A 57671-nucleotide genomic window follows, 5' to 3' on the forward strand; every position below is an offset into this window, starting at 1 on the left:
TGAACTCAACGAGCGTCGACACAACCTGCTCCCTGCTCATGGTCAGGAGCTGGCTTAAGACCTGGCTCATAAGCCTCTCCCGCTCCTCAGGCTCATCCTCACGAGCTGCTTTACGTCTAGGGACATCCTGCGTCACAGTGAGGCAAGGGTGACATACAAATAAAAGTATAAGTACGTATGTGTTTGCTCAAGAGGTCCCTAGGCCCTAGCATCAAGGGCGGCCCCTTATGAAGGGTCACATATAACTTTGCCCCGCATGTATTAAGGGGTAATAACGTTGAGGAAAGCGGAGCTGAGTCTCAGCTCGGAGCTGCTGAAGGGGCTCGTAAGGCAGGGCGACGTGCCCGCCTTCCCCTACTTCGCTGCCGGCGAGTGGAGCCTTGAGGGCGAGAGGCTTGACGTCATGTCCCCCATAGACCTTAGGGTCGCCGCTGCGACGGCGAGGCCCTCAGCACAGCGGGGGCTTTCGGTGCTCGACAGGGTTTACTCCGTTGGAAGGAGGAGCATAAGGGACATGCCGGGCGAGGAGAGGGTTGAGGTCTTCGAGAGGGCCGCCGACGCCCTCGAGGGGGCCCGCGAGGACCTGGTCAACATACTCATAATCAATGCTGGTAAGACCAGGAGGGCCGCTGAGGGCGAGGTTGACGCGAGCGTCGAGAGACTTAGGCTCGCAAAGCTTGACGTGAGGAGGATATACGGCGACTACGTTCCAGGTGACTGGTCCCACGAGACCCTTGAGACGGAGGCCATAGTCAAGAGGGAGCCACTCGGCGTCGTAGCTGCCATACTCCCCTTCAACTACCCGCTCTTCGACGCCGTTAACAAGGTCGTCTACTCTGCCGTGGCGGGGAACGCCGTCATGGTTAAGCCTGCCGAGGCTGACCCCCTGCCAGCCCTGGCCCTAGCAAAGGCGCTAGTAGACTCGGGCTTCCCGCCGGAGGCGCTGGCAGTGCTCCCCATGAGGGGCAGGGATTTCGGCGAGGTGATAGCCGACAGGAGGGTGGCGGCAGTCTCCTTCACTGGGAGCACGGAGACGGGCCTCCAGGTCATGAGGGAGGCGGGCGTAAAGCAGTACGTCATGGAGCTCGGGGGAGGGGACCCAGCAATAGTTCTGAGCGACGCCAACGTCAAGGAGACTGCCTCAAAGATAGTGACTGGCATAACGAGCTACTCGGGCCAGAGGTGCGACTCAATAAAGTACGTGCTCGCCGAGCCAGAGGCCTACGACGAGCTGAAGGAGGAGATCGTTGAGGGGCTCTCAAAGGTTAAGGTTGGAGACCCGAGGGATGAGGGCACTCACATGGGGCCGCTAATCGACGTTAAGACCGCTGACGAGGTTATAGAGGCCACGAAGGACGCCGTGTCAAAGGGCGGCAGGGTTCTCCACGGCGGGGAGAAGGTTGAGGAGCTGGGCCCCAACTACATAAAGCCCACTCTCATAGAGGTTGACGCCTTGAGGCTGCCGGAGCTCTACATGTACAACAAGGAGGTCTTCGCCTCCATAGCAGCTATAGTTAAGGTGAGGGACCTGGACGAGGCCATAGCCCTTGCCAACGGCAGGAGGTACGGCCTTGACGCCGCCCTATTCGGCAGCGACCTCTCAAAGATAAGGAGGGCGGCCAGGCAGCTTGAGGTGGGGGCCGTCTACATTAACGACTACCCAAAGCACGGCATAGGCTACTACCCCTTCGGCGGCATGAAGGACTCAGGCATAGGGAGGGAGGGCATAGGGTACACCATAGACTTCGTCGCTGCCTACAAGTCTATAGTGTACAACTACAAGGGCAGGGGCGTGTGGGACTACTTGTAATGAGGTGAAAAAAGAAAGGGAAGAGCGCTTGAGCTGGCCTCCTCCCCGCCCTGAGGGGCGAGGCTTTCGGCTGTAAGCCCTTTAGGACGAGCTCGTGGTAGCGCTGTAGCCGCTGTAGTAGGCCTCAATGGCCTTAGCCAGGGCGGCGGCGGCCTCCTGGAGGGCCTGCTGGGGGCTCGACATGGACCCAGTTATGTAGTTGAACAGGTACTCGCCCACCTGGCTGTTGACCGATTTAGTTATCGCCGGGAAGTAGGGGGCCACGTAGGCGGTGGTGTTAGCGGCCGCTAATGCTGACTGGGCCCACTGCCTCAGGTAGAGCGGTATTGAGCTGTTCGACAGTATCAGCTGATAGGCATGCCTGGAGGACGGGAACACGTAGGTCTGCACGAATGCCTCCTCCTGGAACTGAGGCGACTCGACAAGCTGGAGGAACTCCAGGGCGAGCTTCTTATGGGCCGAGTACTTGCTTACCCCTATGTACGTCAGCCCTATCCTTATGGTGTTCCCGGGCAGCGGGGCTACGCCTATTACGCTGGCGTTGGGGGTCCCAGCGATGCTCGGCAGCTGGCCCAGGTAGCCAGCTATGGCTACGGCCTGGCCGCTCATGAGGAGCTCAAGCGAGTTGTAAAATGTCACCTGGAGCTGTGTCGGGTTAGGCTCATAGCTGACCAGCTCCTTGAGAGTTTCAAGGGCCTGCACGCCGACGCTGTTGTTGAAGGAGGGCGGAGGGAACCTCCAGCCGCTCGGCACGCATCCCATGAAGAGCGTGCCGAAGCCAGTAACGCCGAAGGGGCTGCCGCAGTTCAGGGTCGAGTTGTGCACGTAGTAGTAGCCGAAGACGGCCAGGAAGGTGTCCCCCGGCAGATCGTTCTGGTCAGTGTAGAGGAGCACCCCGTACTTAGTTATATTGTGTGATGTGAAGAACTGGTCAACGTCAAGCACCGTGGTCCAGTTGCCCCAGGTCTCTGGGTTGAGCTGTACGTGGTACTCGCTGTAGAACTCCTGCTGAAGGGTCGCGTTGTTGAACAGGTTCTTGTTGTAGAGTATAACTATGCCGTCGGTCTGTATGGGCACGCCCACCCACGTCACGTTGCCCGTGAGCGGGTTCCGGTAAAGCCCAGCGGCATTGAGGTCTGGCGGCAGTATGTCAGTCTCATTTATGACCGAGGAGTTGAGGGGCAGCAGGTAGGGGGCCAGCTGACCGACGGTCGTAGTAGTGTACGTCACTATGTCGTACTGGCCCTGGCCAGACTGAAGCACCGTGAGCTCGTTGCTTATGTACTGGTCGTAGGGGAACACAACGACTTTAACCTTGACGCCCGGGTGCTCCTCCTCGAAGACGGTGGCCGCAGCGTTAAGCAGTGGCTGGGCCGGCGCCCCGGCGTATGTTGCTACTGTCAGAGTTGTAGAGGGGGTCGTAGAGGGGGTCGCTGTGACGCTGGTAGTACTTGTGGATGTCGTAGTGGATGCCGTAGTTGTGGTGTGCCTCCTGCCGACCACGTATAGGGCCCCACCAGCGACGGCAACTATAACTACGATAATGACTATTAGGGCTGTGACCTTAGCTGAAATTGCCTTCACGATTTCACCACTCTAGTAAGGCCTTGCTAGCTATTTATGCGTTATCTACCTTACCTACGTAAACACCTGTTTCCTATATATTTTAAATAGGGCTACAGTTGTCTAAGGAAACTCTAGTGAACGAGGAGGTAGGCTTTTATTTCAGGAGCGCGCAGCGTCAGGCGGTGTTATGCGCGTGAACTCCCTGAGCAGGGGGGCCCTCGCGGCCATAGTGATAATCATAGTAGTTGTGGCCGTTGCAGGCGGCCTGGCCTACTCCATGAGGAGACATGTGACGACCTCAAGCCCTACAACGTCGTCTATAACCACCGCAACAACGACAACTCAGATGACAACCACGACCTCAACCTCTATGACCGTCAGCTCGCCAGAGACGTTGACGGTGGTCACCTACACTGGGAAGACGGGCCAGGGCTTCATGGAGTTCGCAGCTCACCTCTTCGAGGAGGAGCACCCTAACGTAAAGGTCAACGTGATAGCGTTCCCGTTCACGCAGTACATAAGCAACGAGCTCACGGTGCTTCAGTCTGGCCAGGGCCAGTACGACATAGTGACGTACACGCCTGCCAACACCATGGAGTTCGTGCCCTACCTCGTGCCCCTCAACAGCACCTACGTTAACATCTCAGACCTCTTCTACCCCGTCCAGGCCCTCGGTGGCACTGTAGGCAACGTGACCTACGGCGTGGCGAGGGGGACAAGCGTCATGCTGCTGGCCTACTACGCTAACTACTTCGACAACGCGACCCTTCAGCAGGAGTTCCAGCAGGAGTACGGCTTCAGCCTCAACCCGTGGACCTGGAACAACTGGAGTCAGCTGGCAGACGCGAGCCAGTTCTTCACCTCTCACCACATAACTAAGTACGGCATACTGCTCTGGGACCAGACCGGCGACCTCGACCTCTACGAGGCCTACGCCCTCGTCTTCGAGTGGTACTACATGCACAGCCCCTCCCTCAACTGCGGCAACGTCATGGGGTTGATGCCGCTCTACGGCGACCTCTTCATGGGCTGCATACCGAGCGGCTGGAACCACGGCTTCCCGCCGCCGGCCTTCAACAGCACCGCCGGGGTTGAGGCCCTCGAGGTGCAGAGGGAGATAGTAAGCTACATGCCGCCGCCCACGGCCCTTCTCGTGTCATATGACAACGTGGTGCCACTGCTTGAGCAGCCAAACTACGCCCCAGGCGCCTTCATTTTTGCCGCGCAGCTCTCCTACTTCACTAACATGAATAACCTGACTGATATCAGGCTGGCCCCGGCGCCCGGAGGCTATGCCCTTGGAGGCGCCACGTTCTTCGGCGTCAGCAAGTACTCCGCCCACAAGCAGCTCGCCCTCGAGTTCATTAGCTTCATAGCAAGCCCGCAGGTGCAGGCCGCCTCCTTCTACAACATGACCAACTTCCCAATATCCAAGCAGGCCTATCAGCTGCTCCTCGAGAACTCCTCGATTCCCTCCTATGAGAGGGAGTGGATAAACGCCACCTTCTACGCCGCTGAGCACGCCTACGCCGCCATACCGGCCGTGTCAATAAGCACCACGGCTCTCGAGCCAGCCCTGGAGAAGGAGGTGCTGGGCTACCTGGAGGGGCAGATAACCAACGCCTCCCAGGCCCTCCAGCAGGCCGCCCAGGCGTGGGTGCAGGACCTGGAGTCCTACTCCACAAGCACTTCTACAACGGCCTCCGCAGCCGCCGCCCCCATCACTCAGCCGCTGGCCCCGCAGGCCCCATGGGCGAGGCAGGAGTAGCGCGCCCCTTAGCCTAACGTGACTTTTTTTAGGTAACCCTTCAGCAGTCAGTACAACAGCTTATAGCCTCAGCCGCTCACAATATTACAATAAGCAACTCGCAAAGGAGAGGTGATAAGCAGTGAGTCTAAGGAAGTCCAAGAGGAGGGCAGACGCAGGGGTGCAGGTGCCCACGCCCCCCTGCGAGGCCATGTTAATGGCGCAGGCCTTCCTGCCACCTCAGTGGTAGTTTTTCGTGACCGCCTCCTGTCCTTCCACCTGCCCAGGCAGCTCTCACCATATGGGCGAAAGCTTTTACTACCGGCAGTAGTAAAAACGCCCGGGGGCCAGCTTGGAGAGGGTCGAGGAGCTCGGCTCAAGGATAGACGCCTCCAGGTGGACCAGGGCACACACCCTCATATTCACATCGACAAGCCTGGGCATGTTGATATGGGGGCTCGAGGCCGCCATAGGGCCCGCCGGGTACCTTGTATTTCACAGGAGCCTGCTCTTCCTCATAGCCTACTACGCCCTTGACTTCATAGGGGACATAGCTATTGGAAGGCTCTCTGACACCAGGCTCGCGAGGAAGGGGGCCTTCTACCTAACCATGTCCCTCATAGGGGCCGGCATAATCATCCTAGGCGTTGACATAGCTCTCACGGGGGGCAGCGGCCTCACCGCCGTGCTCGTGGGGCTCGTTGGGGCGGCCCTCATGAAGGTCGGCATAGAGGGCGAGGTGCCCGTCTCGCTCTCGTTCCTAGCTGAGAGCGCGCCGGCCTCTGCCAGGAACAGGGTTCTCGTGCTCTCGCCCAACTTCAACAACATAGGCTCGGCGCTCGGCGCCGCTGTGCTCTACCTTACTTACACCGCCAGCAACTCCTACGTCTACGCGGCCCTCGCCCTCATAGTTGTCACAGCAGTCGCCCTGGCACTAACCCTGGCGGTGAGGCTCGCAATGCCAGAGTCCGCCAGGTGGCTCCTCGAGAAGGGCATGAGGGACAGGGCCCTCAGGGAGGCCTCAAGGCTGGCGTCCCAGCCGGCCTCGAGCGTCTCAAGCGTCACCCCGACCGTGGGCCTCGGCGGCAGGTACGCCTTCCTAGTTGCGCTGGGCGTCTCCCAGTACCTCACCTTCGGGCTCATGGCGTACACCATAGCCTACTTCTACTACCACGGGGCCACGACATACTTCATAATGCTGGTGGCCTCCCTCGGGGCTGCCATAGCTGGCATACCCGCCGCCCTCCTGCCTGACATAATGGACACCAGGAACTTCACGCTGCTCGCCTACGGCGGCGGCCTGGCCTCGATGATACTCATAGCTGCCGCCTTCCTCGCAATGGGAAGTCACGGCTTCCTGGCCCTCTTCTACCCGCTGCTCTTCCTTAACATGGTGTTCAGCGAGCTGGCGTGGGCAGTCAGGACAGTCTACGAGCCGGTGCTGTTCCCAACCAGCATAAGGGCCACCATGATTGGCCTCGTGAGGGCAGTTCCCATAGTGGCCTACGACGTCTCCCTCTACGTGACCTCAGCCTGGGACGAGTGGCAGTTCATGGTGTTCAACCTGGGCTTCTGGGGCCTCGGCGCCGCCGCGGCGGTGGCGTGGAGACTCATCGGCTACGACACGAGGAGGGCGCTGCTGGAGAGCGCCTCCTCCCCAAGGCCAGGGACCAGGCCAGGCGCACTATAATTTATAACTAATTTTAAAAAATTAGCCTGAGGTCTTTCTGCCCGCCTCGGCAGCCATGTAGGTGACGACGCTCTCGCCCAGCTGGCCCGCCCTGGCCTTGTACGCGGTGTATGCTGCCACCCCGGCCATTACGGAGAGCGACGCCGCGACAAAGGCGAAGTAGGGTTCTGCTAGGTCGCTTATGACGCCCTCGTAGAACGTGTAGACGAACAGGGCGGTGCCCAGCACTGGGAACAGTAGGCCTGAGATGACCTTGCGGGCGGCTGAGAACCTCAGCTCCGGATGCCTCCTGAGGTAGGGGAAGAGGCCGAACTCCGGCACGAAGTGGTGGAAGTACCACGTTATGCTCGATGCCGTCCCCATGACGTACCACGCCACGGCCACGGTGCTCGTGTTGTAGCCGTACACCTTGACAAGCGATAGGCCCACCGCCAGCGTCGTGGCCAGGGCCACTATGAAGTTCAGCAGCGCCGCGTTGGCTGGGACGTCGTGTCTGCTCAGCCTCTTGAGCCACCCGCTCCTTATGAAGTTGTCCCTAGCCATGGCCCAGAGCAGCCTCGCCTGGGAGCCGCCGCCGGCCCCGAAGGCGATGAGGGAGACGAGAAGTATGACAAAGTTAAGCGCCGCTAGGGCCGCCAGCGGGAAGTACCTTGACCACGCCGCTATCTGGGGCAGCGGGGCTGAGATAACGTTGCTCAGCTCGCCCCTGGGCACCGCGACGAGCTCAGAGTAGGCCGCGATGGCGATAGCTACGGCTGATATCGTGAGGCCTATGTATATGGCCCTCCAGGCGTCCCTTGTGGGGTTTGCCCCCTCCTCTGTGTAGAAGAGCGCCGTGCCGTAGCCGGCGAACGTGAAGAAGCCAACTATAGCGGTCGCAAGCATGAGCCCCCTGAGCCCGCCGCTGCTGTTTGCCGGGTTGAGGAAGTAAGCCGAGTTGTAGGGGCTCCTAGCTATTACGGCCACCGTGAACGCGACCACAACGATAAGGGCAGCAATGACGGCGGCCGTGAGCACGTTGCCAAGCCTCCTGGCGGGCTGCACGGCCATAGCGTAAGTCACGGCCAGCGTCGCGATGCCGGCGAGGAGCCAGACCCACATGGGCGGCATCGTGTGGTACACGTAGTACAGCGTGTCGACCAGGAGCCACCCTATGAAGAACGCGTTGGCGGCCTGCCACCAGTTGTAGAAGAAGTAGTTGCCCAGGGCAGTGAACTTGCCAGCCCCGCGGCCGAAGCCGAGCTCGGCGAGGCCGTAGTAGCCGCCCGTGAATGGCACTATCCTAGTGTACTCAAGTATGGGGAGTGATACCAGCACGAAGAGCGCGTAGCCAATTATTACGGGCCATATGGCCGCCGGCCCTGCGTCGCTTATGAAGGCGGTCACCTCTATAGGGCCAATTATAGGTAGGACCCCCGCCACCACGGCTGCTACCATGGCGTAGAAGGGCATGGAGCCCCTTCGGAGCTGGGATGACATAGCGACCACGGGGTAACCGTATGCGTGGGATTCTTAAATTGCTGACCCTGGCGGCTCCATGCGCGGGAGGTGCGGCGGCCGGGATTTGAACCCGGGACCTCCGGCTTGGAGGGCCGGCGTCCTAGTCCAGGCTAGACTACCGCCGCACCGTTGCCTTCCCTGCCGATTGGAGTTTTAAGTCTAAGGCCCTGTGCCTGACAGGCTTATTAGCTTCAGGCTACAGCCAAAGCCTGGCCGATGAGGACAAACGTTCCCACGGAGCCCAACCGCAGAGAAGTGACGAGGCTTCACGGCCTGAGGCCGCGGCGGTCCTTCTAGGTTGCGCCTAGGTCATGCGCAGGGAGTGAAAAAAGATGAAAAGATGAGGGGAATATTTTATGGGAAAAGGTGAGGCCCCAGTCACGGCAGGCCTCCGTTTATCAGGCTGTAGCTGAACTGGTTGGCAATCAGGTACCCTGCCGCGTTAACGGTGCTGTTCTGCAGCCCCTCAAGGTAGGCGCTCTCCGTGAAGCCGCGGCCGTTCACCAGGACCTCCGCTGTCAGCGACTTCTGAGTGAGCGCGTTGTTAGAGGTGAGGCCAATTAGTACGGCCCCAGTCGGGTTTATGAACTCAAGTATGCCGGAGAAGCCTCCCACGGCCCCCAGGTTATAGCTCATGCTCTCGGTGAAGCTGTAGCTATGCCAGGAGTAGCTCAGGCTGTACGACGGCGCCATGTATATGCTGCCGTTCTGCGTGAACGACGCGTTGTACGGGAACGTGGTCGGCGGGGTTATGGGCACTGCGACGGAGTCGTAGTACAGCGTCACCGGCCAGTTGGCTGTCAGGCTGAGCGTGTAGGGCTCGTAGCCCTCGGCCCACGAGCTCACGCTGAACTGCTCGTCAAGGTAGTTGAAGGAGAAGGTGCCCGCGTAGTTGTAGGCCTGCCTCACGGTCGTCCTGCCGGCCTCCGCCGTGCTCACAGTCTCAGTGCCGTGCTCGAACATGAGCTCCGAGGTGTAGTTTATTGAGTAGCTGGCGCCCTCGTCAAAGTAGAGGCCGGCCGCGCTGTAAGTCATTATGAGGGGCCCAGTGTCACTGTAGCTTGCGCTGGCCGTCAGCACCCTCGCACCCACCATCGGGTTGCTGCTGTTAACCCAGAGCGCCAGGAAGCCGCCCAGGTGCCACTGGAAGTACCTGCCAGGCACGCCCATGGTCTCGGCGGAGGCGAGCAGGTCGGCCACGTGTACGGCTATAGTTGCGTTGAGGCCGTAGGCCAGTAGCGGCGTGAGGTCTATAGTGTCAGGCATGTGGAAGGCCAGGGTGTTTATTGAGGTCACCGGCTTCCACCAGAACAGGTTTATGCCGCCTGTGTAGACGGTCTCGAACGGGTTGATTATGCCGGCCAGGTGGTCGTCATAGTACACCTTAATGTACCTGACTGCTGGCATGTTAGTGTACCAGAACTCGTCATTGTAGCCGCCATTGGTGTAGAGCACGAGCCAGGCCCTGTAGGTGCCGTTAGGTATGGACATGTATTGCACTGCATAGTCCTGGTATGCGTCGAAGAACTCAAAGGAGTAGCCGGCTGGCGAGGTGACGAAGAGGGGTATGATCACGTTCGGCAGGCCAGCCGGAGGGGTGCCATTGTAGAGCAGGAGCGTCAAGTTGACCAGGTAGTAGCCCGTTATGCCTATGCTGGGCGCGTAGAAGTTGGGCAGCAGCACCTGGAACCTCACTGGGCCCCTCAGGAGGTTCTCAAAGAACGTCACGTCAACAGCTGCCGTGGAGTTCAGGACCTCCTGGGTGGACCCCCAGAGCAGCGGGGTGCCGTTAGCAAATACGTCGACTATCCTGTCGTACTGGGGCCCGCCGGCCTCCCTTATCGAGATGTTAAGGAGCATGAGGCTGTAGTTGCCAGGGGGCACGTAGACGGTGGCGTTGTAGGGCACCGCCGTGTTGTTGAACATTACGTCCTTGGCTATCCATATGACCTCTGGGGTCTCGTTGGGCGGTATGTACTTGAAGGCCTGGAAGGAGTAGTACCCGTCATGGCCGCCGAGGGCCCTGCCAGCGTAGGTAACGAGTATTGGATGATGCACTTGCGTTGGGTGAGGCACCGGCCCCGCCTGGTAGCTCCTGTGGGCCGCCGGCCCCAGGGCCCCTGCTGGCGCAGCTGCCAGGAGCGACAGCGCGAGCAGGGCTGCTAACGCAAGAACGTGTGCCCTCAACTTATCCCACCAACCTCTGTGCCTCCAATGCTCCCACGGCAGGAGGAAAAAATAAACGTTTTTATGAAGTCGGCAGGCATGGCGGGCCCGCCGGGATTTGAACCCGGGACCACCAGCTCCGGAGGCTGGCGCGCTGATCCTGGCTGCGCCACGGGCCCAGCTACCCTCGCCCGTGAAGGTTAAATAGGCCTAGGCCTTGGTCCACCATCAGAACATGCTGCCGTTGCCTCCTGCAATCATTGGGTTCCCCTCCAAGAGATGCTGCCTGTGTAGCAGTTTATGTAGGGCTTCACCACTCAGTAGTAGCCCAGCTGAATCACATGTAGAAGTAGAGGCTCACCGCCAGGTCCTCGGCCTGCCTGAACAAGGGCATGGCGGCCGTGGCGTTCGTCAGCTGTGCATGAGCTCAGGGCTGGCGGGCTCAGCGACAGCTGCACAGCTGACGTAGTAGTGTGCTGCTGTGTTGCTGATGTACTGTGGTGCAGAGCAGGCCAACAGCGAAGGCTACCATAACAAACCACAGGAACAGTCAGGACGGACCTATCAAGGGAGGCCTGGAGGGCCTTCGGGCGAAGGGACGCAGCCTTAAATGAGTTCACCGCCCCAAAGCCTCCAAAGGGCCGCCAGGGCGATGAAGGGCGGCCTATTAAGCATATCACTGCCTTGAGTACTTGCAGTCCTGGACGGGGTAGAAGAGGTCTGAGATGTTAACGTAGGTGCTGTTGAGGGGCACGAGGTAGGGCACGAACTCCAATGCGCAGGGCAAATCCTGGCGTGCCCTGCTTAGCCCGCGCCAACTTTCTGGGCACCTTAAATGATGAAAAAGAGGGGAGAGGCTTCTCTTGAACCAGGACCAGCTTAGCTAACGGCACTTGTGTGGGCGTATAAGGCTCTCTAACCAAACGTATAGAATATAGAAAGTAGTAGGTAATTAAAACTAAACATTCGAAATTTTTATAAGATGGATTCGAAATTTTTATAAGATGGCAGGGAGGATCGTAGGACTAGCGGTGGTCAGCCTTTGCGCCTGAGTCTAGTAATGAGAGGGTGAGCGACCCTCCCACGGCAGGGCCCACGCTTAGGAGGTCCCTTACTCTGCTTGACGTCTTTATGTTAGGCATAAGCGGCATGGTAGGCTCTGGCTGGCTCTTCTCAGCCCTAGGCGCGGTTGGCTTCATGGGGCCCGCCGCGGTGCTCTCGTGGATTATAGCGGGCATATTCTTCTCCTTCATGGTCTTCGGCTTCGCCGAGCTCGGGGGCCTCTTCCCGTTCACCGGCTCCCTGGCGAGGTACAACCACTACACCCACGGCACGCTAAGCAACTACATGCTGGCCTGGGCATACTTCATAGGGGCCGCGACGACCATCAGCGTAGAGGCAGTTGCCATAGTTGAGTACTCGAGCGAGTACCTGCCCTGGGTCTGGAACAGCAAGGTTGGGGTTCTCACCCCTGTAGGGGTTGCCATAACGGCCGGCCTCATACTTGTGTTCTTCGCCATCCACTTCCTCGGGGTGCAGGTCTTTGGCTGGTTCAACAGGGTTGTCACGGCCTGGAAGCTCACGGTGCCGACTCTCACCGTGGTACTCCTGATGCTGCTCTACTTCCACACGAAGAACTTCACAGGCGCCCCAGGGGGCTTCTTCCCCTACGGCACCGCGGCTGTCTTCGGCGGCATGATAACGACTGGCATAGTCTGGGCGTACGAGGGCTTCAGGCAGAGCCTTGAGTACGCCGGCGAGACGAAGAACCCGCAGAGGGACGTGCCGCTTGGCACCCTCCTTGCGCTGGCCGTTACCATAGTCCTCTACATCCTCATAGAGCTGGCCTTCATAGGCGGCGTAAACTGGCAGAGCGCTGGTATTGCCTTCGGCAACTGGAGCGGCCTGGCGAGCAGCTCCTGGGAGGCGCACCCGTTCTACTCTGAGCTCGTGGCCACCGGGGTCCCTGTGCTCGTGGGCTTTGCCATAGTGCTCCTCATAGACGCCGTCCTCTCGCCGCTCGGCACCCTCGCCACTTACGCGGGCTCGAGCGGCAGGAACATATACGGCATGGCAAGGGTGGGCTACATACCTGAATTCTTCGCAAGGATTCACCCGAGGTTCAAGAGCCCCTGGGTGGCCCTCCTGGTGTCAACAGTCATAGCAGTGGCGTTCCTATTTCCCTTCCCGACCTGGTATGCCATAATGTCTATCTCTGCCCTCGCGACGGTCTACAACTACATCTCGGTTGGCGTCACGAACCACGCCCTGAGGAGGCTGGCGCCTGACCTCAAGAGGCCCTACAGGCCGCCGGCCTGGTACTTGTTCTACCCGCTGGGGTTCATAGCCGCGGTCATGCTGGTCTACTGGTCGGGCTGGAGCCTGGTCAACACCGTGGTGGAGCTTGTAGTGATCGGCCTGCCCCTCCTCCTGCTGGGCCCCTACAGGAGGGAGCTCGGGCTCTCAACTGGGGCGGCCGCGGCCATCGCCGGCTCCCTCTGGGCGGCCTCAGCAGCAACAATAGCCGCCTACTACATGGTCCTTGAAGGCTGGGGCCTGCTGGGCTTCGCAATATACTGGGCCGCCCTGTCCCTGATACAGGTCGCGGCCCTGCTGGTCATACAGTTCATAGCACATCACCCCGACGTCAAGGGCGCCGTGTGGATAGTTGTCTTCAACATAGTCATTGGCGTAATATCATATACAGGCTCCCTCGGCCCCCTGTCGCAGCCCCTAATACCTTACCCCATGGACTACATAGTCATGGCTGTCGCTGCCATCGGCGTCTACTTCCTCGGGGTCTACACTGCCTATGAGACCAAGGACTTGAAGATGGTGAAGGAGAGGGGGCTGCCCGTTGAGTGATTTTTTTGGCTTCGCATGTTAACTAAATACATAATCTATAGCCCTCTCTTAGCACACTTTTGATTTTTAATTTGGTTTTTAACAAACTTCATTAAAGGTCCTAATAAAACGTTGCACTTTAATTAGCAGAAATACATAACTGTATACTGAGGGGGATCCCTTTGGCCCAGAGGGTCAGCTACTTTGAGTGGATGTTACAGGTGCTCGAGAGGGCCATAAAGATGGACAACTTGCCCTACGAGCTCTACAAGGTGCTGAGCAGGCCTGAGAGGGTGCTGACGGTCAGCATACCAGTCAGGATGGACGACGGGAGGCTGGAGGTCTTCGAGGGCTACAGGGTCCAGTACAGCAGCGCCCTGGGCCCCTACAAGGGGGGCATAAGGTTCCACCCAGAGGTCGACCTGGATACTGACAAGGCCCTCGCCCTGGGCATGACATTGAAGAACGCCCTCAACAACCTGCCGTACGGCGGCGGCAAGGGGGCCGTTAAGGTAGACCCCAAGAGGCTCTCCAAGGGGGAGCTGGAGAGGCTGAGCAGGGGCTACGCCAGGGCCATAGCCCCCCTCATAGGGGACCAGGTTGACATACCTGCCCCGGACGTCGGCACAACGCCCGAGATAATGGCTTGGATGGTCGACGAGTACTCAAGGATCAGGGGCTACAACGTGCCCGGGGTCTTCACGGCCAAGCCGCCGGAGCTCTGGGGCAACCCCGTTAGGGAGTACTCGACAGGCTACGGCGTCGTCGTGGCCGCCAGGGCGGCGGCCGAGAGGTACATGGGAGGCCTGCAGGGCCTCAGGGTGTCAGTCCACGGCTTCGGCAACGTGGGCCAGTACTCAGCCCTGTTCGCCCAGAGGCAGGGAGCCAAGGTAGTCGCGGTGAGCGACACCTCAGGCACGGTGTACGACCCCAACGGCATCGATGTGGAGCTGGCCATGAAGGTCAAGGCCCAGACGGGGAAGGTGATAAACTACCCAAAGGGGGAGAAGATATATGACCCCATGGCCTCCCTCTTCGTTGACGCCGAGGTCCTGATGCCGTCGGCCATAGAGAACGTGATAACTAAGGACAACGCGTCAAAGGTCAGGGCTAAGCTCGTAGTGGAGGGCGCCAACGGGCCGACGACGCCTGAGGCGGAGGCCGAGCTCTACAAGAGGGGCTCCATAGTGGTGCCGGACATCTCGGCCAACGCCGGCGGCGTCGTTATGTCGTACCTTGAGTGGGTCGAGAACCTGCAGTGGTACTGGTGGGACGAGGAGGAGACCCTGAAGAGGCTTGACGCAATAATGACCTCAAACGTTAAGAGGCTCATAGACAGGTACGAGTCCCTCAAGTCGACCAACCCCTCGGCCACCATGAGGGACGCGGCCTTCATACTGGCCCTCGAGAGGGTCTACAGGGCCATGAAGGCCAGAGGATGGCTCTAACGGGCTCCTCAGCCGATTCCCTACGAGCTTTTTCTTTTCCAACTCCGTTTCTCCTTTGTAGCGCCTAGCTGCGTCATGGGCTTAGCGGGCACTAACGCTCAGGGCCATTTTCACTTGGCCCTGTAAGGCCTCCAGCCTAGCATGATTGCGAGTCAGCTAAGGCTGCGCGGCCCGTCAACTAACCTTTTAGAGGTAGTCCCACACGCCCCTGCCCTTGTAGTTGTACACTATAGACTTGTAGGCGGTGACGAAGTCTATGGTGTACCCTATGCCCTCCCTCCCTATGCCTGAGTCCTTCATGCCGCCGAAGGGGTAGTTGTTGATGTAGACGGCCCCCACCTCAAGCTGCCTGGCCGCCCTCCTTATCTTTGAGAGGTCGCTGCCGAATATCGCCGCGTCAAGGCCGTACCTCCTCCCGTTGGCAAGGGCTATGGCCTCGTCGAGGTCCCTGACCTTAACTATAGCTGCTATGGAGGCGAACACCTCCTTGTTGTACATGTAGAGCTCCGGCAGCCTCGAGGCGTCAACCTCTATGAGAGTGGGCTTTATGTAGTTAGGGCCCAGCTCCTCAACCTTCTTCCCGCCGTGGAGCACCCTGCCGCCCTTTGACACGGCGTCCATAGCCCTTTAAGGTAAAATAGGGCTACGCCTTGACCCACCACCAGAATATGTTGTCGTTGCCCCCCGCTATCATTGGGTTCTCCTCCCACGTCACTGTCCCCAAGTAGCCAGCCATGTAGGGCTTGACCACCCAGTAGCTGTTGGGCTGAATAGTGTAGACATAGAAGTACAGCTGCACCGCAAGGTCCTCGGCCTGCCTGAACAGGTGTATTGAGGCCGTGGCGTTGGTGAGCTCGACGCCGTCGGCCTCGGCCATCAGGTCCTGCAGCTCCTGATACTCCATGGCCTCCTGCCAGAGCAGCTTGCCGATCTGGGGCTCAAGGCTCGGGCTAAGCCCTGGCCAGCTTATCTTAGAGGCGTTGAAGTAGGCGCTGAGGTTCTCCAGGTAGGTGACGTTCCAGCCGTCCGGGTCAGCCCAGACCATGCCAGTGTACTGGGCGTTCATCATGTCTGACGCCAGCGGGTAGTCGGCCACGTAGCCGCTATTCCAGATAGCCATGGGGTTCAGGTCAGGGACCCAGTATGAGAGCATGAGGGGCCACGGGAGGTAGAGCGGCACCGCGTTTATGTTTGGGTCTATGTTGTGGAGCGCCTGGGCCCACATCTCGGCAGCCGTGTAGTCAGTGGTGTCGCCGCTCTGGATCACTATCGGGAAGTAAACGCTTATGTTGTAGAAGCCGCTCTCCTCAAGCAGCCACTTTGCGTATGTCAGGTTGAAGGTCGGGCAGCCTGTCAGCTCCGACGGGGGTATGTATATGTCCAGGCCCCTTATTATGGCCCCGCAGTATGGGCTCCCGAAGTTGAAGTGGTACTTGGCGTTGCCAACTATGTCATTTATGTACTGGGTATAGTTGAAGGCGTAGGCGAAGGCCTCCCTCACAAGCGGGTTGGCGAAGTACCAGCTGGGGATGTTAAAGGACGGGTTGAGCTGGTGCAGTAGGGTCTCGTTGACCTGGAGGTCGAAGCCGAAGAACTCCTCCAGCAGGCTCGGGGACTCATAAACCTTGGCCTCCCCCTCACTCTCAAGCTGCAGCAGCTTAGGTATGAAGCTGTCGGGCAGGCTAACCACTATGTCGGCCTGCCCTGAGGCGAACGTCTCATATGCCGTCACGGGGTCCTTGACCCAGTATATGACTATGGTGTCGTTGGGCCTCGGCACGTAGGTTATGTTGGTCGGCCAGTACGGGTTCGGCTTGAGGACTATGCTCTGGCCTGGAGCGTAGGCCGCTATGTAGTAGGGCCCCGTCGCCATGGGGTCCCACCTGACCTGCTCGTTGTAGTCCCACTCGTTGGCCGTCTGCTCGTACTGGTAGAAGGCCTCGGCCAGCTGGGTGTAGTTGTGGTCGTAGAGGCCCGTGAAGTTTATGCCGTCTCCAACCTCCTCAAGCCACTTTGCGTCAAGTATGCCTGGCCCCCAGGCCTCGGCGAGGGCTGTGAAGAACACCTGAGGGGCCACCGGCCTAATTAGGTGGAAAGTCACGGTGTCCGTCGTGTTACTGTATGTTATGGCGTCCACTATCTCCTCAGCCCCCTGGGTGTCATTGGGCGACGTAACTATGAACGTGAACGGCGTGTAGTTCGGTATGAGGTACTGGGCCAGTATCCAGCCCCTCGTCGCTGGCGCGCCCCCTGCGAGCAGCAGGTCCCTCACTAGGCTGTACCACACGTCATAAGCTGTTATCGGGTCGCCGTTTGCCGCCCTGAGGCCGGGCCTCACCTTGAACACGTACACTGTGTAGTTAGGCGATATTGCGCCGTACTCGTACCTTGCGGTCACGTTGCTCCAGTTGCCCACCGTGGGCAGGTACTCGGCCGCCATGGGTATGAACTCAGTCGTGTAGGGGCCATCGTAGAGCAGGAGGGAGGCGAAGATGTTATCTATGACCTCAAAGCTTGTGGTGTCGTAGGCTATCGCCGGGTCGAAGCTAAACGGCCCTCCAGGCACGTTCTCGGCCGCTATTATTGTGCCCGGGTCCGGCACCGACGCCTGGGGGCTGAACAGCGAGAACGGCTCAGCCCGGGAGCTCACGGCTATGGTGTAACAGGACGTGTAGTTGTAGGTCGCGCCGCTGCTGACGTTCTCAGTAACTATGGTGAGGCAGACCGTGTAAAGGCCAGGCCTAGCATACATGGCAGTAACAGGGTTGACCTTGGGCTCCAGGTAGCTCACGTTGCCTGAGCCCGTCAGGGCCACCTGCTCGGCGTAGCCTGTGCCGTTGACCGAGGGCACAGCTGTGACGGTGCCGTTGCCGAGGTCCCACACGTATTTATCTATAGTCATGTTGGCCCCCGACGGCGGCTGGAGGAAGCCCGCGCTGAGGCTGACCGGCTGGTCCACGTTAGCCACGAAGGTAGAGGGCGCCACGATAGGCACAGTTATGAGCTGGGCGAAGCTCTCGTTGAGCTGAGGCGGCGCCACAGTTATCTGTATAAGGTTGCCCTGGGAGCTGCCGACAAGCCTGCCCTTGTAGTAGATGGCGTAGTAGACGAGGTACCTGCCAGGGTGCCTGTAGACCACCGTTGCGTAGCCGCTCGTGGAGTTGACCACAGAGCCGTTGCCAACGTAGAAGAGCACGTAGCTGCCCGGGGAAGCTGTAAATGAGCCCACGGACAGCTCCAGGGGCTGCCCGGCTATCGCTGTGTATGTGCTGGGCGCCGGCGGGCTCATGGAGAGCTGAGCGGGCGTCGTGGATGTGTGCTGCGTCAACGACCTGTGGTACAGGAGCGCGCCAGCGGCAAGGGAGGCTACTACAACAACCACAAGGGCCGCGAGGAGGGACCTACCAATGGAGGCCCTCGAGGGCCTCCAGGCGAAGCCACACCACCTTAAACGACTCCACCGCCCTCACACCTCTCTGGGCTATCCGACGATGCTAGGGAAGACCTTTTAAGCTTAACGCTTGGCCCCCTGGCTAATGGGAAGATAAGGGGGCCGCTGAAGAAGTACCCATCGGGGCGCTATCGACAGAGGCCGTGGCAATCGTGGAGCACTCAAGCAAGTACCTGCCCTGGGTGTGGAACAGCAGGGCAGGCGTCCTGACGTAGCCCCTCTCCCTAATGTGGTCTATCCAGAGACCCCCTTAGCTGGCCTCTGCACGAGGGGAACGTCGACCCTTATCACCTCGCTGGCGTCGACCCCTCCCTGCCCTAACTAATATCGTGTCCCCAGGGCCAACCGCGAGGGAGCCGTCTATTAGCTTCCACCTCCTCCATGCCGGGGGCGTAGGCTTAGGACTTATGCCTCTTCGGGGCCGTAGCCGCCGCCCCCTGGGGTCTCTATTATCACCTCGTCGCCAGGCCCCAGCTCCAGGGTCACTGTGGGCACCACCTCCTCGACCCTGCCGTCAGCCCTAACCACTTTCACCCTGGCGGGCTCCCCAGGCGAGCCACTGGCGATCCCCCATGGCCTGTGCCTGAACCTGCTGGCCATTATCGAGAGCCTGGCCGGCGCCGTCACCCTGAACGACCTAACTATGCCGTCCCCTCCCCTGTACTTCCCTTTGCCCCCGCTGCCATCCCTCACCCTGTACGACGTGAACACGATGGGGTATGAGGCCTCCGCCACCTCAATGGGAGTGTTCATGGTGTTCGTCATGTTCGTGTGGACGGCCGAGACGCCGTCCCCGTTAGGCCTTGCCCCCGAGCCTCCGCCGATGGTCTCGTAGTAGGCCCAGGTCCTGCCTGTCCTTGGGTCCACCCCTCCTATCATCACGTTCATCATGGTGCCAGAAGAGGCCGCCGGGACCCTGTCGGGCATCGCGCTTGAGAGCGCCCTCAGGATCACGTCAACTATCCTCTGGCTCGTCTCGAGGTTGCCTCCCGCGACGGGGGCAGGCGGCCTGGCGTTAAGCATGGAGCCCTCTGGGGCGAGGACGTTAATCATTGAGTAGAGGCCCTCGTTGACCGGGACCTCGGACCTCATGAGCGACCTAATGGCGAAGGAGGAGGCGGCGTAGGTCACGCCGAAGACGGCGTTCAGGGGCCTCTGGACCTGGGGCGGGGCGCTGAGCTCAACCCTGACCACCTCGCCTATAGTGACCCTAGCGCCTATCGTTACGTCATCGCCCTCTGATGGGCCAACCTCAAGGACGTCAGAGGCCTCGAAGGTCCCCCTTGGCCAGCCCTCAAGCTCCCTCCTGACGAGCTCCCTGGCGTACTCAATGGACCTCCTCCAGCCTGAGGTCACCTGGTCAAGGCCGTACCTCCCTATGAGCTCCCTCACCCTGGCGACTCCAGTTAGGTTAGCCGCCACCTGGGCGCTCAGGTCGCCCTCCGCCGCCTCAGGGGCCTTCACGTTAGCTAGGTAGAGCCTCACGACGTCCTTCCTTATGGTGCCTCCCTCGACGAGCTTAGTTGGGGGTATGATGAGGCCTTCCTCATATATTGTTGAGGCCTGGGGGTTTATGCTGCCGAAGGCGGGGCCGCCGACGTCTACGTGGTGCGCCTTGTTGACCACGTACGCCACTAGCCTGCCGTTAAGGTAAACTGGCGCCATCACGGTTACGTCGTTAAGGTGGGTCCCAGTTATGTAGGGGTCGTTCGAGAACAGCATGTCCCCCTCCTCGAGCTCAATTCCCTCCTTCTCCATGACCTTTAGGAGGTTCTTGACGCCAACCCTCAGGGAGCCGAGGTGGACAGGTATGTGCTCCGCCTGGGCGACTACGTTGCCCTCTGGGTCTACCACGGCGCAGCTGTGGTCGGCCCTCTCCCTTATGTTGGGGGAGAGGGCTGACCTCCTGAGAGCTACCCCCATCTCCTCGGCTATGAAGGCCGTGGCCCTATGGACCACTTCCCATGAGGTCAAGCAGGTCACCTCCTCATTATGAAGGCCCTCATGGGGCCCACCTCGCCCCTCCAGCCCCTCGGCACAACTATGGTCGAGCTGTACTCCTCCACGATGGCCGGCCCCTCGACCCTGAAGCCCTTGGGCAGCTCCTCCCTCCTGTAGACGGGCACCTCGTCCCAGGAGCCCGATATGTAGGTCCTCCTGTACGCTATCGGCCTCGCCTCGCCCCCCTCCCTGGCCTCCCCGAGGCTGACCCTGGTCCTCCTTATCACGGCAAACACCCTTGCGGCCACGACCTCCACAGGCCTGTCAAGGGTGAAGCCGTAGGCCTCCCTGTGGGCCCTCTCAAAGGCCTCCCTGACAGACCCAGGGCTGAGATCCTGGGGCGCCCTTATCGTGAGCTCCCAGCCCTGCCCCTGGTACCTCACGTCGAGGAGCCTGATGAAGTAGTCCACGCGGCCCAGCCTTTTCATTAGGTCGCCCTCAAGCTCGGCGAACGCCCCCTCAAGGTCTCCTGGGAACGGCCTCCTGGCCTCGTACTTCAAGTCGGCCATCAGCAGGCCAAGGGCGCTGAAGAGCCCCGGCTCAGGGGGAACTATGACCCTCCTTGAGCCAACCTCCTCAGCGAGCTCAGTAGCGTGCTGAGGGCCGGCGCCTCCGAAGGCAATTATCGAGAACTCCGAGGGGTCGAGGCCCCTCTCAACTGTTACAAGCCTTATGGCCCTGGCCATCTCGAGGTTTGCGAGCTCAACGGCCTGGGAGGCCACGGCCTCTGGGTCGCCTAGCCTTGAGAGGGCCTGAAGCGCCAGCTCGGGCCTGAGCCTTATGAGGCCTCCCGCCAGCTCGGTCGGCAGCCTGCCCAGGGCCAGGTTCGCGTCAGTGAGCGTTGCCCTGTCGCCCCCCATGCCATATGAGGCCGGCCCAGGGTCGGCGCCAGCGCTTAAGGGCCCTACCCTCAGAGCCCCTGCCTCGTCCCTCCATATTATCGTGCCGCCCCCCGCCGAGACCTCCGCCAGGTCGACGAACGGAAACTTCACCGGGTAGCCTGAGCCCCTCACGACCCTGCCGTAGTGCACCTCTCCCCCTACCTCGTACTCCGTCGTCACCTCGACATCGCCGTTGACTATTGAGCTAGCCTTAGCCGTCGTGCCCCCCATGTCGAAGCCTATGGCCATGTTGACCTCGAGCTCCCTTGACAGGGCGGCGGCCGCTATGGCCCCCGCGGCGGGGCCTGACTCTATCAGCTGAACCGGCCTGAGGGAGGCCTCCTCAACGTCAACGAGGCCCCCGGCGCTGGACATGACGCTCAGCGACGAGGCCCCTAAGCCCGAAAGGGATCCCCAGAGGCCCTCGAGGTACCTTGAGACTATTGGCCTGAGGACAGCGTTGACCACGGCCGTTGAGGTCCTCTCGTACTCCCTCAGCTCAGGGGCGACCTCAGAGGAGGCCGTCACGTACCTGAGCCTGCGCGAGAGGACCTCCTTGGCCTTCAGCTCGTTTGAGGGGTTGCGGTAGGAGTTCAGGAAAGAGATGGCTGCCGAGACGACGCCCCTCCTCACCATGTCTTCAGCGACCCTCTCCAGCTCACCCTCATCCACGGGCCTCTCAACAGTGCCGTCGGCCAGGGTCCTCTCGCTTACCTCGTACCTGAGCTCCCTAGGCACCAGCTGCCTTGGCCTGCTGAAGAAGAGGTTGTAGAGCTGCGGCCTGTTCTGCCTCCCTATCTCAATTACGTCCCTGAAGCCCCTCGTGGTGACCAGGGCCGTCCTGGGCAGCTCAAGGCCTACCTGGCCCAGGAGCGAGTTGGTGGCTATGGTGGTGGCGTGGAGTACCTCGAAGGGGGCCTCAGGCGAGACAGCCTTAAGGCCGTCTATGACCCCCCTCTCCGGCTCCCTGGGCGTCGTTGGGACCTTTGAGAGCCTCAGCCTCCCAGACTCGTCAAGGTAGACTACGTCAGTGAACGTGCCGCCCACGTCAACAGCGGCGACGCGCAAGCAGCTGAGCCCTCTCAGGGCTAGCGCAGGACGACAAAATAGCCGCTTAGCCTTGCCCTAAGGAGGGCAAAATGGATGTCGTTATCAGAGAGCTGAGGTGGGCGACGCAGATGCCTTATCTCCAACTACTATACTCATTACTAAACTAGGCCAAGGAGGGCCCCCTTTCGGTATGACCTAGCCTCCCCAGAGGCCAGACCTCCCTCTAGGGCATCGGCTTTAGGCCTGGGGCCTGTAGCTGAGCGTTAAACTCCTGGCATCAGCGGGCAGCAGGGAAAGTGCATGGAGATACTGGTGATAGGTGGCGGAGCCGCTGGCATGTCGGCCGCCTCCTGGGCCAGGAGGAAGGCGCCCGAGGCCAGGATAACCGTCCTCGAGAGGACCAACATAATAAGCCACGCCCCCTGCGGCGTGCCCTACTACATAGGAGGGCTGTTCAAGGACTACTGGCTGCTCCAGGCCTACGACGTCAAGTTCTTCAGGGAGAGGAGGAACATAGAGGTGTTGACTAACGCTGAGGCCGAGGAGCTTGACGTAAGGTCAAGGGTCGTCGTGGCCAGGGTGGGCGGGCAGAGGGCTAAGCTGGAGTTCGACAGGCTGATAGTGGCCACCGGCGCGAGGCCCAGGAGGCTCCTCAGCGCTGACGCCAGGGTGCTTTACGTTCATCACCCAGCAGACGCTGAGGCTGCCAGGAGGGCGGCGGAGGCAGCCAGGGAGGTCACGGTGGTCGGGGGAGGGGTCCTGGGCGTTGAGGTGGCGGAGCAGCTGAGGAACATGGGCAAGGCGGTCCACCTGGTGCACAGGGGGCCCTACCTGATGAGCAGGGACCTGGACGAGGAGCTGGGCTCGGCCCTCACGCAGATGGCCAGGGGGGCCGGCATAGACGTCAGGCTTGGGGTTACTGTGTCTGAGGTAAATGACAGCAGGGTGAGGCTCAGCGACGGCTCGTACCTGAACTCGGACCTGGTGATAGCGGCCGTCGGGGTTGAGCCGAACGTCGACCTCGTGAGGGGGCAGCTGAGGCTCGGGCCCCACGGCGCCATAGCGGTTAACGACAGGATGGAGGCGACCTACGACTACGTCTTCGCGGCTGGCGACGCGATGGAGCACAGGAACCTGGTCACAGGGCAGCCCTACTGGAGTCCCCTGGCCCCCATAGCTAACAAGTCAGGCCTCGTGGCGGGGGTCAACGCCGCCGGGGGAGACAAGAGGTTCCCCGGGGTCCTGGGCGACATAGTTACCAGGTTTGAGGGGGTTGCCTTCGGCAGGGTGGGCCTCAACGAGAGGGAGGCCAGGGAGGCGGGGATCAGGTACGTGACCTCAATAATAACGACGAGGTCGAGGGCCAGGTACTACCCAGGAGGGGGCGACGTGACTGTGAAGCTCCTGGCCGAGGAGTCGAGCGGGATCATAATAGGGGGCCAGGTCGCTGGGCCAGAGGAGGTCATAGGCAGGCTGGGCGTCATAGCGGCTGCGATCATGAGGAGGATGACGGCCGATGACCTGTTCTTCGTGGAGATGGGCTACCACCCGAGCTCAGGCAGGGCCTGGGACCCCGTAGTGCTGGCCGCCAGGCAGCTCATGAGGGTGTGAGCCTCCGAATAACCCTTCTCGCGCCTGGGTCGCAGGTACTGGCGGCCCCCGCCCTAAAGGGCGGGGCTCTGCGTCCGCTGGGCCTTCCCCATCACCTCTCAGGCCCCGCCGTCAGCCCCGGGGAGGCGCGGGCTCACTGCCTGCTAAGCTCGCCCGCGCCCAACTCCACAGCAAAGTTCGGGCAAAAGGCTCATAAGCTTTTGCCCAATTATTCTCTTAGTGCTGAGATGAGTCTGGTGGCCGTCCTCAGGGAGGATAAGGGCAACGCTCCGTTGCACTGGGCAATAAGAGATCTCCCCGCCCTGAAGGGCGAAGCCTCCAACTGGGGGTGAAGGGCGTGGGGAGGCCCAAGGTAATAGTGATAGCTGGCGGCTCCTCCTCCAGGTTCGGCTCAGACAAGCTGTCGGCCCTCATCGACGGAAGGCCGCTGATATCGAGGGTCCTTGAGGTGACCAGGGAGGTCGGCGACGTTATCCTGGTCTCCTCGCGGGACGAGATCTCAAGGCTTGGCAGGCTGCTGGGGGACGTGAAGGTAGTTGAGGACCTGCCTCAGCTCCCCTGCGGCGGCCCGCCAAGGGGGGTTGCAAGCGCCGTGGGGCAGGTGAGCTCAGGCACCGTGCTCATAGTGCCCGGCGACGCGGCCTGGGCAACGGCGGAAGGACTTGAGGCCCTGCTTGAGCAGTGCTCTGAGAGGCTGGCCTCACCGCTGATGGGCCACGGCTTCGTCAGCTCGTCGTTTCTCTGCGGCCCCACAGACATGATAAGGGAGGCGGTGAGGCTCATGTGCTCCAAGGCCTCGCTTGGGCTCAGGGCCAGGATGACTGACCTGCTGAGGTCCTCAAGGTCTAGACTTGTTGGAGCCTCCCTGCTGGGGGGCCAGGGCCAGTTCTACGACCTTGACGTCCCAGGGGACAGGCCCCCGCGATCAAGGGGGCCGCGCAGGGTCGTTGAGGTGGACCCCACAGCATACAGGAGGGCCCTCTCACTTGCCCTGGCGGGCAGGCCGCGTGAGGCCGCCGCGGCCTTCCAGGAGGAGTCCAAGGCCTACAGGCGCTTGAGGGTCTGGCACCTCGAGCTTCACTCGCTGCTTGACGCCCAGTCCCTCGGCCTTGACGCTGCCAAGAGGGTTGAGAGGCTAATGCTGACGCTCAGGAGGCCTTCTCGACCCTGACGGCGGTCACCTTGTACTCAGGTATGTGGGATATCCTGTCGACAGCGGGCGAGACTACGCGGTTAATCAAGGCCTCGGGGTGATGTACAGTCGCGAACACTACGCCTTTGGAGACCCTCCTCGATACCCTGGCCCTGATCAGCGTCGAGCCCCACCTGCTGGTGACCCTCACCACGTCGCCGTCGCTTATGCCGAGGGCCTTTGCGTCGCCCTCGCTTACCTCTATGAAGTCCTCTGGCTCTATTACCTGGTTGCCCGTGCGCCTCGTCATTGAGCCCATGTTGAAGTGGTAGAGGGTCCTGCCTGTTATCAGCGTGAGCGGGTACTCTTCAGTGGGCTGCTCAGGGGACGGTATGTATGCCACTGGCCTCAGCCTAGTCTTCTTACCTACTGTGAACTGACCTACGTGAAGCACCTTCACGGGCGGGGCGTCGAGACGTGGGGTCGGGTACGGGAGGCCCCCCTCCCTCTCCAGCCTCCCATAGGTTATGCCGTAGACGGCGGGCCAGGCGGACCTTATCTCGTTCCACACGTCCTCAGGTGACGAGTACCTGAAGTAGTCGCCGTAGCCCATGGCGTTGGCCAGCCTAATTATAATCTGCCAGTCAGGCAGCGACTCGCCCAGGGGCTCTATGACCTTCCTGACCCTCTGCACCCTCCTCTCGGCGTTGGTGAAGGTGCCTTCCTTCTCAAAGGAGCTCGCCGCTGGCAGGAACACGTGGGCGTACTTTGAGGTCTCGTTGTGGAACATGTCTACAAGGACGAGGAGCTCCAGCTTTGAGAGCGCCTTCTCCGTCATCTCCATGTATGGGTGCGACATCAGCACGTCCTCCCCGAACACTATCAGTGCCTTCAGGTCATCTCTCATAGCGGCCTCTACCATCTCTATGCCGTCGAGCCCTGGGCTGGGGTTCAGCTTGGTCCCCCACAGCTTCTCAAACATCTCTATGTTCTGGGTCAGCGGCACTGCGCCGGGCAGCTTCTTAGGGTGGTCGCCCATTATTGCCGTGCCCTGGACGTTGTTCTTGCCCCTCAGGGGCATGAGGCCGGAGCCGGGCCTGCCCACGTTGCCCGTGATCAGGGCCAGGTCTATGAGCTGGTATATGATTTCAGTTCCCTGAACGTGCTCGGTCGCGCCGAGGCCCCAGAATATCATTGAGGGTTTATTAGTGGCGTAGAGCCTCGCCGCCTCCCTTATGACGTCAGCCCTGACCCCTGTAACCTTCTCCGCGAACTCAGGCGTGTAGTTGCTTACTACCTCCTTGAACTCCTCAAGTCCCTCAACTCTCTCCGACACGAACTCCTCGTCTATGAGGCCCTCGCTCACTATGACGTTAGCCATGGCGTTGAAGAGGACTACGTCTGTGCCGGGCCTCAGGGCCAGGTGATAGTCCGCGTACTCGGCTATCTCGGTCCTCCTCGGGTCCACCACAATAAGCTTCACCCTGCCCTGCTCCGCCAACATCTTGATCCTGTTCCCTATCACTGGGTGGTTCTCAGTTGTGTTGGAGCCGACTACCATTATGGTGCGGGCCAGGTCTATGTCCTCAAAGGTGTTGGTAGCGCCCCCGGTGCCGAGCATGTCCTCAAGCCCCTGGGCCGAGGGCTCATGGCAGACCCTGGCGCAGCTGTCAACGTTGTTAGTTCCCAGGACCACCCTGGCGAACTTGCCCGCCAGGTACTCCTCCTCGTTGGTGACCCTGGCGCCTACCAGGACCCCCACGCTCCCAGGGCCGTACTTGGCCAGTATCTCCTTCAGCCTTGAGGCCACGAAGGAGATTGCCTCGTCCCAGCTGACCTCGCGCCACTCCCCGTCGACCTTGATGAGCGGCCTCAGCACCCTGTCCTGCGAGTATACGTAATCCCAGGCGTACCTGCCCTTGACGCACAGGTTGCCCCTGTTCACCACGGACGTCCTGGAGGGCCTGACGTCTACAATCCTCCCGTCCTTGACCCCTACCTCCAGCTCGCAGCCGACCCCGCAGTAGGGGCATGTGGTCTTAACCCATGTGTCAGGCCACCCGTAGGTCAGCACGCTCCTGTCCTCCAGGGCCCCCGTGGGGCAGGCGTCAACGCAGAGGCCGCAGCTCACGCAGGAGCTGTGGGCGAGGTCGGGGCCGTCAGGCCTTATCATTATCCTACCGCCCCGGCCCCACGCCCTCCAGACGTGGTAGCCCTGGACCTCGTCGCATGCCTTCACGCACCTGAAGCACTTGATGCACCTGTTCATGTCAACAACTATGTACGGGTGGCTGTTGTCGATCAGGTCGGGCCTTGAGGTTCCCTGGAGCTCCACTCCGTACTTGCTGAGGGCCACGTGGAACTCCTTGAAGGGGTACTTGGCGTACGCGTCCCGCGGGTAGTTCATCGCGAGGAGCCTCAGCACATCCCTCCTGACCTGGTTCACCTGCTCGCTGTCTGTCCTGACCTCCATGCCGTCCTGGACCTTTGTGGTGCAGCTCGTCGTAAGCCTGCCGTTCACCTCGACCACGCACAGCCTGCAGGAGCCCTGGGGGCTAAGCCTGTCATCGTAGCAGAGGCTGGGCACGTAGTAGCCGAGCCTCCTGAGGGCCTCGAGGAGGCTCAGGCCCTCCTCAACCCTATGCTCAACTCCGTTAACCTTGATCGTGACGGTCATTATGGCTCACCCCCTCACCATCTCGTCTGCGCCCTTAGCCAGGAACGAGAGTATGGCGTCCCCTGTGCCCTGGCCGTGGCCGCAGAGGCTGGCTGACCTCATGACTGTGGCTATTGACTTCAGCTCATCCGCCTCCTCAGGCGTCAGGTACCCCCTGCCGAGCGCCGCCTCAAGTATCTCGTCGGCCCTGGCGGTGCCTAGCCTACAAGGGAAGCACTTGCCGCACGACTCGAAGGCCGCGAAGTGGACTATCTCGTGAAGGAGCTCGAGCAGGCTGGTGTCGTCGCTGAAGGCTATCACGTTACCGTGCCCGAGGCTGGCCCCTATTTCCCTGAGCTCCTCGACCCCTAGTCTCACGTCAAGCTCCTCAGGCCTTATGAAGGATGCCAGCGGCCCTCCAACTATCACGCCCTTTAGCCTCCTGCCGCCCTTGAGGCCGCCTCCCATGTCGTAGACTACCTCCTTAAGTGGGACGCCGAACTCTACCTCGTAGAGGCCGGGCCTCTCGAACAGGCTGTTGAGGCTGAGCACCTTGGTCCCCCTGCTCTTATTGTAGCCCATCTCAGCGTACTCGTCACCGCCGTGCTCAACTATCCACGGGACGCTGGAGAGCGTCTCGACGTTGTTGACAACCGTGGGCATCCCGAACAGGCCCCTCTCCGTGGGGTAAGGGGGCCTCGGCGTGGGCTCAGGCCTCCTGCCCATTATGGCGTTTATCATTGCCGTCTCCTCGCCCACGACGTAGGAGCCCCTGCCCACGTGGACCTCCACCTCGACGGGCAGCCCCTTTGATGCGGCTGGGCCCGCGTAGCCGGCCTCGTAGAGCTCCTTAACTGCCCTCCTGACCGAGGCCACGGCCTCAGGGTACTCCCTCCTTATGTAGAAGTAGACCTTTGAGGCGCCTACTGCATATGCTGCTATGAGCGCCCCCTCAAGCACAAGGTATGGGTCCCACCACATCAGGAGCTTGTCAACGTACGCCCCCGCGTCCCCCTCGTCGCCGTTGACTATGACGTACTTCTGGGGCGCCCTCTGCTGGTACGCTGACTCCCACTTCAGGCCGGTTGGGAAGTAGGCGCCTCCCCTGCCCCTGAGCTGGGACCTCTTGACCTCCTCTATGACCTCGGCCTGGGTCATCCTGAGCGCCTTCTCAAGGCCCCTCATGCCGCCGAGCTCAAGGTACTGGCCGAGCGAGCTGACGGGTCCCTTGACTATGTGCCTCAGCACGACGGCCCTGCTGGACCTCACCTCGATGTGGGGAACCCCGCTGGTCCGAGAGCTTGATGGCCCCACGTAGCACTTGCCAAGGCAATATGTTGGCGGCTCCTGCCTGACTGCCATCTCCCAGGCCTTTGGGTTAAGCGACCTGGCCACGTAGCAGGCCAGGCCCCTGCAGTGCTCCTCGCTTACAACTACCTTAGAGAAGGAGTAAAAGGACTCCACCTCAGGCCTCAAAACGGTCTTCGCGGGCAACTCTTTAACCAATATATTACAGTAGAAGGGCTTCTATAAGTAGTTTGTTAAAGGCGATTAACCGTCCACGAATCTTTAGGCATTCACGAAACCTATCTTTACTTTTAAGATATTTTAACTATTGCGTTAATAATTAATAACTTAAGGCGTCCATATCCATTAGCACCGCTTGCCTGGGCTTCCTAGCGTACGTCTTTGAACAGCAAATAGAAGGCGGCCGTGGCTGCCGTGTAGAGGGAGGCCGTTATGAAGAAGGGGAGGGTCAGGTCACCTGTCGAGAATATGTAGCCCGTGACCCAGGGCCCCATGGACCTGGGCAGGCCGTCAATTAAGTTTATCAGGCTCGACCCCCTGGCCCTCTCCTCCTCAGGTATTATAGTGACGACAAGGGACGAGAAGAGGGGGTTGGCCATGTTCATGGCGGCGTTCCTGAGCACAAATATGGCGGAGGCCTCGAGGTAGGAGCAAGCGAAGGGGAGCGCTATCAGGAGCGCTATGCCGACAGCGTGCGTGACCACTATGGCCTTGACCCTGCCGATGGCCTTGGCCAGCCTGGGGGCCCCCAGCACGGCGAGGGCCAGGGTCGCGTCGGCCACCATGTAGACGGGCGAGAGCTGCCTCGCCACGACCCCGAACCTTAGGCTGAACCAGAGCGACATGAGGGGGAGTATCAGGCCGGCCCCGAGGCCTATCATGGCGTCGGTCGAGAGCCTCGCTATGTTCCCGATCGACCTCAGCCTCAGGGTCACCCTGCCCGTCCCCCTGTAGCCCTCCCTCACCGGCGTGACGAGGGCAAGGGTAACGAGTACTACAGCCATGTTGACGAGCATAGTGTCCCTGAGGCCCACCAGCCATGGTACTGAGGCCCCGAGTACGGCTAGGCCCGTGGAGATTGACGACATGAGGCTCATGTTCCTGTCTATGCTCCTTGACTTCTCGGCTATGAGGGCCTGCAGGGAGCCCCCTCCGAGGCCGAATATGAGGAGCGCCGCAGGCGGGACCCCCAGGAAGAGGAGGAGGAACGAGGCCGCTGAGACAGCCCTCCCGAGGAGGAAGAAGTTCTTCCTCCCGTAGGCGTCAGCCAGGGCCGAGATGAAGAGCCCCGCTATTGTGCCAACCAGCACGTAGCCGCCGACCAGGAGCCCTACCTCAAATGAGTTAAGCCCGAGCGACCTCAGGTAGAGGGGCAGGGCAAGGGCGTTGGCGCCAAAGATCATGCCCGAGAGGCCGCCCGCTGCAACTAGTAGCAGCTCATCCCTTGAGAGCCCTCTCAGTGCCCTGAGGCCTGCGTCCCCTGAGGCCGCCATGTCGACCACGAAGCTCACCAGGCCAATGGACCTTAAGGCGTTCACCTCATTTTAGGCCTTCAGGCCCAGCCTGCCTACTATCGTTGCAATCACGACCCCGTAGACCACCGTGCCGAGGTCCCAGATAATGGAGGCCGGGCTCCCACGCAGGGAGAGCCTTATGGCCTGGGCTGCATAGGTCGTCGGCTCAAGCATTGCGAGGGGCACAAGGTACCTCGGCACTATGCTCAGGGGGAAGTAGACGGGGGCGAAGAAGCTGAAGCCGAAGGCCACTATCTGGGTCACCTGCTGCAGCACCCTTAAGTTCCTTATCCTTGATGCCATCAGAAGCCCTACCATGGACCCCTGGAAGGAGCTCACCAGGAGCGCGAGGGTGAGCATGGACAGGCCGCTGAGGCTCACGTCCAAGTACCGCATGGCAACAGCCACGCCGAGCACCAGGAGGCCTGAGCCTATGGCGAAGAGGTTGTTCACAAGGGTTGACGTCAGTGCGTAGGCCCAGAGGGGGACGCCCATTGATATCATGAGCGAGAGCCTGCCGTCCTCCCTGTCCCAGCCTATGCTGTTCGGAACGACTAGCATGCCTGCTACGGCCACGTCAAAGACCATCATGCCGGAGATAAGGTAGTAGATGGCCGGGCCCCTGACTATGTAGCTGAAGCCGAAGACGAAGGCTATTGGGAGCATGACTGCAAAGAAGAGGCTCGCAGCGAGCCACGCCTTGGCCTCCTTGAAGAACATCTCAGTGAGGGACGTAAGCTCCCTAAGCGTCCTTCATCACCTCAAGGTAGACCTCCTCAAGGGAGGGCGCCCTGACCTCGAACTTCCCCCTAAGCTTCGACACGAACTCCTTAACCTCGTCCTCCCTGACCTTGTACACCTTCCCCTCCTCTAGGTCAACGACCTCGTAGTAGAAGGCGAACCTCTTCCTGAGCTCAGAGGGCGTGCCCTCTGCCAACACCTTCCTGTTTATGAAGTAGACCCTGTCGGAGAGCGCCTCAGCCTCCTCCATGTAGTGGGTAGTCAGCAGTATGGCCCTACCCTCGCCCTTGAGCTGCCTCAGCACGTCCCACAGCTCCCTCCTCCCCATGGGGTCAAGGCCTGTCGTGGGCTCATCAAGCACCAGCACCTCAGGGGAGTGGACGACAGCCATGGCTACCAGCGTCCTCCTCTTCAGGCCGCCTGAGAGGTCCATGACGTACCTGTCCCTGTGATCCCAAAGGCCGAGCCTCCTTACGGTGTCTAGGGCCATCTCCCTTGCCTTGTCCCCTGGCACGCCCCTCACCCTGGCTGCGTAGTAGACGTTGTCAAACACCGTGAGGTCCCCGTAGGGCTGCGCCTCCTGGGGCGTCACCCCCATCCTGAGCCTCACCTCCCTGTCGCAGGGGTCAGAGCCGAGGACCTTGACTACCCCCCTCTCGGGCCTCAGCTCGCAGTAGAGGTGTCTCACCAGCGTGGTCTTCCCGGCCCCGTTGGGGCCCAGCAGGGAGACCAGCTCCCCCTTCCTGACCTCCAGGCTCACGTCCTCGAGGGCCACAACCTTACCGTAGGACTTGCTCAGGCCCTTGACCTCTATAGCGCTCACGGTATCACCACCTCGAGAACTTGGCCTTGACGTGGCCATCGCTGGAGCTCAGCTCAAGGACCACCTTCCCTTCGCCCCCGCCCAGGGAGCTATCAACGTCCAGGAAGCCTATGTTGACCGCGCTGCCCTCGTTGCTCTTAACTATAGGCGTCACCCTGGTGCTCCCCCTCACGGCGGCGTTTATAGTCAAGCTTGAGCCCTCGGCTTCAGCCGATATCTTAGACCTCCCCCTGAGCTCGCCGTAGGCCAAGTTAAGGGTGGCGGAGCTGTACTTGACCTTCACTGTGGGGTCAGACTCGCCAAGGCAATCAAGGGGCAGCCTTAAGGCGGAGCCAAGGGCCTCAACGCTCGTCCTGCACAGGCCCCCGTGGTCGGCCTTGAAGTCCGAGTCCTCGGCCGTGAGCTCAAGTGATGCGGCCTCGGGCTGAAGTGAGAGCTCGACCTCGCAGACCTTAGCCTTAATTGAGAGCTCGTCGCCCTCCTCGCTCACGTCGTACTTGCAGCTTGAGTTATTGCTGTAGAGCTTCACCTCGCCCTCGCCCCTCGCAAGCCTGAGCTCCGAGTCCTTGACGTCAAGCTTAACTGATTTGTAGGCCTTGAGGGGGGCTGTAGACAAGGGCGCGCCCTGCGCCCTTGCCCACTAGCTGTGAGGCTGCGAAGGTGAGGGCGGTAAGCCGCGAACCAGTGAGCCGCCCTGAGGGGGCCCTCGCCCTCACGCCGCTGGGCTCCATATGGTTAATCCTTAGGCTTCCTGGGGCTCAGGGAGAGGGAACTTTCGCTGGCGGGCGTCATAAGCTCCATAGTGGTGCTGGTCAGCACAGTGGCTTGGGGACGTTGCTACAATTTTGATTAGCTACATCTATATAGTACATCACTACGCTATAACAGTGAACGCAGCCAACAGGCCAGTCCTAAACCTGTTGCAGGGCCTGATGAATTTCAGCAACTACGTCGACTACGTCACCATGGCCGACCTTATAATGGGCCTCATAGGCCTGGGAGGTCATGGCTGAAGCCCCTGTCCCCTCGGGCCAGACAAGGGTGATGCCTGTTAGCGGCAGCTGACGCTCAGTGAAGAGGTCTCAGGGCCTACATGAGCCTCAGCAGGTAGCACTACTCCTCGTAGTCGCCCTCCCTCTCGCCTCCCCCTTTGCCTTCACCGCCCCCTTTCTTGCCCCACAGCTCCTTTCGCCTCGCCTCGAGCTGGTTGACCTCAACGCCCATGAACTCGGCGGCCGTCAGCAGACTGACCCCCTCCTCTTCCGCGGCCTGAGTGTGAGGGGCCAGCCTCTCCCTGTAGGCCAGGTCCCTCAGGAGGTGGTGGTCAACCACTATGGTCTCGGCCACGTGGGCCCTTATGAGCTCCATTAGGCCCTCAAGGCCCCTCTGGACGGCCTCCTCAGGCACCTTGAAGCCTGCGAAGTAGGTGGGCGGGCCGCTCAGCACGAGCAGCCTCGCCCCCGCCCAGGCCTTGAGCTGCTCAACGGCCTGCGGGTCAGCGGGCCCCTGGACGTCGCTGGCAAATATTACGGACTCGTCGTTGCACCTCGCCCTGACCATGAGGACCCTGCCCACCTTCGTGCCTGGCTCCCCGTGCCAGACAGCCTGGGAGAAGTCAAGGGTCAGGTCGCCGACCCTGAAGGACTGGCCGTCAGCGTATGAGACCGAGGCCGACCTGGCGACCCCGCCTTCGACGAGGAACCTCCTTGCCCTCCCCCTCTGGCTCCAGTTTATGTTGTGCTCCGGGTCCTTGACGAGTAGCCTCTTGCCTGAGTAGAGCTCAGGCCTGTCCCTCATGTAGTGGTCGTAGTGGTAGTGCGTTATAACGATGGCGTCTGAGGCCTGCACCTCCTCGGCAGCCCTCCCGAGGGCCCTCTCCAGCGCCTTGAGCTCAAGCTCGTGGGGAGGGAGGCCGTACCTCCTGGGGGCGAGGGAGGCGCCAAGGTCTACGCCGAGCCTGACGCCACAGGCGTCAACCACGGTGGCTATGCTCCTTACCCCCATGCTGTCCGCGGCGAGTATGGAGACGTCGAAAGGCCCAACCCTTACCAAGCTCCCGCCAGCGTGTCCTGTGCCCCTGGCGATAGTAAGCGTTACACCTGTCGCCTAAGGTTAAAGGCCCAAGCGGCCCACAGGGATCCCAAGGGCCCTGTGGGCGAGGCGGAGGTCCCTACGCTCGATCATGAACACACGTAAAGTGATTGAAGTGAGAGTGTAGGGACAAACGGTTGGAGCGCAGCAAATTATTGCTGAGAGCTGAAATAGCCCCGCCGCGCCTCACGCCTGGTAGCGATGCTGTGGCTAGTGTTCACCACCGGCGCCTGTAACCTGAGGTGCGACTACTGCGGCGGCTCCTTCCCAGAGAAGGTGGTGCCCTACACCGTAAAGTACGATCCCCTGAAGCTTAAGAAGGTCGTAGAGGCCGACAGGGACGCCACGGTAATCTTTTACGGCGGCGAGCCCCTCATCAACCCAAGGTTCGTGGAGTGGGTCATGGACAACGTCAGGGCGAGGAGGTACGGAGTGCAGACGAACGGGACACTGCACAGGCTTCTGCCCGACGCCTACTGGAAGAGGATGAACGTGGCCCTCCTCTCGATTGATGGCAGGGAGGAGGTGACGGACAAGCACAGGGGAAGGGGGGTCTACAGGAAGGTGACTGAGGCTGCAAGGCACGTGAGGTCCCTCGGCGTTGAGACCATAGCAAGGATGGCGGTCACTGCTGACACGGACATTTACGAGGACGTCACCCATTTACTCTCCCTGGGCCTCTTCGACAAGGTCCACTGGCAGCTTGACGTTGTCTGGTCCCCCAGGTGGGACTTTGAGGGCTGGGCGGAGAGGAGTTACCTGCCAGGCATAAGGAGGCTCGTCGACCTCTTTTTAAGGGAGCTCGAAAGGGGCAGGGTCCTCAGGATGATCCCAATACTGGGCGTCATAAGCGCCCACTACTTCGGCGGCTACCCTGGCTCCCCGTGCGGGGCGGGCTACAGGAGCTTTGCAATAAGCACCGATGGAAGGGTGCTCGCGTGCCCCATAGCCGTTTACGAGAGGTGGGCCGAGCTCGGCACTGTCGAGGGGGGCTTCAGGCCCATGGGGGCATACCTCGCCAAGGAGTGCGCCGCCTGCCCCTACAGGAGGTACTGCGGCGGCCGCTGCCTCTACTCAATGATAGAGAGGGACTGGGGCGAGGAGGGCTTTAAGGCCGTCGACAGGGTCACGAGGGCCTACCTTGACGCTGTGCTCTCCGCAATACCCAGGGTTGACGAGCTCGTAAGGGAGGGCGTCGTAAGGCTAGAGGACCTGAGGTACGACCCGACCCAGGACTCAACCGAGGTAATACCGTAGCGGTATTACGCCGTTCAGGATATTAGGCCCGGCCATACCTTACACGTTGGCATGGCGCTCTCGCCGGACCAGGGGAGAAGGAGGCCCGTCTCTCCGAACAAGTCATGGAACCCGGTGACAGGCTGCCCCCACCTCTGCACGTACTGCTGGGCAATGAAGTTGCTCGAGGGAAAGCTGAAGGACAGCCCAAAGTACAGGAATGGGTTTAAGCCGACCTTTCACCCCGAGGAGCTGCTCAAGGCAAGGTTCAGGCCCGGTGACACGGTCTTCGTTGTTGACATGGGGGACCTGTTCAGCGATGCAATGCCCAGGGAGTGGGTAGAGGCCGTGCTGAGGAGGGCGAGGGAGTTCCCCTCCACGAGGTTCATGTTTCTGACCAAGAACCCTGCCAGGTACAGCGAGTTCCTCGACGTCCTCCCCAGGAACTCGGTGCTTGGGGTGACCATAGAGACCAACAGGGACGACCTTGCCAGGTCCGTCTCAAGGGCCCCTCCTCCGTCAAGGAGGCACGAGGCCATGTCTGAGCTCAGGTGGCCCTACAAGTACATATCCGTTGAGCCGCTCATGGACTTCGACCTTGAAGTCATGGTTTCGTGGGCTGCGGATATAAGGCCTGTGAGCGCTCACGTTGGCTACGACAACTGGAACTCGAGGCTGCCCGAGCCCCCGCTCTGGAAGGCCAGGGAGCTGGTGAGGAGGCTATCAGCGATAACTTACGTGTCGGTAGGCTCAATGAGGGAGCCCTGGTACGAGACCCTGCTGAGGAGGAGGGCGGAGGGGCTGGGCAGCCCTTAACGTTTAAAGCCTCGTTAGGTGTGAGAAGCGAGCCCTGTGAAGCTCTCTAAAGCTAAGGACCTTACAGTAAATGAGGGTCAGCAACCCCTTATAGTGTATTATAGCCAAGAGGTTGGGGCAATGATGTGTAGCTTGGGGACTGAAGCCTAATGAGGCTAGTCCTGGCCCTTGAGTACCTCAGCCAGGTCGTAGAGGGCGCACGAGAGGGCGCAGGCCACGTCCCAGGCCTTGAGAGGCTCCCCTCCCCTTATCTTAACCTTCCTACTGGCCACCGAGAGGACCTCCTGGGAGAACGGACCCCTGGGGAAGGCGCCGAAGCCTATAACCATGTTGCCCTCCGCCGCCTCACTGACGACGTCAGCTGGCCTCTCCTCGACCTCCGCGTCCTCACTGAGCAGCAGAAGTCCCCTGCCGCCGAGGAGCTCCCTCAGGCTGTCGCTGGCCTTCCATATGAGCGCCTCGCCCTGGGGAGGGGCCCTGTTAAGCTTAAGGACCTGCGTCATGAGTCCCTTGAAGCGGTCGTAGTTCTTGGGTATCCTGACGCTTGGAGAGAAGGCGAGGACCCTGCCGTCCTGGAGGTGCACGTAGACCTCCGCAAGCCCCTCCCTCACTGGGGCCTTCTCAAGGAGGTTAAGGAGGCTCAGGTGAACTACGTCTGGCCTCCCCCTCCTCCACCAGGAGTCCAGGGACCTCATGGCCTTCCAGTGTATGCCCGCGTCAAGGAGCATGTCGCTTGGCCTGAGGCCGTACTTCCTTGCAGACTTAACCACCTGCGGGTGGCCTGCTATCTCCTTTGGGACAAGCTCAAGGGCAGCCTCAAGGAGTACTATGGTGACCTTGGCCATAGGCAACCCTCAGCGATTGGAGGCCTCCTCATCCTTCCCCTCAGAAGCCCCTGCTCCTCTCATCACATAGGCTGGGCTGGAGGGCGAGCTTTTCTGCGTTTTCCTAGCAAGCTCCTGAAGCGGCCCGGCCAGGCTACCGCTATAAGCGTTGAAGGCTAAGGCAGTCCTCGGAGAAACTGTGAGCTAGGCTGTGGAGGAACAACTCAAGGGGCATAAGGCTGAGGCTTGGGGCGAGCCGGATGGCTGAGCCGGACAGGAAATTCATTTACAAGACGACAGCCGTGAAGAGGTACGGCCTGACGCCGCACCAGATAGACCAGGCAGTCGAGGCTGGCCTGCTGAAGAACTTCAAGTACGTCAAGAACCCGCACTACGGCTCCGGCCCAAGGTCCCTCCTCCTCGACGAGGCGGAGCTCCAGGGCGTCCTCGACAAGGTTCGCGCACTGCCCAAGTACTCTGAGGAGGAGCTGAGGAGGAAGAGGGCGTACAGCGAGAGGTCAAGGAAGGCCGGCAGGGCCTCTTTCTACTGCCCGCTGTGTCAGAGGAAAGTAAGGCCACTGAGGACATCGTACGCCAGGGACGCCCTGCTTTACGGCATGATATCACCGGAGGAGGCGAAAATAGTAGCTATAGTAACTCACTTCAGGCACGTGCACACAGATTATGATGAGCAGAGAAGGCAGCTACTGCATGTCAACAGCCGATCTATAGAGCCCCTGAAGGACGGGAAGACTATTGAAGCGATAGAGCTTGCAAAGAAATGCGGCCTTCTTCCGGCCGACTTCACCAAGGAGGAGTATGATAAGATAGCGTTGAAGATTAAGGAAATGTATGGCCTATATTAAGTCATAATTTTCGCATCGCGTATCTATAAGCGCGCGGGCGTGAACGATGGTTAGCCTTCCGCCCCGCGCAGGCCGCTGCCTACCTATTATAATAATAGGAAATAGGGGGCTCCCAGGCCGTGGAGCTCAGCGCTTAACTTTGAGCTTGTCTATGTCCTCTGGGTAGCTTGTGAGCCTCCTGGCACCGCCCTCAGTTATGAGGAAGGTGTCACTATGCCTGAAGCCACCCAGGCCCGGCACGTAGAGCCCTGGCTCAACGGTTACCACCATGCCAGGCCTCAGGACTTCGCTTATCCCAACGTCGAGGAAAGGCGGCTCGTGCTCCTCAAGGCCAAGGCCGTGGCCCGTGTGGTGCCTCAGCAGGTTTTCAACGCCGAGCTCCTTAGCCCTGCGCCTCATCGCCGCGTCCACCTCAGACGCCTTGACGCCGGGCCCCAGGGCCTCAGCTGCCGCCTCCCTGACCTTAAGCATCTTGTCGAAGAGCTCCCTGACCTCGGCGCTGGGCTCCCCAAGTATGAGGGTCCTCTCGAGCTCAGCGAAGTAGCCCCCTATTTCAGGCCCCGAGCCTATGCCAATAACGTCCCCATCCCTCATGGGCCTCTCGGCTACAAGCGCGTGGGGGAAGGCCGAGAACTCGCCCACCTGCCCCCTGAAGCCGACCGCCCAGCCCACAGCTCCCCTGAGGGGAACGTAGGGCCTGTAGACATCGTTCATCTCCTTGCTTATCTCAAGGCTTGCCTGCAGCGACACCTCCCAGTCCCACTTCCCGGGCTCCATGAGGCCCCTAGCGACGTCTACTGCCCTCGAGGCCCACCTGCCGCTCTCCTCAATCAGCGACACCTCCTCCTCTGACTTGACGAGCCTCATCTCAGCCACCAGGTCCCCCATGTCAATCCACTTGACATCCCTCTTGGCGAGCAGCTCCTGCAGCGGCGGGCCGGAGTAGCCGTAGGCTCCCTTGGGCCCCAGGGGCTCCCCCATGACGGACCTGACATCTGAGGAAGCTATGGCATCAGCGATGAGGTTGGCCACGTGGACGTCCCCTGGGTAGTCAAAGTAGTACTCAAAGCGCCTGACGACGCCTCCCCACTTGGAGTTCCTGTACTCGGCGTGGCCCTTCTCGACGCTCGGCAGCACGGCGAACGGCTCCCCGTCAACTGGCACTATTAAGGCCACAGGCCTCTCGGTCGTTATGAAGGAGAGGTTTGTGAAGTAAAAGATGCTCACAGGCGACGTCAGCAGGGCAGCCTGCGCCCCCGAGGCGGCCGCCCTGTCCCTGAGGACCTTAAGCCTTCTGCTGAGCTCCGTCTCAGATACCCTGGGTATCAATAGGCTGCGCCGTGCCCCCTAAGTCCTGGGAAAATTAAAAAGATCCCGTTGGAGAGTTTAGTGTTTACCCGTGGCGTGACTTTTCCTTACTTCTAGTTCCGCCGCGGGCACCCCTCTTAAGGGATCACACGCAGTCACCCTTAAGTCCTTGGGGCTTGTCGAGGGAAATACCACTCACTACCCTCCCATCCACTTTTATCACCCCACCCTCGTGAGCGGAGTCCGTCATCAGGTGGGGGTCACCAATGAAGACTGCCTCGGTAATGCTATATAAAAGTAACTTGACAAAACTATATTTAGAAGCGATTAAAATAACTAGTAGTTACGTAGAAGCGTTACAGTCGTAAAGGGAATTCTACGACTGAGGCTCCCGCGCCACGGGCCGCAGACGGCGCGGGGAGAGGGGAAGCGGCGAGGACGAGCCGCGAAGGGCAGCCGCCGGCAGCTCCCGCGGTCCCACTAACATCAGCCGGCGCGCCGTGAAGGCCCCGTAAGGCCTCACAACGTTTCCACCCAAATTTGTGTGGAAAAATTACGAGGTCGGCGGCCCTGCCTGGGTCTTCATAGGGCTCAGCGCAGTCGTACTGGCCTCGAGCAGGTCCGCCCTTGTCCCCAGGCTAAGGCACGAGCTCGCCTGCCTGGGCACTTCTTTAGCAGGTCGTCGGGCGGCTGGGTCGCCTTAAACGACAGACTGAGCCCTTTCCATATCAAGTAGAGATCATTTCGTATTTTACTGCGAGGACTCATACCGATAAGTTAATGACAAAGCGAAAGGCAAGCCCCGCCCATATAATGGACCCAGCCCTCCCTAAGGCCGTTAATTTAAAAAACCTAACCGGACTTCAATTAGTAGGAAGATGACTTCGCAATGGGCTCAGCTGGGAGGCAGAGGGTCCTGCTGGGCGTGCCAGGGCTAGATGATCTGTTCATTGAGGGCGTGCCGAGGGGCTCAATAATCCTCGTGGCTGGCTACCCTGGGGCAGGGAAGACCACGCTGGCCTCCCAGTTCGCCTACGCGGGCGCAGCGTCGGGGGAGCCCTCCTTGTACGTCAGCTTCGTGGAGCCGAGGGACGACTTCATCGACAACGCCGCCTCCTTCGGCATGGACTTCAGGCCGCTCGAGGGGAGGGGCGCCTTCAAGTACTACGAGGCCCTCAGCGTCAGCGACCCAGAGGCCCTAGGCGACGTTATTGAGGACGTGCTCTCCCAGGTGGACTCCATGGGGGCGAAGAGGGTGGTGCTTGACAGCGTCACAGCTGTTGAGCAGCTCGCCAGGGACCCCCCGAGGGCCAGGGAGATCATGCACTCAGCCCTCTACCTTGGCCTCAAGAGGAGGGGGGCGACCTCTCTGCTTATAGCTGAGCTGCCGTTTGGGGCCGAGTCCTCGCCCATTGGCCCTGAGGAGTTCATAGCTGACGGCGTGATAGTTCTCAAGTACAGGGTCGTCAAGAACAAGCTCGAGAGGTACGCCGAGATAAGGAAGATGAGGGGGACTAACGTAGAGTACGCCTCGCTGCCCTACGCCTTTACGACCAGGGGCGTTGAGTTCCCCCCTCCCCTGAGGCCCGAGGCGCTGCCGAGCGGCGCCAGGCACGAGAGGGCGTGCAAGCTGGGCAGGCTGACGATAACACCGGGCATGGGCACCCTAATACTCTACGACCCCTCAGTTGACCCGGTCCAGTTCTCCGCCTATTACCTGGTGGCGCCTGCCGTCGCCTTAGGCCTAAGGACTCGGTACGGCTCCTACATCCACGGGACAACCAGCTTAAGGGACGTGTTAGCAACGTGCGGCGACCTGTTGCAGGGCAAGCTAAACAACCTGGTGGCTGAGAGTTTCGAGGCCTCCTCAATGACGATAGGGGAGGCTGAGCTTAGGACCTACGCGAGCGACAGAGACTTCAGGCCAGACTTGATCGTGGTTGAGGGCATTCACCTGCTCCGCGAGTTCAACACGCTTGATGACTACACGGGACTCGTATACAGGACGCTGCTGCGCAGGGCCTCCATGGGCATAATGACTTTCCACCTCTACGCCTCGCCCAGGGAGGGCGCCTGGGACGTGCCGCTCTCGACGTACTATGACAACGTCCTCTACCTCTACGTCAAGGATGACAGGCTCGTGCTCGAGCCGCTCAGGGTCTGGGGCGAGCTGGTTCCTCCGAGGGAGCCCGTGCTCACTGGCAGCCTGGAGGCTGACTGCAGGTCAATATTAATGGGGGGGGGGGGGTGGCAAGTGCTCCAGGTCCTGAGGGGTCAGCGCTGAGCTGCCTCCCGAGGAGGCCCCTGAGCTCAGGCTAAACTCCTGGGCCGCCCAAGGGACCCTGGCACGGTGCAGGTCCTAGTAATAGGCGGAGCCGCGGGGATGCCAGCGGCCTCGTGGGCCAGAGGAGGTCATAGGCGGGCTGGGCGTCATAGCGGCTGCGATCATGAGGAGGATGACGGCCGATGACCTGTTCTTCGTGGAGATGGGCTACCACCCGAGCTCAGGCAGGGCCTGGGACCCCGCAGTGCTGGCCGCCAGGCATCTCATGAGAACATAGCCTCAGTGGGATAACCCGTCACCACCGCTCAGTCACTGATGGTGTCCTCATCGGCCGCCTTAGAGTTGCCCAGGCGGCTTAAATGCTCTATACACTTGCTGTCAACCCTTGAGGCAAGCCTTGAGGCAAGCCTGTCGTTGACGTGCTTGCCGTGAGGCCTGAGGCCCCCGCTGAAGGCCATCGGTATGTGGAGGAGCTCATGGACTATGACCTTCACCTTCTCCCTTGGAGGCAGGCCGTCAAACCTCTCTGAGATGAACTCTATGAGGTAGGCTGGCTCCATGTTCAGGGCGAACCTCCAGGCCGATGGCATCAGGTATATCCTTGCTACGGCCCTTGACCTTGAGCCCCTGCTCCTCACAACGTAAAGCCTTTCGAGGTCTATGTAGCTGAGGCCCAGGCTTCCAACAACGCACTTAACCGCCTCCTCAAGGTCCCTGTCCCTCTCGAACCTCAAGGTGTGCCCTTAAGTGCTGAGGCCCTTAGAGTAAGAAGGGGGAGAGGGCTTCCAGGGCGGTGGGCAATCTTGGAGAGGGACGACCTCTCAGCCCTGCTCGCGGCCATACTGGGCGGCGTTGGGGCTATAGCCCTCTTCATGGGGGCCGTCGCGGAGGCGCTCGGCTGCGCCCTATGCAGGTACGTCATGTACGCCGGCGTCGCCATGCTCCTTATATCGGCTGCCCTCCTTGGGCTCCTCTTCATCCCCCCAAGGAGGGCAGGCGTCACCTGACAAGTATAACAGTGACAGGCGCGTGGGCCGCGACAGCAATGGCAGTTGACCCCACGTTTATGTCGCCGTTTATGCTTGTCCCCCTCGCGCCCATTATCACGGCGTCGTAGGAGCCCTCGGCTATAGTCTTGAGTATCTCGTTTGCCGCGCTCGAGGAGGACTGGCTGTACCTTGACACAACAAACCTGTACTCAGCCCTCCCCCCGACCCTGTCCTCGACCAGCTTCCTCACCACGTCAGCGCTTGAGCACTCTGAGCAGGCGTAGAGGACGGTGAGCCTAGAGCCGTACCTCATTGCAAAGTCAACTGCCAGGTCGAGGGCCTTCATGCTTGACCCTGAGCCGTCGACAGGCACCAGCAGCTCCCTGAGCCAGAAGCTTATGGTGTAGCTCGGCTCAACGCCCCTGCTCAAGCCCTGCCACCCCCTGCCAGGGCCTCCAGCGCTGGGAGGCCCTCGCCCGAGAGAAAAGCTAGGAAGGCCGCGGCGCCCGTTGATATGTGCACCTTTGCGTCGCTCGTGCCAGGCTCAAGGCCACTCATCGCAGCGACGTGGCCCCCGCCAAGTATTGCATAGCCCTTGCAATCCATGGCCGCCCTTATCATGGCCTCTGTCCCCTCCCTGAACCTCGGGTCCTCGACGACGCCCATGGGGCCCCTCAACACAACGAGCTTCGCCTCCTCCACCATTGATGAGTACGCGTCAACAGTGCCTCCCCCTACGTCCATTATTAGGCCGCTCACCCTCCCCATGGGCTCCTCCCTCACCTCCTCGCCCTCAAGCACCTTATAGTCAACAGGCACCTCTATGGGGGCGCCCATCATCAGGAGCCTCCTGGCCCTGGGCAGGAGGGCGAGGGCGCCTGACCTCTCAAGCGCTTCCATGCTGCTCGTGCTCAGCATGATACCCTTCGCCACCGTGAACAGCTCCCCCACAAGCCCCCCTGTAAGTATCCTGTCGGCCAGCCTGTTCCTCACGAGGTTCTCAATAACCTTTATGGTGTCCGCCACCCTCGCTCCCCCGAGCACGAAGACCTTGGGCGAGAGGGACCTGTCAAGCACCTTAGCAAGGGCCGCCACCTCCCTCTCCATCAGCCTGCCGGCCGCCGAGGGGAGCACAGCTGGGAAGCCGACGACGCTCGGCTCGCTCCTGTGGGCGGTCGCAAAGGCGTCGTTGACGTAGTACTGGAAGAGGGGGGAGAGGTACCTCACGAGGTATGTGTTCGCCTGCTGCCTCAGGGGGGCCTCGACGAGCTCCTCTGAGGCGAACCTGACGTTCTCAAGCATAGCAGCCTCGCCGGGCCTGAGGGACTTTATGGAGTCCCTGGCGTAGGGCCCCATGACGTCATCTATGAACTTCACCTCCTGTCCAAGGTATGCCGAGAGCACCTTGGCGTGCTGCCTGAGGCTGACGAAGTCCCTGCCCCCCGGCCTGCCCTGGTGCGACATTAGGACCACCGCGTTGTCGCGCTCCAGCAGCTCCCTTATGGTCTGCAGGTGGGCCCTTATCCTTGAGTCGTCCATCAGCATCCCGGCGTCGTTAACCGGGGAGTTAAAGTCCACCCTGACCAGCACCCTCGAGCCCCTGGCGTCAAGGTCATCGAGGGTCCTGATGCTGAGCTCTCCCAGGCGTATCAGGACTGCCCCCCAGCTGGGGCCTGCGGCTGGGAGGTAAAAGTGCCCTAGAGGAGGGCCTCTAGGTGCGCGGCCAGGGCCCCAAATAAGTCTCCCCTCGCAGCCCTCACAGGGGAAGGGTTGCAGTTCACCGCGGTGGCCTGCGACGACGGGGTCGTGAGGAAGCTGGGAGGCGGCCTCACGGCAGTGGCCTGCGTCTCCTACAGGGAGCTGTGGCCCGTCGAGGCATCCATAGGCCTCATAAGGGTCGACGGCCTTGACGCCACCTCCGTGCTCTCAGGCATGGTATCACTCATGGCCAGGCCCCCGGGCGTCATAATGCTTGACTCAATAACGATCGGGGGCTTCAACTTCGTCTCCCTGCCAGCGCTCCACAGGCTCACGGGGCTCCCCGTCGTCGTGGCCTACAGCTACATGCCGAGCCTCAGGAGGCTCGAGGCCCCTCTTAGGCAACACTTCAGTGACGCCGAGCTCAGGCTGAGGGCCATATCGCTCGTCTCAAACGCCAGGAGGGTTGAGACGGCCAGGGGGGAGCTCTACCTTGTGACGTGGGGCATAGGCCTTGATGAGGCCAGGGAGCTGGTCGAGTCATACCAGGTTTTCACTCGTGTCCCTGAGCCCATAAGGGTGGCCCACAGGCTCGCCTCTGAGGCCTCCGATGTCTTAGGTTTGCAGAAGGGGGCGAGCGGTCAAGAGGAGGGCCAGTCCAAGGCGCTGTGAAGTTTGTTAATTTATTAAAATCTATTATAAAACTTTAAAATATAAATAGAAAATAATAACAGAAATAGGTGAACGTGCGATTCAAAGTCATAAAAACTGTAAGCCAATAAATTTTATAACTTCACAAACGTAGAGCGGCCCTGGTGGACTCCTTGAGGACCAAGAGGGCCCTGGCCCTCGTCCTTGTCATCATTGTCTCAGCCTCGCTGCTCGCGGGGCTGTTCTACCTGACGCCTGGCGTGCTCTACTGGAGGGATGTAATAATAAGGGCTTACGCTGTAGGAAGCCACCACACGCTGATCTGGCTCACCAACGCCTCCTTCTCAGTGTGGGCCTGGGCGCCGACCCCTAACGGAACTGAGTTCATACCTATCTACAACGGGACGGGGCTCCAGGCGGTGATAGGCCCAGGCAGGTTAGCCAGGTGGGCCGAGGACTGGGTGCACGCATACGGCAGGGTCGCCATAGGCGTCTTTGAGCCATCGATAATCATATGGGTCTCATACTACATACGCCTGCCTAACGGCAGCGTTGAGCTCGTGGCTCAGCCCTTCTACAGGCTCCTTAACCTGAGCTTCCCGCTGAGCGGCGGCTGGGGCGTGGTAGTAAACGCGGTGATGGGCCGCCCCTTCAGGACCATCCTGAACGCCAGCGGGGCGGCCGCGAGGGGCTCAGGTAAGGCGTCGGCTCTCTCACCCCCATTCTACGTGGTACCTCACGTCATTGCTTGGTACCCTAACGACACAGGCATGGCGCCCATAAGCTTCGCCGTGGCCTTAGCGCAGCCCAGTCCTCTCGTCACTTCCGTTAACGAAGGCGTCGCAACTGTGGATATAGAACTATCAGGACTCCCTGCCATCGTGGACTCCGTCACGTTGTCTGGCAGCGAGTTCGAGGCCGCTCTAAGAGTTGCCGAGTCAGGGAACCTGCTACAGGCCGTCAGGATGCTTTCCCCGGTAATGGGGCCTGCGCTTAACTACACGATCCTCTTGCCCATCGACGCAGAGGCCGACATCCCAACGAATCTTAACGACATAGCCCAGCTCTACATAGTTGGCCAGGGCGCGCTGGTCAACTGGACTGAGGTGAGCGCCTTCGGCAGGCCAGTAACCTGGTACCTCAGCCTTCAGCCGACGGAGGCTAAGATCGCGAATGTCTATCACCAGACGACCATGGGGCTCTACTATTGGTGGGGCTATGATAAGTGCGTCAACCTGAGCGAGTGGGCTCGTGAGCAACAGGTCCTCATGCAGAACTCAAGCTACTTCTTCAAGGCTGGCATGAACTCCACGTGCCCGCTGCCAAATACGCCAGCGCCAGTAATTTGGGAGGACTACGCCGTGAAGCTGACAAATTACACTGCGGTGAGGCCTATCAGCATGTTTAACGCGTTCTCCGATGATTTCTCGTATAGCGTTAACGGAACCATCTACCGCCCCATCTACCGCCGCATAAGCGTAGGCATCGACCTCGGCTCGGCCATAGCGTCAGTGATGGAGAGCAAGGCCTTCGGCCAGCCAGGGGCGATCGCCTTCGCAGACCTGATAGCGGGTGTCCTCAACCCATTCCAGTACCAGACATTTTACGTCGTGGGGGTGAGCAACTTCATCCCGCGGTATTACGTTAACATGTACTACAGTGACCTGACCCCCGTGTACTACAACGCCAGCGGCTACGGCTTCGCCATGTCCAGGGGGCTGATATTTATAAACGTGAGCTCATCGCCCTGAAGGCTAAAGGGACGCTAAGCGCCTTAGTAAAGGCCCCTTTTCTTTAACTTTTTTGGCGTGAGCCTCTAAACCTAGTGACAAAGGTGAAAGGCAAGCCTCGCCCTTTAGGGCGGGAGAGGCCAGCACAGCCCGCAAAGGCAGAAGTGCCATGAAAACTTACGCCTGGGAAGCGCCGTAAAATATGGGCCCCGCGCCGTTGGGCCTAGCAACCACCCATGACGCCAACGGCGCCGCTGGGGCCCTGGGGCTAGGGGGAGTCACTGCGCTCGACTATGAATAGACAGGTGATTGAGGCAGGGCGCAGGGGGCAGGCGGCAGCAGAGGATATAGCCCCCTGAGGTCACCTTGCCTGGGAAGCGCTCTTGAAGTCCCTCGGGGGCTACCTTAACCTTGTGCCTCCCAGCGGCCTCAGGGACTGCGTGGCGGCCTCCTCCACAAAGGCTGGGGAGCCCAGCTGGGTAACAGTGAAGGACTCTGAGGGTCACAGCGTGGTTGTGGACCCAAACCCCTGGAACACCTGGGAGGGCTCGGGCAGCTCCTCTGCTAAGCTGTGTAGCGACGGCCTGAACGTTGTGGTCTCCTACAGCGAGGCCACGGCCGCGAGGCCCCCTGAGACCGTGCTGGGCTACCCGGAGGTCATATATGGCTACAAGCCCTGGGGCTCGCTCTCAACCAGCACATCCCCCCTGCTCCAGCTGCCGGCCAAGGTAGGCCAGCTCCCCCAGGCCATCGCCTACGTTGATTACCTCGTAGAGTTCTCGAACGGCAGGGGCAACCTGGCCTTCGACCTGTGGCTGACCAGGGGGCCAGGCCAGCGCAGCGTGGGGCCCAGGGAGCTTGAGGTCATGATATGGCTCTACCGCAGCCCCGGCTTCAACCCTATGGGCTACCAGTCGCCAAACTTAACCCTTGGGCTGCCCACCGTCGTGAATGACAGGCCAGACGTCGTTAACTGGGGAGTTTACATAGCCGACCCCATGGGGCCCGGCCGCTGGACCTACGTGGCTTTTGTCATGGAGCCGCCCCTGGCCTCGGGTAGCGTGCTCGTGCCCCTTACCCTGATGCTCAGGTCCCTTCGGGAGCTGCTGTCGTGGGGGAGCGAGGTCATGGACCTCTACCTTAACGGCCTGGAGCTCGGCATGGAGTACACGTCGCTAACATGGCCCCCAACTAAGGTGAGCGTCCTGGCCAGGTACAGGCTGAACTCATACGGCGTCCTTGTCCTGCCCCAGGATTAGATGGCCACAGCTGGGGGCCGCCAGCACCTGCGGCTGAGGCTGACAGCGACAAGTGACCAGCTCAAACACGGCACAGTAGTTGATCAGGCCAAGGGCCTGGCCGCAGGACCGAGTGGCACTTACGGCATGGCAGTCTAATGCGACGTGTAGGAGGCCATACGCGGCTACATGGGCTTGGCCGCGCGTGAGGAGAACCATATGGTAGGCGGCAAAGAGCATGCCATATACTTGTGAATAAAGAGGTGGGCATGGCCCACGCCTTACAGCTGACCTCCTCGCCCAAGGATCCCTCGCCCTTCAGGGCGGGTGAGGAGGCCAGCTCTTACGCCCGCCCAAGGGCATGATATCCCTGTGAGACAAGGCCATTACGTTGAAGCTCTCCGCTAGATATCGATCTCGAGGAGGCCCTCAGGGCTCACCCTCACGCCGTACCTCTTAAGCGGGGGCTGCAGCTCCCTGTTAAACTCGCACCGCCTCTCAGGCATGACTATTGGCTGTGAAACCATGTCGCCGGTCAGCACGTCGAACTTAGCCTTATGGAGCGGGCAGACGGCAATGTGCCCGTCCTCAACGTCGCTGAGCACGCCGCAGCCCATGTGAGGGCACCTGGCGTCCATGGCGTAGAAGTTGCCGTTATGCTTGACTATGAGTATTGGGGTGTTATCTACCATAATGACGGCGTGGTCCCTCGTATCAAAGATTTTAGCCAGGACGGATACCTTACGAAATACCATACATAGATCGCCTAGCTATTGTTAGCAAATCAACTAGTTAATAAAACTTATACATGGATTGTATGGGGCTCAGCGGCCGCGGGCCTCAGGGGCTGCGCTCATTTGTAGGAGCAGGCGGCGACCCCTGGCATTGATGCCCTGCGCCTCGTGGCGTCGCCTGACCTCAGGGCTCCCTCAGGTGATTTTGAGGCTCAGTACTCGCTGAGGGTGCCGTCCCTCCTGGCCCTGTTGAAGCCGTAGGTGTAAACCGCGACCCCCAGGGGGAGCAGGACTAAGTCGTAGATGAGGAGCACAACGACATACCAGAGGACGCCGCCCAGGCCAACGCCGTCCAGGAGGGCCAGCCTGAGGCCCTGCAGGGCGGGCGTCAGCGGCACGGCATAACTTATGTACCTCAGCCAGGTCGGGAGCACCGAGACGGGGAACACCGTGCCGGCTATCAACGTGGTCACAGTTGAGAAGAAGAAGGCCACTGGGTTCCCCTGCTTGGTTATCATAACTATGCCGCCCGCCACCATTGATATCCCAACGGTGGCTATGAGCAGCTCAGCCACCATTATGACTGCAGCTGGCAGCCCTGACGCCAGGTACCTGACCCCGAGGCCGTAGCCTACGGCCAGGGTCACCGCCGTGCTTATCGAGTTCAGTATGAAGCCCCACAGCGTTGAGTATATCAGCATGCCGAGGACCCCGCTCTGGGTCATAAGGTAGTATTCTATGGTGCCCATGAGCTGCTCGTTCCTCATCCTTCCGCTTATAGTTGTTATAACTGACGAGACGTAGCCCTGGAACGCCAGGCCTATTACCACGAAGGGCGTGTAGTCCTGGGGCCTCATACTGAAGGCCCCGCTCACTATCCTTGCACCCAGCGCCGTCCCAGTGAAATAGTAGGTGAACACTGGAAGGACCCAGCTGAGGACGTTAAGGGCTATCTGCGTCCTGTAGGTGCTCCAGACCCTGAAGCCCCTGAGGTAGACATAGGCGTAGAGCCTCGCGGCCACTATGCTAAGCCTCCTCGCCACGCTCAAGCCATGCCACCCCTCCAGGCCCAGGCGCCCCTGGCCCTCGCCCTGTAGTCTATCTCCATCATTTCCTCGCCGACAAGGGCAGCGTAGACGTCCTCAAGCGTCGGCTCTTCCTCCCTGTAGTACTCCGCCCTCCCGTCCAGCTTGTCGGCCATGCTGCTCGGCACCCTGAGCACGGCCCTGTTACCCCTGACGAACGCCATGAACCTCCTGAGGTCCCTGGGGACGGCGTCATAAGGAAGTGAGACCTCCACCACCTTGCCCACCGCTGCCTTCAGCTCGGCCGGCGTGCCCTCAGCTATAATCTTGCCGTACTTTATCACGTATATGTAGTCGGCCAGGCCCTCCACCTCGCCCATGTAGTGGCTGGTCATGAGCACCGCCTTGTCCCTCGAGAGCGACTTCACGAGGCCCCTGAGCTCCCTGGCCGAGACGGGGTCAAGGCCCAGGGTTGGCTCGTCAAGCAGGAGCACTGGAGGGTCGTGAATTAGCGCCCTGGCGAGGGCCAGCCTCCTCTGCATGCCAAGGCTGTACTTCATGTACTGAACGTCTGCCCACCTGCTAAGGCCCACCAGCTCCAGCACCTCCCTAGCCCTCTGCTTTGCCTCGCCCAGGCCCATGTTATAGAGGCTCGCGAAGAATAGCAGGTTCTCGTAGCCCGTCAGCCTGTAGTAGAAGAGCCTCTCGCCCGTCAGCACCAGGCCCAGGCTCCCCCTGACCTCCTTTACCTCCCTTGTGACGTCGTGCCCCATGACGTAGGCCCTCCCCGACGTGGGCAGCAGCAGCGTTGAGAGTATCTTTATCAGCGTCGTCTTGCCTGACCCGTTTGGCCCCACAAGGGCCACCACGGAGCTCCTTGGAACCCTGACGCTAACCCCGTCCAGCGCCCTGACCTCTGCAGATTTCACCCTGAAGGTCCGCGTCAGGCTCTGGGTCTCCACGGCCTCCGTGGCACTTCACTCTCTCAGTGATATATCGAAAAACTCCAGCTAAATAAGTTCAGCTGCTGCAGAGAAGCAGGAGCCTCGAGGCAACCCTCATGGCCCTGAAGTCGCCCCTCGGCATAACCCCTCTCCTCCTCATGGACTCCACGAGCCTCCCCAGCTGCTCCGCCGTGACCCCCAGCAGCTTAGCCGCCGAGCTGAAGTCCTCCGCTGACGCTATGGCCCTCACGGCCCTGAGATCCTCCTCGCTCAGGCTCCCGCAGAAGGAGAGGGGCAGCGTCACCCTCTCCAGGGCCTCCTCCACGGCGTCAACTATAAGCTCCCTCAGCTCGTCGGGCTGAACGAAGAGCTGATCATCGAGTATTATCACTTCAATCCCTAGCCTTGAGGCCACGGCCCTGGCGGCCTCGTCAGAGTAGCCCCTGGCCACTATGGCCGGCCTCAGGCCTGTCAGCACGGAGTTCACATAGGCCTGCCTCATGGAGGACACGTCCGCCAGGCCTGCCTTGACCTCAACCGCATAGACTATGTTGTTCTTCTCGGCGACTATGTCTATATCTGAGACCTCGACGCCGTCTACAACCACCTTCCTGTGGAACTCCAGTACCCTGAAGCCCATCGACTCCAGGTGGGAGGCCGCTACGGACTCGCTGGCCCTGAGCACCCGCTCACCAGGCGCCCTGTGGAGGCCAAGGTAAATATTGTAAAGGATAAATCTGAAACACCTAGGTTGTCCAAGTCCTGGGGCTTAGTCGCCGGCCCCGCAAAGTTCGAAAAAGAGAAAAGATAAAAAACGTCAGCCCCTAACTAAGCGTCGGTGCAGGCTTTTGTCTGGACCCATAAGGGCCGACGCCGCATTCATAGGCGGAGGTCCAGCCTCGCTCTTTGGCGCCCTCGAGCTCGCCAGGGCGGGCCTCAAGGTAGTCATAGTAGAGGACAGGGAGAACCTGGGCGGCACCTGCCTCAACGCTGGCTGCGTGCCATCGAAGGCGCTTAGGGAGTGGGCTATAAGGGTTGACGACGCCGTCTCCCTGGGGGCCAGGGTTGACCCCGATGAGGCCTGGAGGAGGGCGGTCAACGCCACGGAGAGGGTCCAGTCCCAGTTGTTCTCCCAGCTCAGGTGGCTCGTGGGGCAGCTTAGCGAGAACCTGACCCTGCTCAGGGGCTGGGCCACGATAACAGGGGACAGGTCGCTCAGGGTCAGCCTTAAGGACGGCGGGGAGGCTGAGGTGAGCTTCAGGTACCTTCACATAGGGGCCGGCTCAGTCGACTTCATCCCCGAGATCCCGGGCAGGGAGCTGTGCATGACGAGCGAGGACCTCTACGCCTACTCAAGGACTCCCAGGGATCTGCCTGACTCCATGGTGATAGTGGGCGGGGGCTACATAGGCGTTGAGATGGCTGAGATACTCTCAAGGTTCGGGGTTAAGGTAACGCTGGTTGAGAGCGCTGACAGGCTGCTGCTCAACATGCCTGTAGACATCTCGAGGGCCGCGCTCAGCCTTCTGCAGAGGAGGGGCGTTGACGTGAGGCTTGGCTACAGGGCGTCCGCCGTGGAGGTCAGAGGCGACGCTAAGGTCCTGAGGGCGGTTGCAAGGGACGGCTCCGCCGTGGAGGTCAGAGGCGACGAGGTCCTGATGGCAGTTGACAGGAGGCCCAGGCTGAGCGGCTACGGCCTGGAGGCGCTGGGCCTCGAGCTGGAAGGCGGCGTAAGGGTTAGCGAGGGCATGAGGACAAGCGTCCCCAACGTCTTCGCGGCAGGTGACGTCACCGGGAGACTTATGCTGGAGCACGCGGCCGCGAAGGGAGGCCTGGTCGCTGCAAGGAACATGCTCCTCGGCAGGGACCTCTACAGGATGAGCTACGTAGACGTACCCCAGGTAGTCTACACCGTGCCCGAGATGGGGGTTGTGGGGTACACGGAGGAGCAGCTCAAGTCCATGGGGGTTAAGTTCGACGTCATAAGGTACGGCCTGCAGGCGGAGGCCTACAGCCTCACGGTTGGGGGCCAGGAGGGGTGGGTCAAGGTGTTGGTTGACGAGTCCGGCAGGGTGATGGGAGCGCAGGCCTTCGCGCCGGACGCCTCCTCTATACTCACGGCCTTCGCCATGGCCATGAACTCAGGCCTTGACTCTGAGGGGCTCTACTGGCTTGCCGTGCCCCACCCGTCGCCCATGGAGCCGATAACAGATGCCTTCAGGCAGGCTTAAACAGGAGCGGCTGGCGCCGCGGCCGGGATTTGAACCCGGGTCACGGGCTTGACAGGCCCGCATACTATGCCGGGCTGTACTACCGCGGCGTGCCATCGCATATAACCATGCTGGGGGCTATTAATTTTTTGTGCCTCATTGCCGCCTGGCCTACCTAGCTCCTAGGGTTACAGGCACGGCCTGGCCAAAGGCGAGCCCCGGGGCCGTTGCATCCATGGCGCCAGCCGCGGCTAAGCAGAGAGATAACTTAAACGCCGAGCCCGCGAGAAGGGATGGGCGCTGGGAGGCTCAATGAAGCTCAGCGGCTGCACCACAGTCAGAGGCCCAGCTATGATAGCTGTGAGGGACGGGGACCTGAAGCTCATGGGAGGGCCAGTCACGGCAGGCTCATCAATAACCGTGCCCGTCGGCAGGGCTGTGATAGCTGAGGGCGATGGCGAGGTTGAGATAAGCGGCGGCCAGCTTGGGCAGTGCGACCCCGAGGGACTCAAGGCCCTTGAGTCCCTCATAGATGAGCTCAGGGGCGCCAGGAGGGTGGTCCTCGTGGGGCCAACCGACAGCGGCAAGAGCACGCTGGCGGCGTACCTCTACAACTCAGGCGCTGTGAACTCAATAATATCAACCGACGTCGGCCAGAACGAGGTCTACTGCCCCGGCTTCGAGGCCCTCTCCATGCCTCCAAGGCCGTTTACGCCTGGCTCCTCAGCGCCTGAGCCGCTCTCCGCCTGCCTGGTGGGTGACTACACGCCAAGGGGCCTAGAGGCCAGGTACTTAGCCTGCGCCATCAGGCTCTCCAGGCTCTCCGGCAGCTTCGTCGTAGACACCGACGGCTGGGCCTCGGGGGAGGGGGCAGAGCTCAAGGCGGCCCTGGCGCTCGCCGTGGGCGCGGACGCCGTGGTTGCCATAGGCCTCGACCAGGGGTCATTATCAATACTGAGGCACGAGATGGCAGGCCCCCTTGTGGTCGCTCCAAGGCTCGCCCCAGCCGGGAAGAGCCAGGCTGAGAGGAGGACCAACAGGGACAGGCTGCTCGCCTCATGCATGATGGGGTCGAGGAGGAGGGTGCTCAGCCTCGACGGCCTCCTCGTTGAGGGGAGGGAGCCTGAGGCCTGGGAGGGCCTGCTTGTAGGCCTTCGGGACGCGGAGGGCGATCACTTCGCTGTTGTCGAGAGGGGGCCCTCAAGGTCGGGCTCTATAACTGTGCTAACGCAGTACATGGGCAGCGTCGAGCTCATTAGGCTTGGAAGGGCTAGGGTTGACCTGAAGGCCTTCGGGGGCCTTCTTCAGGCCTAGCTACTCAGGCGCCCTGAAGCGCCTCCCCGGCGACTGGGCGACCAGCTGCTGCACCTCGTTGATAAGGGAGTCGAAGGGCACCACCTCCTGCTCCCCCTGCCTCCACCTCCTCCTGACGCTCACCGTCCTGCTGGAGGCCTCCTTCTCGCCCACAACTGCAATTATTGGCACCCACGCCTTGCCAGCCGACCTTATCCTGGCCCCGAGGCTCTTGCTCGCTGGGTCAAGGTAGGCCCTGGCGCCCGCCGCCTGGAGCTCAGAGAGCAGCTCCTCCGCGTACTGGGTCTGCTGCTCCTTCACTGGCACAACCGCCGCCTGAAGGGGCGCCATCCAGAAGGGGAGCGAGGGCGTTGAGCCGGCCTCCGCCTCCCTGAGGCCCGCGTCAACCGCTGAGGATGCTATGAGCCTCAGGGGGCCGAGGCACGTGAACTGGTTCCCCCTTACGGAGCCGTGGGCTGCCACCGCTGCCGCGCCCTTTGACCTGCTCATGTAGACCCCGAGCCTAACAGAGTACTGCACGTCGTAGTTCACTGAGAAGCCTCTGTCGCTTGAGGCGTCAAGCCACGTGAGGCCCTTGGCCATGGTCCCTGATACCTCAGAGAGCGCCTTGACTAACTCCTCCTCGCCCACGTCACCGGCCTTAACTACCACGTCGCCCCCTGGGACGGGCGACCTCAGCCTGACGGAGCCCTCCTCTAGGTACCTGGCCGCGTCAAGGCACGACCTCAGTATGGAGGCCAGGCCGCTCACGCCGTAGAGCTCCGAGGGCCCTCCGCCGCTCGTCCTCGGCTCGCCCCCAAGCCTCTCAGCCGCCCAAGAGGCGAGGGACTCCATCATCACCTCCCCCAGCCTTGTCAGGCCGTCGCTGGTGACGCCCAGCTTCTCCATGGTTCCAATAGCCTCGTTGTCCCATGGGTTCCCGGGCTCCAGCTCCCTTGGCATGAGGCCTGAGTCTATGGCCTCCTTGGGCGACAGTAGCTTGCCATCGGCTATGAACCACGGCCCCCTGGGGGCAGTTATTGTCCTGGAGAGCTCGCAGGCCGGGTGGCCTGGGCACGTTATGGTGAACCCCTTGTACCAGCCGAAGGGCGCCCTAGCCGTGCTAAAGCCCATGGCCTTAAGCTCGTCCTCGACCCTCCTGAGTATCGCAGCGGCCTGCTCTGGCGGCGCCAGGCTTGGCGAGAGGTGGGCGAAGGGGTAGACCACGGCGCACTTGACGCCAGACCTCCTCGCGTGTTCGGCTATCTCAAGGGCCGCCTGCCTAGCCAGGTCAGGGGCGTCGCCCTCCTCGACGCTTATGAAGCCCACGACGCAGTCCCTGCCCTCGAACTTAGATGGGGGGTCAGGCGGACTCTCAATTGCCTCCTCGACAGCCCAGAACTTGACCTCTGAGACGTGAATCATGAGCAGCCTCAAGCTGTGCCCACCTCAGCTTAGCGCCCAGCCCTTAAAGGCTCAGCCGAAGACGCTCTTGTTTACCATCTTTATAAGCCTCACGTAGTTGTTGCACTTGGCCTCGGGGCCGCTGCAGGAGACCTCGTATGTCAGCTGGCCGTCGAAGTGAACGAGGGACCCAGCGACCCTGAACCAGTCCACGGTCCCAGTCATTGGAGGCATGTGGTCGTCCGAGTAGCCGTCGTTGTCGTGCGCGTGAACCTCAGCTATGAGGCCAGCCTCGGCAACCTTGCTTATCTCCTCAGGCGGGTCCTTGGAGTTGACGTTGAGGTGACCTATGTCAACGCAGAGCCTGAGGCCTTCGACGGAGCCAGCTATCTTTATGAGCTCGTCAACGGTTGACCCCACTATGTCGCCCTCCAGCCTGTTCTCCACGGCCAGCGTGAGGCCCAGGTCCCTGGCCTCCCTGGCGAGCCTTGAGAGGGCGCTTATGTTTGCGGCCACCGCCTCGTCGGAGTGCCTCAGCGGGAGGGTGTGTATGACCGCTATGGAGGCCCCCATCTCCCTGGCCGCCCTCATCCACCTTATCATGCGTGTGAAGGCCCCCTCCTTGCCCTGCGCCAGCATGTCTAGTGTCTGCTTGTCGTAGGGCAGGTGGACGCTCGAGGGGCTGAGGCCCTGGCGCTTCAGCGACGCCTGCGTGTCCTCAAGCAGCGCGTCCTCCTGACCCCTCCTGTTGAGGAAGTTGTCGTAGCTCAGCTCGTAGTAGTCAACCCCCATGTTGTGGAGTCTAGTCACAGCGTCAGCCGGGAGCAGGGACCTGTATATCATTGTAGCGTAGGCTACCCTCATGCTACCAGCCAGGCCTGGGCTCCACGGCCAAGATATTAGCCTTATACAGCACTGAATCTCTTTCCAGAGAGAAAAATATTTTAAGTGTGAAGAGGACATCTTTTCAGAAGGCGAAAGGACGTGAAGGATTTCACAAAGCCGTTGACTGTAGCTGACGGCATACACTGGGTTGGTGTCAACGACAGGAGGAAGGTCAGGTTTGAGAACATGTGGCCCATACCAGAGGGCATATCATACAACGCCTACGTTATTGACGCAGGCGACGGGTTCATAGCCGTTGACGGTGTCGAGGAGGACTACTCCGAGGAGTACTTCTCCAAGCTGAGGGCGGTGGTCGGGGACCTCTCAAGGGTTAAGCTGATAGTTGTGAACCACCTCGAGCCCGACCACCAGGGCACCCTGGAGGAGCTCGTAAGGAGGACGGCGGCGCCGGTGGCCATATCAAGCGTGGGGGCCAAGATGATTGATGACTTCTACGACGTCCCTGGCGACAGGCTGAGGCCTGTCAAGGACGGCGAGGTGCTTGAGGTTGGCAGCAGGAGGCTGAGGTTCATCTACACCCCCTGGCTCCACTGGCCTGAGACCATGATGACCCTTGAGGAGGTCAACGGCGTCCTCTTCACATGTGACGTCTTCGGCTCCTACAGGGCCCTGAGCGAGGGCCTGTTCGACGACGAGGTCCCCCTTGACAAGTACATACCTGAGGCCAAGAGGTACTACGTTAACATAGTTGGTAAGTACGCTAAGAACACGCTTGACGCGCTGAAGAAGCTGGGGCCCCTGATGAGCTCAGTCAAGGTGATAGCGCCAGCCCACGGACCTCTCTACAGGTCAAACCCGCGGCTGCCCCTCGACCTGTATGAGGAGTGGGTGCTCCCAAGGCCTGAGAGGGAGGTGTCAATACTCTACATTAGCATGTACGGTCACACCGTTAAGGCCCTTAAGAGGCTGGAGGAGGACCTCAGCTCAAGGGGGCTGAACGTCAAGGCTATTGACGCCGCCGAGGTCCACATTTCAGACGTGCTGAGCGAGGCCAACAACTCAGCCGGGCTCATCGTGATGTTCCCCACCTACGACGCCTCAATCCCGATGCCCCTCTACGAGGCCCTCTACACCTTCCAGGTGAAGATGTTCGGCAGGGGAAGGCCGGCGGGGGTGGTGACATCATATGGGTGGGGGCCAATAGCTAAGATAGCCGCGGACCAGCTGCAGAGGTCAGGCTTTAAGGTAGTTGAGCCGCTGGTCACGCTTAGGACCAGGCCCAGGCCAGAGGAGCTCGAGAAGATGGACGAGCTCGCGGCCTCAGTGGCGAAGGCCGTCGGCGAGTTCATGGCTTCCCAGAGGGGCTCGTGAGCCGGGGGAGGCCCCTCAGGCCCGCCAGGGCCATAAGGGTGGCCCACCTGACCAGGTCCCTCCTGATCACCTTGCCCTCGGTCATGAGGCCTATTATGCCCTGAGCCGACCCTATGTCCTTGAGGCCGTACCTCCTTCCCACGGCCTCGTCCAGCTCAGAGCTCATGGCCTCCC

The 57671-nt window shown here is 60.8% G+C and carries 45 protein-coding genes, 3 tRNA genes and 1 pseudogene (2 of these 49 only partly in view); 19 read left to right on the forward strand and 30 right to left on the reverse strand.

The genetic code is table 11. From position 1 onward, the window contains the following. Nucleotides 1-70 carry the start of a hypothetical protein gene (locus tag SE86_RS04100; RefSeq protein ID WP_211096463.1) on the reverse strand. Its footprint begins 230 nt before the window's first position, so 70 of the gene's 300 nt are visible here — the first part of the coding sequence; the start codon lies at nt 68-70; its stop codon lies off the left edge, out of view. 207 nt (nt 71-277) lie between these two features. On the opposite strand from SE86_RS04100, the gene gapN reads away from it, so the two are divergent. After that, nucleotides 278-1810: an NADP-dependent glyceraldehyde-3-phosphate dehydrogenase gene (gapN, locus tag SE86_RS04105; RefSeq protein ID WP_117354399.1), complete on the forward strand. Its 1533-nt coding sequence runs from the start codon at nt 278-280 to the stop codon at nt 1808-1810. Between the two features lie 81 nt (nt 1811-1891). Here the strand turns inward: gapN and SE86_RS04110 are convergent, their stop codons facing one another. After that, complete coding sequence (locus SE86_RS04110; RefSeq protein ID WP_158543114.1) at nt 1892-3394, reverse strand: extracellular solute-binding protein; 1503 nt, start codon at nt 3392-3394, stop codon at nt 1892-1894. Nucleotides 3395-3569: 175 nt separating this feature from the next. Here SE86_RS04110 and SE86_RS04115 point away from each other — a divergent pair, with 175 nt between their 5' ends. Both SE86_RS04115 and SE86_RS04120 read left to right on the forward strand, forming a co-directional pair. Beyond that, nucleotides 3570-5144, forward strand: coding sequence for an extracellular solute-binding protein (locus SE86_RS04115; RefSeq protein ID WP_158543115.1), 1575 nt, complete (start codon nt 3570-3572; stop codon nt 5142-5144). A gap of 331 nt (nt 5145-5475) precedes the next feature. Continuing rightward, nucleotides 5476-6813, forward strand: a complete 1338-nt coding sequence (locus SE86_RS04120) for an MFS transporter (RefSeq protein ID WP_117354402.1) — start codon at nt 5476-5478, stop codon at nt 6811-6813. A 21-nt stretch (nt 6814-6834) separates the two neighbouring features. Here the strand turns inward: SE86_RS04120 and SE86_RS04125 are convergent, their stop codons facing one another. The 4 genes from SE86_RS04125 to SE86_RS04140 all read right to left on the reverse strand — a co-directional run bounded on the left by SE86_RS04125 (nt 6835) and on the right by SE86_RS04140 (nt 10658). After that, nucleotides 6835-8292: an APC family permease gene (locus SE86_RS04125; RefSeq protein WP_117355114.1), complete on the reverse strand. Its 1458-nt coding sequence runs from the start codon at nt 8290-8292 to the stop codon at nt 6835-6837. Between the two features lie 70 nt (nt 8293-8362). After that, nucleotides 8363-8438: transfer RNA gene (locus tag SE86_RS04130), tRNA-Gly, on the reverse strand. A 253-nt stretch (nt 8439-8691) separates the two neighbouring features. Next, nucleotides 8692-10500, reverse strand: a complete 1809-nt coding sequence (locus SE86_RS04135; RefSeq protein WP_211096464.1) for a peptide-N4-asparagine amidase — start codon at nt 10498-10500, stop codon at nt 8692-8694. A gap of 79 nt (nt 10501-10579) precedes the next feature. Then, nucleotides 10580-10658 (reverse strand) — tRNA-Arg (locus SE86_RS04140). Between the two features lie 889 nt (nt 10659-11547). Here SE86_RS04140 and SE86_RS04145 point away from each other — a divergent pair. Both SE86_RS04145 and SE86_RS04150 read left to right on the forward strand, forming a co-directional pair. Further along, nucleotides 11548-13344 (forward strand): APC family permease, encoded by a 1797-nt coding sequence (locus SE86_RS04145; RefSeq protein WP_211096465.1) that lies wholly within the window; start codon nt 11548-11550, stop codon nt 13342-13344. 161 nt (nt 13345-13505) lie between these two features. Continuing rightward, entirely contained in the window at nt 13506-14771 is a 1266-nt protein-coding gene (locus SE86_RS04150) for a Glu/Leu/Phe/Val dehydrogenase (RefSeq protein ID WP_211096466.1), read from the forward strand. Nucleotides 14772-14957: 186 nt separating this feature from the next. Here the strand turns inward: SE86_RS04150 and SE86_RS04155 are convergent. The 4 genes and pseudogenes from SE86_RS04155 to SE86_RS04170 form a co-directional block, all read right to left on the reverse strand. Beyond that, nucleotides 14958-15389: pseudogene (locus tag SE86_RS04155) on the reverse strand (aldehyde dehydrogenase family protein); the annotation flags it as partial. A 25-nt stretch (nt 15390-15414) separates the two neighbouring features. After that, nucleotides 15415-18060, reverse strand: coding sequence for an ABC transporter substrate-binding protein (locus SE86_RS04160; protein ID WP_236747359.1), 2646 nt, complete (start codon nt 18058-18060; stop codon nt 15415-15417). 567 nt (nt 18061-18627) lie between these two features. Beyond that, nucleotides 18628-20196 carry a hydantoinase B/oxoprolinase family protein gene (locus SE86_RS04165; protein WP_117354405.1) on the reverse strand — a complete coding sequence of 523 codons (1569 nt, stop codon included), beginning with the start codon at nt 20194-20196 and terminating at the stop codon, nt 18628-18630. A 5-nt stretch (nt 20197-20201) separates the two neighbouring features. After that, a complete protein-coding gene (locus SE86_RS04170; protein ID WP_117354406.1) occupies nt 20202-22172 on the reverse strand; it encodes a hydantoinase/oxoprolinase family protein in 1971 nt (656 codons plus the stop codon). Nucleotides 22173-22454: 282 nt separating this feature from the next. Between SE86_RS04170 and SE86_RS04175 the strand changes: the two genes are divergently transcribed. Beyond that, nucleotides 22455-23765, forward strand: coding sequence for an FAD-dependent oxidoreductase (locus SE86_RS04175; RefSeq protein ID WP_117354407.1), 1311 nt, complete (start codon nt 22455-22457; stop codon nt 23763-23765). A gap of 337 nt (nt 23766-24102) precedes the next feature. Continuing rightward, nucleotides 24103-24936, forward strand: a complete 834-nt coding sequence (locus tag SE86_RS04185) for an NTP transferase domain-containing protein (protein WP_158543116.1) — start codon at nt 24103-24105, stop codon at nt 24934-24936. On the opposite strand, the gene fdhF is transcribed toward SE86_RS04185, so the two are convergent. The 6 genes from fdhF to SE86_RS04215 form a co-directional block, all read right to left on the reverse strand. Then, nucleotides 24914-27574, reverse strand: coding sequence for a formate dehydrogenase subunit alpha (fdhF, locus tag SE86_RS04190; protein WP_117354410.1), 2661 nt, complete (start codon nt 27572-27574; stop codon nt 24914-24916). The genes SE86_RS04185 and fdhF overlap by 23 nt on opposite strands. Before the next feature lie 6 nt (nt 27575-27580). Continuing rightward, nucleotides 27581-29047, reverse strand: coding sequence for an NADH-ubiquinone oxidoreductase-F iron-sulfur binding region domain-containing protein (locus SE86_RS04195; RefSeq protein ID WP_117354411.1), 1467 nt, complete (start codon nt 29045-29047; stop codon nt 27581-27583). 182 nt (nt 29048-29229) lie between these two features. Next, entirely contained in the window at nt 29230-30372 is a 1143-nt protein-coding gene (locus tag SE86_RS04200) for an MFS transporter (RefSeq protein WP_211096469.1), read from the reverse strand. Between the two features lie 33 nt (nt 30373-30405). Beyond that, nucleotides 30406-31095, reverse strand: a complete 690-nt coding sequence (locus tag SE86_RS04205; protein WP_117354412.1) for an ABC transporter permease — start codon at nt 31093-31095, stop codon at nt 30406-30408. Between the two features lie 22 nt (nt 31096-31117). Next, nucleotides 31118-31939, reverse strand: a complete 822-nt coding sequence (locus tag SE86_RS04210; protein ID WP_174221337.1) for an ABC transporter ATP-binding protein — start codon at nt 31937-31939, stop codon at nt 31118-31120. Nucleotides 31940-31943: 4 nt separating this feature from the next. Further along, the gene (locus tag SE86_RS04215) at nt 31944-32555 is read right to left on the reverse strand and encodes a hypothetical protein (RefSeq protein ID WP_117354414.1); all 612 of its coding nucleotides are present in this window, start codon (nt 32553-32555) and stop codon (nt 31944-31946) included. Nucleotides 32556-32784: 229 nt separating this feature from the next. On the opposite strand from SE86_RS04215, the gene SE86_RS07990 reads away from it, so the two are divergent. Next, nucleotides 32785-32952: a hypothetical protein gene (locus SE86_RS07990; RefSeq protein ID WP_158543117.1), complete on the forward strand. Its 168-nt coding sequence runs from the start codon at nt 32785-32787 to the stop codon at nt 32950-32952. Nucleotides 32953-33052: 100 nt separating this feature from the next. Here SE86_RS07990 and SE86_RS04220 read toward each other — a convergent pair whose 3' ends face one another. Beyond that, nucleotides 33053-33991: an MBL fold metallo-hydrolase gene (locus SE86_RS04220; protein WP_117354415.1), complete on the reverse strand. Its 939-nt coding sequence runs from the start codon at nt 33989-33991 to the stop codon at nt 33053-33055. A gap of 240 nt (nt 33992-34231) precedes the next feature. On the opposite strand from SE86_RS04220, the gene SE86_RS04225 reads away from it, so the two are divergent. Both SE86_RS04225 and SE86_RS04230 read left to right on the forward strand, forming a co-directional pair. Then, the gene (locus tag SE86_RS04225) at nt 34232-35287 is read left to right on the forward strand and encodes a TIGR04084 family radical SAM/SPASM domain-containing protein (protein ID WP_117354416.1); all 1056 of its coding nucleotides are present in this window, start codon (nt 34232-34234) and stop codon (nt 35285-35287) included. 51 nt (nt 35288-35338) lie between these two features. Then, entirely contained in the window at nt 35339-36082 is a 744-nt protein-coding gene (locus SE86_RS04230; RefSeq protein ID WP_117354417.1) for a DUF5131 family protein, read from the forward strand. A 155-nt stretch (nt 36083-36237) separates the two neighbouring features. Here SE86_RS04230 and SE86_RS04235 read toward each other — a convergent pair whose 3' ends face one another. After that, nucleotides 36238-36927 carry a 16S rRNA methyltransferase gene (locus SE86_RS04235; RefSeq protein ID WP_148666770.1) on the reverse strand — a complete coding sequence of 230 codons (690 nt, stop codon included), beginning with the start codon at nt 36925-36927 and terminating at the stop codon, nt 36238-36240. A gap of 239 nt (nt 36928-37166) precedes the next feature. Here SE86_RS04235 and SE86_RS04240 point away from each other — a divergent pair, with 239 nt between their 5' ends. Beyond that, nucleotides 37167-37772 carry a hypothetical protein gene (locus SE86_RS04240; protein ID WP_117354419.1) on the forward strand — a complete coding sequence of 202 codons (606 nt, stop codon included), beginning with the start codon at nt 37167-37169 and terminating at the stop codon, nt 37770-37772. Between the two features lie 126 nt (nt 37773-37898). Here the strand turns inward: SE86_RS04240 and SE86_RS04245 are convergent, their stop codons facing one another. Next, nucleotides 37899-39101 carry a Xaa-Pro peptidase family protein gene (locus SE86_RS04245; RefSeq protein WP_211096470.1) on the reverse strand — a complete coding sequence of 401 codons (1203 nt, stop codon included), beginning with the start codon at nt 39099-39101 and terminating at the stop codon, nt 37899-37901. 868 nt (nt 39102-39969) lie between these two features. On the opposite strand from SE86_RS04245, the gene SE86_RS04250 reads away from it, so the two are divergent. Next, entirely contained in the window at nt 39970-41364 is a 1395-nt protein-coding gene (locus SE86_RS04250; RefSeq protein ID WP_117354420.1) for an ATPase domain-containing protein, read from the forward strand. A 305-nt stretch (nt 41365-41669) separates the two neighbouring features. Here SE86_RS04250 and SE86_RS04255 read toward each other — a convergent pair whose 3' ends face one another. Next, on the reverse strand, nt 41670-42098 hold the full coding sequence (locus SE86_RS04255; RefSeq protein WP_117354421.1) for a putative metallopeptidase: 429 nt from the start codon (nt 42096-42098) through the stop codon (nt 41670-41672). Nucleotides 42099-42167: 69 nt separating this feature from the next. Between SE86_RS04255 and SE86_RS04260 the strand changes: the two genes are divergently transcribed. Further along, entirely contained in the window at nt 42168-42371 is a 204-nt protein-coding gene (locus tag SE86_RS04260; RefSeq protein WP_117354422.1) for a hypothetical protein, read from the forward strand. On the opposite strand, the gene SE86_RS04265 is transcribed toward SE86_RS04260, so the two are convergent. Then, complete coding sequence (locus SE86_RS04265) at nt 42364-42783, reverse strand: universal stress protein (protein WP_211096471.1); 420 nt, start codon at nt 42781-42783, stop codon at nt 42364-42366. The two genes, SE86_RS04260 and SE86_RS04265, sit on opposite strands and share 8 nt — an antisense overlap. Continuing rightward, nucleotides 42780-44006, reverse strand: coding sequence for a phosphoglycerate kinase (locus tag SE86_RS04270; protein ID WP_117354423.1), 1227 nt, complete (start codon nt 44004-44006; stop codon nt 42780-42782). The genes SE86_RS04265 and SE86_RS04270 overlap by 4 nt, the downstream gene beginning before the upstream one ends. Before the next feature lie 117 nt (nt 44007-44123). Between SE86_RS04270 and SE86_RS04275 the strand changes: the two genes are divergently transcribed. From SE86_RS04275 to SE86_RS04285, 3 genes are all read left to right on the forward strand, one after another. Continuing rightward, nucleotides 44124-44723, forward strand: coding sequence for a DUF99 family protein (locus tag SE86_RS04275; RefSeq protein WP_117354424.1), 600 nt, complete (start codon nt 44124-44126; stop codon nt 44721-44723). Between the two features lie 152 nt (nt 44724-44875). Beyond that, nucleotides 44876-46453: a hypothetical protein gene (locus SE86_RS04280; protein ID WP_117354425.1), complete on the forward strand. Its 1578-nt coding sequence runs from the start codon at nt 44876-44878 to the stop codon at nt 46451-46453. A 362-nt stretch (nt 46454-46815) separates the two neighbouring features. Then, on the forward strand, nt 46816-47691 hold the full coding sequence (locus SE86_RS04285) for a hypothetical protein (RefSeq protein WP_117354426.1): 876 nt from the start codon (nt 46816-46818) through the stop codon (nt 47689-47691). Nucleotides 47692-48074: 383 nt separating this feature from the next. Here the strand turns inward: SE86_RS04285 and SE86_RS04290 are convergent, their stop codons facing one another. The 4 genes from SE86_RS04290 to SE86_RS04305 form a co-directional block, all read right to left on the reverse strand. Continuing rightward, on the reverse strand, nt 48075-48425 hold the full coding sequence (locus SE86_RS04290; protein ID WP_117354427.1) for a Rieske (2Fe-2S) protein: 351 nt from the start codon (nt 48423-48425) through the stop codon (nt 48075-48077). A gap of 191 nt (nt 48426-48616) precedes the next feature. Beyond that, on the reverse strand, nt 48617-49453 hold the full coding sequence (locus SE86_RS04295; protein ID WP_117354428.1) for an ABC transporter permease: 837 nt from the start codon (nt 49451-49453) through the stop codon (nt 48617-48619). Beyond that, complete coding sequence (locus SE86_RS04300) at nt 49450-50391, reverse strand: ABC transporter ATP-binding protein (protein ID WP_211096473.1); 942 nt, start codon at nt 50389-50391, stop codon at nt 49450-49452. The genes SE86_RS04295 and SE86_RS04300 overlap by 4 nt, the downstream gene beginning before the upstream one ends. A 58-nt stretch (nt 50392-50449) precedes the next feature. Beyond that, nucleotides 50450-51058 (reverse strand): hypothetical protein, encoded by a 609-nt coding sequence (locus tag SE86_RS04305; RefSeq protein ID WP_117354429.1) that lies wholly within the window; start codon nt 51056-51058, stop codon nt 50450-50452. Nucleotides 51059-51221: 163 nt separating this feature from the next. On the opposite strand from SE86_RS04305, the gene SE86_RS04310 reads away from it, so the two are divergent. Then, nucleotides 51222-52604 carry an NAD(P)/FAD-dependent oxidoreductase gene (locus SE86_RS04310; RefSeq protein ID WP_117354430.1) on the forward strand — a complete coding sequence of 461 codons (1383 nt, stop codon included), beginning with the start codon at nt 51222-51224 and terminating at the stop codon, nt 52602-52604. 11 nt (nt 52605-52615) lie between these two features. Here the strand turns inward: SE86_RS04310 and SE86_RS04315 are convergent. Beyond that, a tRNA-Asp gene (locus SE86_RS04315) sits at nt 52616-52693 on the reverse strand. A 202-nt stretch (nt 52694-52895) separates the two neighbouring features. Here SE86_RS04315 and SE86_RS04320 point away from each other — a divergent pair. Further along, complete coding sequence (locus SE86_RS04320; RefSeq protein ID WP_117354431.1) at nt 52896-53897, forward strand: Clp1/GlmU family protein; 1002 nt, start codon at nt 52896-52898, stop codon at nt 53895-53897. Here SE86_RS04320 and SE86_RS04325 read toward each other — a convergent pair whose 3' ends face one another. Both SE86_RS04325 and SE86_RS04330 read right to left on the reverse strand, forming a co-directional pair. Then, the gene (locus SE86_RS04325; protein WP_211096474.1) at nt 53898-55313 is read right to left on the reverse strand and encodes a threonyl-tRNA synthetase editing domain-containing protein; all 1416 of its coding nucleotides are present in this window, start codon (nt 55311-55313) and stop codon (nt 53898-53900) included. Between the two features lie 39 nt (nt 55314-55352). Next, on the reverse strand, nt 55353-56144 hold the full coding sequence (locus SE86_RS04330) for a sugar phosphate isomerase/epimerase family protein (RefSeq protein WP_158543118.1): 792 nt from the start codon (nt 56142-56144) through the stop codon (nt 55353-55355). A 120-nt stretch (nt 56145-56264) separates the two neighbouring features. Here SE86_RS04330 and SE86_RS04335 point away from each other — a divergent pair, with 120 nt between their 5' ends. Next, nucleotides 56265-57497: an FprA family A-type flavoprotein gene (locus tag SE86_RS04335; protein WP_148666772.1), complete on the forward strand. Its 1233-nt coding sequence runs from the start codon at nt 56265-56267 to the stop codon at nt 57495-57497. Here the strand turns inward: SE86_RS04335 and SE86_RS04340 are convergent. Next, on the reverse strand, nt 57472-57671 hold the end of the coding sequence (locus SE86_RS04340; protein WP_158543119.1) for an inosine/xanthosine triphosphatase. The gene runs 334 nt beyond the window's last position; 200 of the gene's 534 nt are visible here — the last part of the coding sequence; the start codon falls outside the window, past its right edge — the gene reads right to left on this strand; its stop codon occupies nt 57472-57474. The genes SE86_RS04335 and SE86_RS04340 overlap by 26 nt on opposite strands.

The sequence above is a fragment of the Acidilobus sp. 7A genome, from assembly GCF_003431325.1.
GTDB lineage: Archaea > Thermoproteota > Thermoprotei_A > Sulfolobales > Acidilobaceae > Acidilobus.

Bases quoted from the DNA above. Each gene is read 5' to 3' on its own strand.
- SE86_RS04290 (WP_117354427.1), bottom strand. From the start codon at position 48,425: ATGGTATTTCGTAAGGTATCCGTCCTGGCTAAAATCTTTGATACGAGG.
- SE86_RS04240 (WP_117354419.1), top strand. From the start codon at position 37,167: ATGGCTGAGCCGGACAGGAAATTCATTTACAAGACGACAGCCGTGAAG.
- SE86_RS04230 (WP_117354417.1), top strand. From the start codon at position 35,339: ATGGCGCTCTCGCCGGACCAGGGGAGAAGGAGGCCCGTCTCTCCGAAC.
- SE86_RS04225 (WP_117354416.1), top strand. From the start codon at position 34,232: ATGCTGTGGCTAGTGTTCACCACCGGCGCCTGTAACCTGAGGTGCGAC.
- SE86_RS04235 (WP_148666770.1), bottom strand. From the start codon at position 36,927: ATGGCCAAGGTCACCATAGTACTCCTTGAGGCTGCCCTTGAGCTTGTC.
- SE86_RS04175 (WP_117354407.1), top strand. From the start codon at position 22,455: ATGGAGATACTGGTGATAGGTGGCGGAGCCGCTGGCATGTCGGCCGCC.
- SE86_RS04160 (WP_236747359.1), bottom strand. From the start codon at position 18,060: ATGAGCCCGCCGGCGCCCAGCACATACACAGCGATAGCCGGGCAGCCC.
- SE86_RS04250 (WP_117354420.1), top strand. From the start codon at position 39,970: ATGGGCTCAGCTGGGAGGCAGAGGGTCCTGCTGGGCGTGCCAGGGCTA.
- SE86_RS04205 (WP_117354412.1), bottom strand. From the start codon at position 31,095: ATGTTCTTCAAGGAGGCCAAGGCGTGGCTCGCTGCGAGCCTCTTCTTT.
- SE86_RS04330 (WP_158543118.1), bottom strand. From the start codon at position 56,144: ATGAGGGTAGCCTACGCTACAATGATATACAGGTCCCTGCTCCCGGCT.
- SE86_RS04320 (WP_117354431.1), top strand. From the start codon at position 52,896: ATGAAGCTCAGCGGCTGCACCACAGTCAGAGGCCCAGCTATGATAGCT.
- fdhF (WP_117354410.1), bottom strand. From the start codon at position 27,574: ATGACCGTCACGATCAAGGTTAACGGAGTTGAGCATAGGGTTGAGGAG.
- SE86_RS04125 (WP_117355114.1), bottom strand. From the start codon at position 8,292: ATGTCATCCCAGCTCCGAAGGGGCTCCATGCCCTTCTACGCCATGGTA.